The 52,003-nt window shown below is 69.5% G+C and carries 55 protein-coding genes and 2 tRNA genes; 29 read left to right on the top strand and 28 right to left on the bottom strand.

Features of this window, described 5'->3' with window-relative positions:
• Both AC01Y6_RS00935 and asnS read left to right on the top strand, forming a co-directional pair.
• Window positions 1-673, top strand: a 673-nt coding sequence (locus tag AC01Y6_RS00935) for an HAD hydrolase family protein (RefSeq protein WP_476669832.1), incomplete at its 5' end; no start/stop codon positions are given.
• 12 nt (window positions 674-685) lie between these two features.
• Window positions 686-2,002 (top strand): asparagine--tRNA ligase, encoded by a 1,317-nt coding sequence (asnS, locus tag AC01Y6_RS00930; RefSeq protein WP_476669831.1) that lies wholly within the window; start codon window positions 686-688, stop codon window positions 2,000-2,002.
• A gap of 172 nt (window positions 2,003-2,174) precedes the next feature.
• On the opposite strand, the gene pdxT is transcribed toward asnS, so the two are convergent.
• From pdxT to AC01Y6_RS00900, 6 genes are all read right to left on the bottom strand, one after another.
• Window positions 2,175-2,750, bottom strand: a complete 576-nt coding sequence (pdxT, locus tag AC01Y6_RS00925) for a pyridoxal 5'-phosphate synthase glutaminase subunit PdxT (RefSeq protein WP_347242023.1) — start codon at window positions 2,748-2,750, stop codon at window positions 2,175-2,177.
• Window positions 2,751-2,773: 23 nt separating this feature from the next.
• Complete coding sequence (uvsE, locus tag AC01Y6_RS00920) at window positions 2,774-3,610, bottom strand: UV DNA damage repair endonuclease UvsE (protein WP_476669830.1); 837 nt, start codon at window positions 3,608-3,610, stop codon at window positions 2,774-2,776.
• On the bottom strand, window positions 3,607-4,122 hold the full coding sequence (locus tag AC01Y6_RS00915) for a YceI family protein (RefSeq protein WP_347242021.1): 516 nt from the start codon (window positions 4,120-4,122) through the stop codon (window positions 3,607-3,609). The genes uvsE and AC01Y6_RS00915 overlap by 4 nt, the downstream gene beginning before the upstream one ends.
• Window positions 4,119-4,646: a flavin reductase family protein gene (locus tag AC01Y6_RS00910; RefSeq protein ID WP_428720002.1), complete on the bottom strand. Its 528-nt coding sequence runs from the start codon at window positions 4,644-4,646 to the stop codon at window positions 4,119-4,121. Before AC01Y6_RS00910 ends, AC01Y6_RS00915 begins: the two co-directional genes overlap by 4 nt.
• Window positions 4,647-5,270: an SDR family NAD(P)-dependent oxidoreductase gene (locus AC01Y6_RS00905; protein ID WP_347242059.1), complete on the bottom strand. Its 624-nt coding sequence runs from the start codon at window positions 5,268-5,270 to the stop codon at window positions 4,647-4,649.
• A gap of 78 nt (window positions 5,271-5,348) precedes the next feature.
• On the bottom strand, window positions 5,349-6,131 hold the full coding sequence (locus tag AC01Y6_RS00900) for a bacteriorhodopsin (RefSeq protein ID WP_428715613.1): 783 nt from the start codon (window positions 6,129-6,131) through the stop codon (window positions 5,349-5,351).
• A gap of 155 nt (window positions 6,132-6,286) precedes the next feature.
• Here AC01Y6_RS00900 and AC01Y6_RS00895 point away from each other — a divergent pair, with 155 nt between their 5' ends.
• Complete coding sequence (locus AC01Y6_RS00895; RefSeq protein ID WP_428715612.1) at window positions 6,287-7,027, top strand: beta-carotene 15,15'-dioxygenase, Brp/Blh family; 741 nt, start codon at window positions 6,287-6,289, stop codon at window positions 7,025-7,027.
• On the opposite strand, the gene AC01Y6_RS00890 is transcribed toward AC01Y6_RS00895, so the two are convergent.
• The gene (locus AC01Y6_RS00890; protein WP_476669827.1) at window positions 6,972-8,417 is read right to left on the bottom strand and encodes an SDR family oxidoreductase; all 1,446 of its coding nucleotides are present in this window, start codon (window positions 8,415-8,417) and stop codon (window positions 6,972-6,974) included. The genes AC01Y6_RS00895 and AC01Y6_RS00890 overlap by 56 nt on opposite strands.
• Before the next feature lie 96 nt (window positions 8,418-8,513).
• Here AC01Y6_RS00890 and AC01Y6_RS00885 point away from each other — a divergent pair, with 96 nt between their 5' ends.
• On the top strand, window positions 8,514-9,917 hold the full coding sequence (locus tag AC01Y6_RS00885) for a phytoene desaturase family protein (protein WP_476669825.1): 1,404 nt from the start codon (window positions 8,514-8,516) through the stop codon (window positions 9,915-9,917).
• Here the strand turns inward: AC01Y6_RS00885 and AC01Y6_RS00880 are convergent.
• From AC01Y6_RS00880 to fsa, 7 genes are all read right to left on the bottom strand, one after another.
• Window positions 9,832-11,103 carry an alpha/beta fold hydrolase gene (locus tag AC01Y6_RS00880; protein WP_476669824.1) on the bottom strand — a complete coding sequence of 424 codons (1,272 nt, stop codon included), beginning with the start codon at window positions 11,101-11,103 and terminating at the stop codon, window positions 9,832-9,834. The two genes, AC01Y6_RS00885 and AC01Y6_RS00880, sit on opposite strands and share 86 nt — an antisense overlap.
• Window positions 11,104-11,108: 5 nt before the next feature.
• Window positions 11,109-11,861 carry a methyltransferase domain-containing protein gene (locus tag AC01Y6_RS00875; protein ID WP_476669823.1) on the bottom strand — a complete coding sequence of 251 codons (753 nt, stop codon included), beginning with the start codon at window positions 11,859-11,861 and terminating at the stop codon, window positions 11,109-11,111.
• On the bottom strand, window positions 11,848-12,507 hold the full coding sequence (locus tag AC01Y6_RS00870) for a DUF4397 domain-containing protein (RefSeq protein ID WP_428715607.1): 660 nt from the start codon (window positions 12,505-12,507) through the stop codon (window positions 11,848-11,850). Before AC01Y6_RS00870 ends, AC01Y6_RS00875 begins: the two co-directional genes overlap by 14 nt.
• A 76-nt stretch (window positions 12,508-12,583) precedes the next feature.
• Window positions 12,584-13,465: a pyridoxal 5'-phosphate synthase lyase subunit PdxS gene (gene pdxS / locus AC01Y6_RS00865; protein ID WP_476669821.1), complete on the bottom strand. Its 882-nt coding sequence runs from the start codon at window positions 13,463-13,465 to the stop codon at window positions 12,584-12,586.
• Window positions 13,466-13,548: 83 nt separating this feature from the next.
• Window positions 13,549-14,736 carry a peptidoglycan DD-metalloendopeptidase family protein gene (locus tag AC01Y6_RS00860; protein ID WP_476669820.1) on the bottom strand — a complete coding sequence of 396 codons (1,188 nt, stop codon included), beginning with the start codon at window positions 14,734-14,736 and terminating at the stop codon, window positions 13,549-13,551.
• An 89-nt stretch (window positions 14,737-14,825) separates the two neighbouring features.
• Window positions 14,826-16,106 (bottom strand): transcription termination factor Rho, encoded by a 1,281-nt coding sequence (gene rho, locus AC01Y6_RS00855; RefSeq protein WP_347242014.1) that lies wholly within the window; start codon window positions 16,104-16,106, stop codon window positions 14,826-14,828.
• A complete protein-coding gene (gene fsa / locus AC01Y6_RS00850; protein WP_428719994.1) occupies window positions 16,103-16,774 on the bottom strand; it encodes a fructose-6-phosphate aldolase in 672 nt (223 codons plus the stop codon). Before fsa ends, rho begins: the two co-directional genes overlap by 4 nt.
• Before the next feature lie 404 nt (window positions 16,775-17,178).
• On the opposite strand from fsa, the gene ileS reads away from it, so the two are divergent.
• Genes ileS through nfo form a run of 4 tightly spaced genes read left to right on the top strand, consistent with a single transcriptional unit; the run spans window position 17,179 to window position 22,684 of the window.
• Window positions 17,179-20,310 (top strand): isoleucine--tRNA ligase, encoded by a 3,132-nt coding sequence (gene ileS / locus AC01Y6_RS00845; RefSeq protein ID WP_476669818.1) that lies wholly within the window; start codon window positions 17,179-17,181, stop codon window positions 20,308-20,310.
• Window positions 20,311-20,354: 44 nt separating this feature from the next.
• On the top strand, window positions 20,355-21,383 hold the full coding sequence (locus AC01Y6_RS00840; protein ID WP_476669816.1) for a M24 family metallopeptidase: 1,029 nt from the start codon (window positions 20,355-20,357) through the stop codon (window positions 21,381-21,383).
• The gene (locus AC01Y6_RS00835; protein ID WP_347242010.1) at window positions 21,384-21,869 is read left to right on the top strand and encodes a septal ring lytic transglycosylase RlpA family protein; all 486 of its coding nucleotides are present in this window, start codon (window positions 21,384-21,386) and stop codon (window positions 21,867-21,869) included.
• 2 nt (window positions 21,870-21,871) lie between these two features.
• Entirely contained in the window at window positions 21,872-22,684 is an 813-nt protein-coding gene (nfo, locus tag AC01Y6_RS00830) for an endonuclease IV (protein WP_476669815.1), read from the top strand.
• An 83-nt stretch (window positions 22,685-22,767) separates the two neighbouring features.
• On the opposite strand, the gene AC01Y6_RS00825 is transcribed toward nfo, so the two are convergent.
• From AC01Y6_RS00825 to AC01Y6_RS00815, 3 genes are read right to left on the bottom strand one after another with little or no spacing between them, the layout of a single operon-like run.
• Entirely contained in the window at window positions 22,768-23,427 is a 660-nt protein-coding gene (locus AC01Y6_RS00825) for a site-2 protease family protein (RefSeq protein ID WP_476669813.1), read from the bottom strand.
• Window positions 23,424-24,029, bottom strand: a complete 606-nt coding sequence (locus tag AC01Y6_RS00820) for a zinc metalloprotease (protein ID WP_476669812.1) — start codon at window positions 24,027-24,029, stop codon at window positions 23,424-23,426. The genes AC01Y6_RS00825 and AC01Y6_RS00820 overlap by 4 nt, the downstream gene beginning before the upstream one ends.
• Entirely contained in the window at window positions 24,004-26,478 is a 2,475-nt protein-coding gene (locus tag AC01Y6_RS00815; RefSeq protein WP_476669810.1) for a CBS domain-containing protein, read from the bottom strand. The genes AC01Y6_RS00820 and AC01Y6_RS00815 overlap by 26 nt, the downstream gene beginning before the upstream one ends.
• A 57-nt stretch (window positions 26,479-26,535) precedes the next feature.
• Between AC01Y6_RS00815 and AC01Y6_RS00810 the strand changes: the two genes are divergently transcribed.
• Window positions 26,536-26,629, top strand: a tRNA-Ser gene (locus tag AC01Y6_RS00810).
• 243 nt (window positions 26,630-26,872) lie between these two features.
• On the opposite strand, the gene AC01Y6_RS00805 is transcribed toward AC01Y6_RS00810, so the two are convergent.
• Window positions 26,873-26,947 (bottom strand) — tRNA-Ala (locus AC01Y6_RS00805).
• 163 nt (window positions 26,948-27,110) lie between these two features.
• Here AC01Y6_RS00805 and rpsB point away from each other — a divergent pair.
• The 8 genes from rpsB to AC01Y6_RS00765 all read left to right on the top strand — a co-directional run bounded on the left by rpsB (window position 27,111) and on the right by AC01Y6_RS00765 (window position 33,463).
• Window positions 27,111-27,902 carry a 30S ribosomal protein S2 gene (gene rpsB, locus AC01Y6_RS00800; RefSeq protein WP_347242003.1) on the top strand — a complete coding sequence of 264 codons (792 nt, stop codon included), beginning with the start codon at window positions 27,111-27,113 and terminating at the stop codon, window positions 27,900-27,902.
• On the top strand, window positions 27,899-28,489 hold the full coding sequence (gene tsf, locus AC01Y6_RS00795; RefSeq protein WP_347242002.1) for a translation elongation factor Ts: 591 nt from the start codon (window positions 27,899-27,901) through the stop codon (window positions 28,487-28,489). Before rpsB ends, tsf begins: the two co-directional genes overlap by 4 nt.
• A gap of 53 nt (window positions 28,490-28,542) precedes the next feature.
• Window positions 28,543-29,247, top strand: a complete 705-nt coding sequence (gene pyrH / locus AC01Y6_RS00790) for a UMP kinase (RefSeq protein WP_428719967.1) — start codon at window positions 28,543-28,545, stop codon at window positions 29,245-29,247.
• A gap of 13 nt (window positions 29,248-29,260) precedes the next feature.
• On the top strand, window positions 29,261-29,818 hold the full coding sequence (frr, locus tag AC01Y6_RS00785) for a ribosome recycling factor (RefSeq protein ID WP_347242000.1): 558 nt from the start codon (window positions 29,261-29,263) through the stop codon (window positions 29,816-29,818).
• A gap of 82 nt (window positions 29,819-29,900) precedes the next feature.
• Complete coding sequence (locus AC01Y6_RS00780; RefSeq protein ID WP_428721323.1) at window positions 29,901-30,725, top strand: phosphatidate cytidylyltransferase; 825 nt, start codon at window positions 29,901-29,903, stop codon at window positions 30,723-30,725.
• On the top strand, window positions 30,722-31,825 hold the full coding sequence (gene dxr, locus AC01Y6_RS00775; RefSeq protein WP_476669809.1) for a 1-deoxy-D-xylulose-5-phosphate reductoisomerase: 1,104 nt from the start codon (window positions 30,722-30,724) through the stop codon (window positions 31,823-31,825). Before AC01Y6_RS00780 ends, dxr begins: the two co-directional genes overlap by 4 nt.
• Window positions 31,822-32,832 carry a M50 family metallopeptidase gene (locus AC01Y6_RS00770; protein ID WP_428719965.1) on the top strand — a complete coding sequence of 337 codons (1,011 nt, stop codon included), beginning with the start codon at window positions 31,822-31,824 and terminating at the stop codon, window positions 32,830-32,832. Before dxr ends, AC01Y6_RS00770 begins: the two co-directional genes overlap by 4 nt.
• Window position 32,833: 1 nt before the next feature.
• Window positions 32,834-33,463: a glycosyltransferase family 2 protein gene (locus tag AC01Y6_RS00765; RefSeq protein WP_347241996.1), complete on the top strand. Its 630-nt coding sequence runs from the start codon at window positions 32,834-32,836 to the stop codon at window positions 33,461-33,463.
• On the opposite strand, the gene AC01Y6_RS00760 is transcribed toward AC01Y6_RS00765, so the two are convergent.
• From AC01Y6_RS00760 to AC01Y6_RS00735, 6 genes are all read right to left on the bottom strand, one after another.
• Window positions 33,442-33,972, bottom strand: a complete 531-nt coding sequence (locus tag AC01Y6_RS00760) for a hypothetical protein (protein WP_347241995.1) — start codon at window positions 33,970-33,972, stop codon at window positions 33,442-33,444. The genes AC01Y6_RS00765 and AC01Y6_RS00760 overlap by 22 nt on opposite strands.
• Complete coding sequence (proC, locus tag AC01Y6_RS00755) at window positions 33,972-34,757, bottom strand: pyrroline-5-carboxylate reductase (RefSeq protein WP_476669806.1); 786 nt, start codon at window positions 34,755-34,757, stop codon at window positions 33,972-33,974. The genes AC01Y6_RS00760 and proC overlap by 1 nt, the downstream gene beginning before the upstream one ends.
• Window positions 34,754-35,950 carry a transcription antitermination factor NusB gene (locus AC01Y6_RS00750; protein WP_476669805.1) on the bottom strand — a complete coding sequence of 399 codons (1,197 nt, stop codon included), beginning with the start codon at window positions 35,948-35,950 and terminating at the stop codon, window positions 34,754-34,756. Before AC01Y6_RS00750 ends, proC begins: the two co-directional genes overlap by 4 nt.
• Window positions 35,947-36,219: a stage V sporulation protein S gene (locus AC01Y6_RS00745; protein WP_014515944.1), complete on the bottom strand. Its 273-nt coding sequence runs from the start codon at window positions 36,217-36,219 to the stop codon at window positions 35,947-35,949. The genes AC01Y6_RS00750 and AC01Y6_RS00745 overlap by 4 nt, the downstream gene beginning before the upstream one ends.
• Window positions 36,220-36,309: 90 nt before the next feature.
• Window positions 36,310-36,747: a type II toxin-antitoxin system RatA family toxin gene (locus AC01Y6_RS00740; RefSeq protein WP_347241992.1), complete on the bottom strand. Its 438-nt coding sequence runs from the start codon at window positions 36,745-36,747 to the stop codon at window positions 36,310-36,312.
• Window positions 36,748-36,756: 9 nt separating this feature from the next.
• Window positions 36,757-37,185: a regulatory protein RecX gene (locus AC01Y6_RS00735; RefSeq protein ID WP_428719963.1), complete on the bottom strand. Its 429-nt coding sequence runs from the start codon at window positions 37,183-37,185 to the stop codon at window positions 36,757-36,759.
• Window positions 37,186-37,208: 23 nt separating this feature from the next.
• On the opposite strand from AC01Y6_RS00735, the gene AC01Y6_RS00730 reads away from it, so the two are divergent.
• From AC01Y6_RS00730 to AC01Y6_RS00715, 4 genes are read left to right on the top strand one after another with little or no spacing between them, the layout of a single operon-like run.
• Window positions 37,209-37,895, top strand: coding sequence for a metallophosphoesterase (locus AC01Y6_RS00730; RefSeq protein ID WP_347241990.1), 687 nt, complete (start codon window positions 37,209-37,211; stop codon window positions 37,893-37,895).
• 15 nt (window positions 37,896-37,910) lie between these two features.
• Window positions 37,911-38,663, top strand: coding sequence for an MBL fold metallo-hydrolase (locus tag AC01Y6_RS00725; RefSeq protein WP_476669802.1), 753 nt, complete (start codon window positions 37,911-37,913; stop codon window positions 38,661-38,663).
• Window positions 38,660-38,938, top strand: coding sequence for an Lrp/AsnC family transcriptional regulator (locus AC01Y6_RS00720; RefSeq protein WP_054638400.1), 279 nt, complete (start codon window positions 38,660-38,662; stop codon window positions 38,936-38,938). Before AC01Y6_RS00725 ends, AC01Y6_RS00720 begins: the two co-directional genes overlap by 4 nt.
• Window positions 38,938-39,483, top strand: a complete 546-nt coding sequence (locus AC01Y6_RS00715) for a CPBP family glutamic-type intramembrane protease (RefSeq protein ID WP_347241987.1) — start codon at window positions 38,938-38,940, stop codon at window positions 39,481-39,483. Before AC01Y6_RS00720 ends, AC01Y6_RS00715 begins: the two co-directional genes overlap by 1 nt.
• Window positions 39,484-39,658: 175 nt before the next feature.
• On the opposite strand, the gene AC01Y6_RS00710 is transcribed toward AC01Y6_RS00715, so the two are convergent.
• Genes AC01Y6_RS00710 through pdo form a run of 3 tightly spaced genes read right to left on the bottom strand, consistent with a single transcriptional unit; the run spans window position 39,659 to window position 41,516 of the window.
• A complete protein-coding gene (locus tag AC01Y6_RS00710; protein WP_347240901.1) occupies window positions 39,659-40,447 on the bottom strand; it encodes a TlpA disulfide reductase family protein in 789 nt (262 codons plus the stop codon).
• Entirely contained in the window at window positions 40,448-40,825 is a 378-nt protein-coding gene (locus tag AC01Y6_RS00705; protein WP_428719960.1) for a rhodanese-like domain-containing protein, read from the bottom strand.
• 1 nt (window position 40,826) lies between these two features.
• The gene (gene pdo, locus AC01Y6_RS00700) at window positions 40,827-41,516 is read right to left on the bottom strand and encodes a protein disulfide oxidoreductase (protein WP_347240899.1); all 690 of its coding nucleotides are present in this window, start codon (window positions 41,514-41,516) and stop codon (window positions 40,827-40,829) included.
• Window positions 41,517-41,681: 165 nt separating this feature from the next.
• Here pdo and AC01Y6_RS00695 point away from each other — a divergent pair, with 165 nt between their 5' ends.
• From AC01Y6_RS00695 to AC01Y6_RS00680, 4 genes are read left to right on the top strand one after another with little or no spacing between them, the layout of a single operon-like run.
• Window positions 41,682-43,118, top strand: coding sequence for an MBL fold metallo-hydrolase (locus tag AC01Y6_RS00695; protein ID WP_428719959.1), 1,437 nt, complete (start codon window positions 41,682-41,684; stop codon window positions 43,116-43,118).
• A gap of 27 nt (window positions 43,119-43,145) precedes the next feature.
• Window positions 43,146-43,805: a rhodanese-like domain-containing protein gene (locus AC01Y6_RS00690; protein WP_476669800.1), complete on the top strand. Its 660-nt coding sequence runs from the start codon at window positions 43,146-43,148 to the stop codon at window positions 43,803-43,805.
• Window positions 43,802-44,551: a sulfite exporter TauE/SafE family protein gene (locus AC01Y6_RS00685; protein ID WP_428721329.1), complete on the top strand. Its 750-nt coding sequence runs from the start codon at window positions 43,802-43,804 to the stop codon at window positions 44,549-44,551. The genes AC01Y6_RS00690 and AC01Y6_RS00685 overlap by 4 nt, the downstream gene beginning before the upstream one ends.
• Window positions 44,552-44,560: 9 nt before the next feature.
• Window positions 44,561-45,409, top strand: a complete 849-nt coding sequence (locus AC01Y6_RS00680) for a nitrilase-related carbon-nitrogen hydrolase (RefSeq protein WP_476669799.1) — start codon at window positions 44,561-44,563, stop codon at window positions 45,407-45,409.
• Here AC01Y6_RS00680 and AC01Y6_RS00675 read toward each other — a convergent pair.
• On the bottom strand, window positions 45,404-46,318 hold the full coding sequence (locus AC01Y6_RS00675; protein ID WP_476669798.1) for a peptidylprolyl isomerase: 915 nt from the start codon (window positions 46,316-46,318) through the stop codon (window positions 45,404-45,406). The genes AC01Y6_RS00680 and AC01Y6_RS00675 overlap by 6 nt on opposite strands.
• A gap of 13 nt (window positions 46,319-46,331) precedes the next feature.
• Here AC01Y6_RS00675 and hemE point away from each other — a divergent pair, with 13 nt between their 5' ends.
• The 4 genes from hemE to AC01Y6_RS00655 are packed head-to-tail and all read left to right on the top strand — an operon-like array spanning window position 46,332 to window position 51,931.
• Complete coding sequence (gene hemE / locus AC01Y6_RS00670; protein WP_476669868.1) at window positions 46,332-47,357, top strand: uroporphyrinogen decarboxylase; 1,026 nt, start codon at window positions 46,332-46,334, stop codon at window positions 47,355-47,357.
• Complete coding sequence (hemH, locus tag AC01Y6_RS00665) at window positions 47,354-48,307, top strand: ferrochelatase (protein WP_476669797.1); 954 nt, start codon at window positions 47,354-47,356, stop codon at window positions 48,305-48,307. The genes hemE and hemH overlap by 4 nt, the downstream gene beginning before the upstream one ends.
• Entirely contained in the window at window positions 48,295-49,650 is a 1,356-nt protein-coding gene (hemG, locus tag AC01Y6_RS00660; protein WP_476669795.1) for a protoporphyrinogen oxidase, read from the top strand. Before hemH ends, hemG begins: the two co-directional genes overlap by 13 nt.
• A 34-nt stretch (window positions 49,651-49,684) precedes the next feature.
• Entirely contained in the window at window positions 49,685-51,931 is a 2,247-nt protein-coding gene (locus tag AC01Y6_RS00655) for a diguanylate cyclase (RefSeq protein ID WP_476669793.1), read from the top strand.
• The last annotated feature ends 72 nt before the right edge of the window (window positions 51,932-52,003 follow it).

The raw sequence follows: 52,003 nt of genomic DNA, 5'->3' as shown, positions 1-52,003 counted from the left end.
GGAGACCCTGGGGTACGCCCGGAGGCTGGACCCTTCGGGCCTCCACGTCTTTGAATCCGGGGCCGTGGTCCTGGCCCTTTCCCAGGACGTCCACGCCCCTCCCGCCACCCCCCTCAAGGTGGAGGCCCTCCCGGAAAGGGAGGCCAAGGAGGCCGTCCACCTGGCCCGGAAGCTGGGCCTCCCCCTGGAGGGGTACACCGCCGAGGGCGGCTTCTACGTGGAGGGGGATAGCCCCCTCCTCCAGGCGCACCAGGCCCTCCTCGGTCTCCGGGCGGAAGAGGCGGACCTCCTCCGCCTTCCTTCCCCCCTGGTGCGCCTCCAGGTCCTGGCGGGGCCCGAAGCCCCCCTCGGGGCCCTTCTGGAGGGGCTCCCTTCGGGGCTTCAGGCCCACCTGGCGGAAAGCCCCAAGATGCCCGGGGTGCGCTTCGTCTCCCTCACCAAGGAGGGCGTGGGCAAGCTCAGCGCCGCCCGGTTCGTGGCCGAGGCCTACGGCCTTTCCCTGGAAGAGGCGGCCATGGTGGGGGACGGGGAGAACGACCTGGAGCTGATCCGGGCCGTGGGGCTTGGCGTCGCCATGGGGAACGCCCCCGAGGAGGTGAAGCGGGCGGCGAAGAGGGTGGTGGCCCCGGTGGAAGCCTGCGGCCTGGCGGAGGCCTTGGACCTCTTGGGGTAGACTACGCGGGGTATGCGGGTCTTCATTGAGGAGATCGCCCGGCACCTGGGCCAGGAGGTGGAGCTAAGGGGCTGGGTCTACCAGAAGCGCTCTAAGGGCAAGATCCACTTCCTCATCCTCCGGGACGGCACCGGCTTCCTCCAGGCCACGGTGGTCCAGGGGGAGGTGGCGGAGGCGGTCTTCCGGGAAGCGGACCACCTTCCCCAGGAGACCGCCCTAAAGGTGCGGGGTCTGGTGCGGGAGGACAGGAGGGCCCCAGGCGGGGTGGAGCTCGCCGTGCGGGACCTCGAGGTGGTGAGCCGCCCCCAGGGGGAGTACCCCATCGGCCCCAAGGAGCACGGCATTGACTTCCTCATGGACCACCGCCACCTCTGGCTCCGCCACCGCCGCCCCTTCGCCGTGATGCGCATCCGGGACGAGCTGGAAAGGGCCATCCACGAGTTCTTCGGGCAGAGGGGCTTCCTCCGCTTTGACGCCCCCATCCTCACCCCGAGCGCCGTGGAGGGCACCACCGACCTCTTTGAGGTGGACCTCTTTGACGGGGAGAAGGCCTACCTCTCCCAGTCGGGCCAGCTTTACGCCGAGGCCGGGGCCCTGGCCTTCGCCAAGGTCTACACCTTCGGCCCCACCTTCCGGGCGGAGCGCTCCAAGACCCGGCGCCACCTCCTGGAGTTTTGGATGGTGGAGCCCGAGGTGGCCTTCATGACCCACGAGGAGAACATGGCCCTCCAGGAGGAGCTCGTGAGCTTCCTCGTGGCCCGGGTGCTGGAGAGGCGCTCCCAGGAGCTTGAGATGCTCGGGCGGGACCCCAAGGCCCTGGAGCCCGCCGCGGAAGGGAACTACCCCCGCCTCACCTACAAGGAGGCCGTGGCCCGGGTAAACCGCCTCGCCCAAGAGGACCCCGAGGTCCCCCCTCTCCCCTACGGGGAAGACTTCGGGGCCCCCCACGAGGCCGCCCTAAGCCGCCAGTTTGACCGGCCCGTCTTCGTGGAGCGCTACCCCGCCCGCATCAAGGCCTTCTACATGGAGCCGGACCCCGAAGACCCCGAGCTCGTCCTGAACGACGACCTTCTCGCCCCCGAGGGCTACGGGGAGATCATCGGGGGGAGCCAGAGGATCCACGACCTGGAGCTTCTCAAGCGCAAGATCCGGGAGTTCGGCCTCCCCGAGGAGGTCTACGGGTGGTACCTGGACCTCCGCCGTTTCGGGAGCGTGCCCCACTCGGGGTTCGGCCTCGGCCTGGAGCGCACCGTGGCCTGGATCTGCGGCCTTGCCCACGTGCGGGAGGCCATCCCCTTCCCGAGGATGTACACGAGGATGCGGCCCTAAACGCCCGCCCCGCGGTTTTGCCCCAAGGGACGATGCCCGAACCCAGAAGGCCCTTTTGGGGGGCACTTATACCCCTTTGGCGTGAACCCTTCGTCCAAGGCCAGGCGTGGAGGCTTTGCGGGATCGTTTTTACCGGGGCCCCCATGCTGGCGCAAGCCAGCATGGGGTGGTATTAAACGCCGGCGAGCTCCAGGAAATAGCGGTGGAGGCGGGGGTCCTGGGTGAGCTCGGGGTGGAAGCTGCTGGCGAGGACCTTCCCCTGGCGCACCAGGACGGGGAGGTCCCCAAGCCTCGCCAGGACCTCCACCCCTTCCCCCAGCCTGCGGAAGACGGGGGCCCGGATGAAGACCCCGTGGAAGGGGCCGAGGCCCTCCACCTCCAGGTCCTCCTCAAAGCTTTCCACCTGCCGCCCGAAGGCGTTCCGCTCCACGGCGGCGTCCAGGACCCCGAGGCGGGGCTGGTCCGGGTAGCCCAGGATCTCCCGGGCGAGCCAGATGGCCCCGGCGCAGGTGCCGAAGAGGGCCAAGCTGCCCTCCTCCACCCGCCTGCGCACCGCCTCCTCCAGGCCGTACTCCCGGGCGAGCTTGCCGATGGTGGTGGACTCGCCTCCCGGGACGATGAGGGCCTTAAGGCCCTCGAGGTCCCCCACCTTCCGCACCTCCTTGGCCTCCACCCCAAGCCGCCTAAGGGCCTCCTTGTGCTCGCGGAAATCCCCCTGTAGCGCCAGCACGCCGACCACGCCCCCCATCCTCGTCCCTGGGGCCCTTGCTGTCAAGGCCGGGCCTTCTCCTTGCCCTTGGCCTCCAGCATGACGTCGGCGGGGCTTGGGAGGGCAGAAAGGAGCCTCTCCCAGTCCCCCTTGGCCACGAGGAAGGCGTGGGCCCCGGGGCGCTTCGCGGGGTCCTGGCTGGAAAGGTGCACCTTGGGCCGGCCCCGCCAGGTGGGAAAGGCCAGGCGAAGGGCCTCCGCCAGGGAAAGCCTCCCGGGGTTTAGGGCGTGGTGGAGGGTGTCCACCACCACCGGCACCCCCAGGGCCTCCGCCGCTTCCAGGACCTCTTCCACATTCCAGAGCCTCTCGTCGTTCTCCAGGGCCAAGAACCTCAAGACCTCCTTTTCCCCCCTGAGGTTCTCCACGAAGCGGTGGAGGGCCCTTTCCCTCTCCCCGTAGGCCCCGCCCAGGTGGAGCACCAAGACCCCCTCCTCGGCCCCGAGGAGGGCGAGCACCCGGGCCGAGTAGCGGAGCTCGGCGAGGGAGCGCTCCACCACCTTGGGGTCTTGGCTTCCCGGGTTCACGTAGGGCCCAGGGTGCATGGAAAGCCGCTGGCCGAGGGCGCGGGCCAGGGCCCCGAGGCGGGCGAGCTCCTCCTTGTGGGCCCCCTCCCAGTCGTAGGGGAAGAGGGGGTGGGAGGCGAAGGGGATGAGGTGCTGGCCGAGGCGGAAGAGGGCGAAGCCGTGGCCGGCGTTGAAGCCGAGGATCCTCTCCAGGTCCCGGAGGTTTTCCGCCACCTTCTCCCGCACCCTCTCCTCGGTGAGGTGGGCGAGGCGCAGGGTGCGGTTGGTGGTGGCCCCCAGGGTGAGGTTCTCGCAGGGGTAGCCCAGGCGGATCATCTTCTCAGGGCGGCCTCGAGGAAGACCTCCACCTCGTCCCGGACCTCGAGGAAGAGAAACCTCGGCCGCTCCAGGCCCCACTGGGAGAAGCGGGTGGTGAAGCCTCCCACAAAGCGGAGGCCCCCGGAGGCCTCGCGAAGCTCCCCCAGGACCCGCACGGGAAGCCGCTTCCCCGCCATCTCCAGCTCCCCCTCCACCACGAACCTGGGGCCTTCCCGGTAGGCCCGCTTGGGGTAGAGGCAGGCCTCGGGGTGCTCCCCGGCCTTCAGGATCTCCAGGGCCTTCCTGTCCCGCTCGGCGTTGCCCGAGTCCCAGGCGGCCTGCTTCAGGCAGACCTTCCCCGAGGCCCTCTCCAGCCCGTCCCAAAGCACCTCTCCCCGGGCCGTGGGGTTCACCCCCTCCCAGCTCCCAAGGGTGTAGTAGCCCCGGTAGCGGGCCACCCCCTCCACGGCGTAGGGGGCCTGGGCCTGGGCGAGAAGGAGAAGGCTCGCCAAAAGAAGGAGTGTTCTCATGGTTCCTCCCTTTTCCGAAGGGGGGCCTTGGCGCCCCCGGGGCGAAACCTCCAGCGCTCCCCCAAGGTGGCGAAGTCGCGGAAGCCCAGGAAGAGGATGGGGCGCTCCTTGGCCTCCGAGGAGCCCTCCACGTGGACCACCTCCCCCACAAAAAGGGCGTGGTCCCCGTCCCAGGGCCACTCGGACACGCGCATCTCGTAGACGGCGAGGGCCCCCTCGGGCACCTGGGTGTGGGCGAGCTTCCGGGCAGGGCGCAGGGCCACCCCGAGCCTTTCCGCCTTCGGGACCCTTCTTCCCGTGAGGTAGCCCGCCCGCACCACCCAGGCCCGCTCCTCCCAGGGGAGAAAGCAAAGGGCCGCCTCGGAAAGCTCCCGGAGGAGGCTTAGGGTGTGGTTCTTGCGGTCCACGGCGAGGAGGAAGCGGAAGGGCTCCTTGGAGGCGGGCGTCCACCAGGCCATGGGCATGAAGTTCCGCCCCACGGCGAGGAGGGCGAGGCGCATGGGGTAGAAGTAGGCCCGGTACACCTAGACCTCCAGAAGCTCCGGGGGAGGCTCCTCGAGGAGCCCCTCCAGAACCTTTCGGGCCGCCTCCTCCGGGGAGAGGGCCTCCTTAGGGGGGCCCCCGAGGGGCGTCCAAAGGCCCGTGGCCACGGCGGGAAGCCGCACCAGGACGAGGCGCACCCCCTCCCGGGCGAGCTCCTTCCGGGCGGCCTCGAGGTAGGCCTCGAGGGCCCCCTTGGCCGCGGCGTAGGCGGCGAAGCCGGGAACGCGCACGTAGGCGGGGTAGGCTCCGAAGAAGACCCCCCTCGCCCCCCGCTGCCAGCGGGCGTGCTTGAGGAGGAGGGCGGCGGTGAGGAAGTGGGCGGCGAGCATCCCCTCCAACAGGTCCCGGCCCACCTCCCGCACCCTGGCCCTGGCCGCCCAGCCCACCGCGTGGAGGAGGAGGTCCAGAGGCCCCGCTTCCTCCAGGAGGGCCCGCACCTCCAGCTCGTCCGTGAGGTCGGCGGGGAGGGCCTTCCCTCCCACCTCCCGGGCGAGGTCCCCAAGGGCCTGGGCACGCCGCCCCACGAGGAGGAGGTCATGCCCTTTCAGGGCCCGGGCGAAGGCGCCGCCCAGGCCCCCCGTGGCTCCGGCGATGAGGACGCGCATGGCCTTCAGGCTAGGGCCTGGGGCGGCCGCGGTTTGTAGGGCAGGGAGAAAAGCCCCAGGCGGACCGCCTCCAGGCGTTCAGGCGGCCTTGACCTCCTCCCCGAAGCCCTCCTCGAGGCTCTTCGCCCGGGCGATGGCGAAGATGAGGAGACCGTAGACGGGCTTGGCGATGAGGTCGGCCAGGCTGTACCCAAGCTGGATGGCCACTTCCTGGGCGGCCCCGCCGGGAAGCCAGGTGCCCAGGGCGTAGGCGATGGGGTAGAAGCCCCAGGACATGAGGAGCACGTAGCGGGTGGCGGTGAGGAGCTCCAGGACCCGGGCACCGAAGCGGGTTTCCCGGATAGCCTGGCCGAGCTCCACCCAGAGGACGTAAAGGATGTAGAAGAAGGGCACCGAGGACAAGGCTCCCCAAAGCGTCCGCGGACCGGGCTCGGTATTGACCTCCCCCACGTACCCGAGGCCGAGCATGAGCACGGAGGCCACCACCAGCTTGACCCCCAGGTTCCAGGTGCGGGCCGGGGAGAGGCCCAGCACCAGGATCAGCTCCAGGAGGAGAAGGGGTACGGTGAGGAGCCAGTCGGCGTAGCGGTAGAAGTCGTTGAAGGGCTTTCCCGTGGGCACGTAGACCCCTCCTTGCAGCTGGTAGGCCCCCACCCAGCTCTCAAAGATACGCAGGTAGTGATAGCCGGCGATGAAGACGATCAGGGCGGAGAGGTAAAGGGCGATGTGGTACCTGGGGGCCACGTAGCTCCGCGCCAGGAGGAAGAAGACGAAGGCGGCGAACATCCCGGCGATGGTCAGGGAGAGCATGTTGAAGACCAGCCAGTACCCGCCAAAGCTCAGTTCCGGAAGCATCCGCATAACCCATAACCTCCTTCTTCAGCGGCCCGCCTAGGGTGGGCACAAGGGCCATTAAAGCGCGGAGGGCCGGGGGTAACCTTTACCTAAACAACACTTGGTCAAAAAGTGTACATCCCGCTCCAAAGCCGCCGGGGCCGTCGGCACAGACTGGAGGCATGGCCTCTTTCTACCTCCTCCCCCTGGCCCTCCTCCCCGAGACCTGGGCCTTAGGGCTCCTCCTGCTCTCCGCCCTGGTCCTAGGCCTGCCGCACGGCGCGGCGGACCTGGTGCTGGCGAGGAGGCTTGGCCTTCCCCTCGTCCCCTTCGTTGGGCTTTACCTCTTCCTGGCAGGCCTGGCGCTGGGGGTGTTCCTCCTCTCTCCTCCTCTGGCCCTCCTCCTCTTTCTGGCCCTGGCCCTCTTCCACTGGGGCAGGCTGGAGGAGCGGGGAGCCCTCGGGTACCTCCGGGCGGCGCTCGTCCTCCTCCTGCCCCTCCTGTGCCACCGGGAGGCCATAGAGCCCTTCCTCCGGGCCTTCGCCGGGGGGTTCGCCCCTCCTCCCGGCTTGGCCGCCCTGGTGCTTTCCCTCCTTCTCCTCCTCGCCCTTAGGGAGAAGCACCCCCTCCGAGCGTGGGGAGACACCCTCGGCCTCTTCCTCCTCGCCCTCCTGGCCCACCCTTACGCCGCCTTGGCGGGCTACTTCCTCCTGGAGCACAGCCTGAAAAGCCTCCGGCTCGTCGGGGTGCGGGGGCGGGAGTGGCTTTGGGTGTACGGGGGCACCCTGGGAGGGCTGGGCCTCGCCCTCCTCCTCTACCCCCGGACCATGGACCCCCTCGCCGCCTACATGGGCGCGGTCTTCGCCCTCACCCCGCCCCACCTCCTCGTGGTGGAGCTTTGGCTTGGGCTTCGGCCTCGATGACGATGGCCCGGGCCAGGTCGCTGAAGATGCGCCGGTGGATGGGGTAAAGGGCCCACCAGTAGAGGAAGCCCGTGAGGCCCTTGGGCTCAAAGTAGGCGGTCTGGACGAGGAGGCTTCCCCCTTCCTCCTCCCGGGCCTCCCACTCCAGCCAGGCCCGCCCGGGCAGGCGCATCTCCGCCCGCAGGCGGAGGAGCCGGGGAGGCTCTACCGCCTCCACCCGCCAGAAGTCCACCGCCTCCCCGGGGAGGAGCTCGGTGGGGTGGCGCCTTCCCCGCCTCAGGCCCGGCCCCCCGAGGAGGCGGTCTAATAGCCCCCTCAGGGCCCAGGCCCAGTTCCAGGCGAGCCAGCCCCTTTCGCCCCCCAAGGAGGAGAAGCTCCGGAAGAGGGCCTCGGGGGGGGCCTTGGCGCGGAGGACGCGGACCTCGCGGATGAGCCCCTCCCGGTCCTCGAGGCGGAAGCCCCCGCCATAAAGCGCCCCGGACCAGCGGGTCTCCACCTCCCCCAGGGCGATCCTCTCCAGGGCGAGCTCCACCGCCTTGCGGTAGGGGATGGGAAGGACCTCGGGGAAAAGGGCCCTGGCCCGGGCGGTGTCCGCCACCAGGGGGTGGAGGATCCCCTCCACCAGGGGCAGGGCGAGCCGGTTGGGGATGGGGGTCACCAGGCCCACCCAGAGGGCGGCGAGCCTTGGGGCAAGCACGGGGACGGGGAGGATGACCCGCTTAAGCCCCCGGACCTCGGCGTAGGTCTCCATCATGGCCTTGAAGGAGAGGGGCTCCGTGCCGATCTCCACCACGCCGGAAGGCCCCCTCTCCAGGGCCAGGACCAGGTAGGCCAGCACGTCGCGGATGGCGATGGGGGAAACCGGGTTCAGCACCCAGCGGGGGGCCACCATGAGGGGAAGGCGCTCCGTGAGGTAGCGGATCATCTCAAAGCTGGCGGACCCCGAGCCGATCACGGGCCCCGCCCGGAACTCCGTGGCGGGGAGGTTTGCCCTCAGGATCTCCCCCACCTGGGCCCGGCTCCTCAGATGGGGGGAGGGCCCGCCCTCCTTGGGCAGGAGCCCTCCGAGGTAGACCAGGTGCGAAAGACCCGCCTCGCGGGCCACCCGGGCGAAGGCCTCCGCCTGGCGGCGCTCCGCCTCCTGGAAGGCCCTCTCCGAGAGCATGGCGTGGACCAGGTAGTAGGCGGCCTCCACCCCCTCCAGGGCCCGCCTGAGGGCCCCCTCGTCCTCGAGGCTCCCCCGCACCACCTCCACCCGCCCCGCCCAGGGGCGCCCCAGGAGGCGGGTCTCGTCCCGCACCAGGACCCGCACCTGGTGGCCCCTCTCCAGAAGCCTGGGGACGAGCCTCCCCCCCACGTAGCCCGTGGCCCCCGTGACCAGGACCCGCACGCCCCAAGCATACCGGGGGGCCTTTTGGGAAAAGGTGGCGGGGGACCATGGCCCAGGCCAAGGTCTTTCCCGAACCTCGGGGCTACCCTAAGCCCCGTGCGGGCCTTGGTGGTGGGGGCGGGCATCGGCGGGCTGGTGGCGGCCAGGGCCCTAAGGCGGGCGGGCCTCGAGGTCTTGGTCCTCGAGGCCCACACCTACCCGGGGGGCCTCGCCGGGAGCTTCTACCACCGGGGCTTCCGCCTGGACGCCGGGGCCACCCTGCTTTCCGGCTTCGCCCCAGGAGGCCCCATGGCCCTCGTGGCGGAGGCCCTGGGGGTGCGCTTCCCCGTGGAGCCCCTCCCTGAGGGCTTCCCCCTCATGGCGGTCCACCTACCCCGGGGGGAGGTGGTGCGCCCCGTGGGTCGGGAGGCGGAGCGGGAGGCCCAGCGGGACTTCTTCGGGCCCCGGGTCCTCCCCTTCTGGGCGTGGCAGGAGGCCAGGGCAAAGGCCCTCCTCGCCCTCGCCCCCCGCCTCCCCTGGCCCCCGGAAAGGGAGGAGCTTCCCCGCCTCCTCGCCCTCCTTCCCTCGCTCCTTCCCCTCCTTCCCGACCTCTTCTTGAAGGCGGTCCACCGAGCCTCCCAGAACCCCCACTTCCTCCGCTTCCTGGACGCCCAGCTCCTCATCGCAAGCCAAGCGGAGGCGAAGCGCACCTACGCCCTCTACGCCGCCCTGGCCCTGGACCTCCCCCACATGGGCCCCGCCCTGGTGCCGGGGGGCGTGGGGCGGGTGGCGGAGGCCCTGGCGGAGGGCCTCCCCGTGCGCTACAAGGCCCGGGCCGAGAGGCTCCTTCTAGGGAAGGGGCGGGCCTTGGCCGTGGAGGTGGCCTACGGGGGAAGAAGGCGGGGGGAAAGGGAGGTGGTGGAGGCCGACCTCTTCGTCCTGGACGTCCCCCTCGCCCCCCTCCTCGGCCTTCCCCTTAGGGCCCCCAAGGACGCCTGGGGGGCCTTCGTGGTCCACGGGGTCCTGCCCTTTAGGGCCCCTCCCCCCTACTTCCGGCAAAACGCCAGGGAAAAGCCCTTCGCCTTCCTCTCCTTGCGCCCCGAGGGGGAGAAGACGGCCTTCGCCCTAAGCCTCCACACCCCCCTCGCCCTCTGGGAGGGGCTTTCCCGGGAGGAGTACAGGGCGCTCAAGGCCCGGTGGGGAGAGATGGCCCTGAGCCTGGGGGAGGCCCTCCTCCCCGGGCTAAGGGAGGCGGAGTTCCTCCTCTTCGGCACCCCCAGGACCTACGCCCGCTTCGCCGGGCGGGCCTGGGTGGGGGGGTTCCCCCAGACCCACCCCTTCCGCTTCCCCCGGGTGCGGCCCTTCCCCAACGTCTTCCGGGTGGGGGAAGGGGTCTTCCCGGGGCAGAGCGTCCCCGCCGCGGCCCTCTCCGGCCTCAGGGCGGCCCGCTTGGCCCTAGAAGCCCTAGGCCTTGCACGTAGCGAAGGAGAAGCCTGGCCGTCCTTCCCTCCCTTTCCGTGAGGAGGTCCAGGTGGGTGAGGCCGGGGAGGACCTGGACCTCCGCCCGGGTCCCGGGGAAGAGCTCCCCCAGAGGGAAGCCTTCCGCCTTCGGGTAGAGGCCCCGCCCGGCCCCCAGGGCGAGGAGGGGGTAAGGGAGGGCCCGGGGCTTGAGGCCCGGGAGGACGTGGGGGTACCCCCCCACCTCCAGGAGGAGGCGGTAGGGAAAGTACCACTCGGAAAAGCCCGTCTCGGGGAGGGCGAAGGCCCTCAGGAAGGCCCTTGGGTCCGTGGCCTCCCCCGTGTCCCGCCAGGCGATGGGGCCCGCCCTTGGCCCCCGCACGGTGAGGACGAGCCTCCCCTGGAGGAGGCCGAGGAGGCTCAGGCCCTCCCTGGCCCAGGCCCGCCCCGCGCTCACGCCGAAGACGGGGAAGAGGCTGTAGTCGTCGTCCACCCTGAGGAGGGCCAGGGCCTCCCGGGTGGCCCGGTAGGGGCCGAAGGGGAGGGTCTCCTCGGGCCTTTTCGCCGCGAGGAAGGCCTCGGCCTCGGCCAGGGCGAGCTCCTTGGGGCCAAGCCCAGGCCAGTCCAGGGTAGGGCTTCCCTCCCCCCGGAGGAAGGCCCGGTAGCCCACAAGCCGCCCGAAGGGAAGGTCCGCCCCTTCATAAAAGGCCTCCTCCGATAAGGGCACCACCCCCGGGGCCCCGTCCAGGAGGACGAGCCCGGAAAGCTTTTCCCCGTGGAGGAGGGCGTAGAGCCCCGCAAGGGCCGCCCCCAGGGAGTGGCCCGCGAGGACCACGGGGGCCCGGGCCCTTGCCGCCTCCACCGCCAGGTCCAGGTCCTTGAGGTGCACCTCCAGGCCCCACCCCCTCAAGGGGGCGAGGTCGGGGAGGGCGAGGGCGCGGTAGTAGGCCACGGGGTCCTCCCGGAGGAAGCCCAAGCGGTCCTCCAGGCCGTTCGCCCGCCGCTCCCAGGCCCAGACCTCGAGGCCCGGGGCCCTGGCCCTAAGGTGCTCGGCCAACAGGGAGAAGTTGGTGCTCCCCCCAAGAAGCCCCGGCACCAGGAGGAGAACGGCCTTGGGCCTCTCTGCGGGGTAGACCAGGGCGTAGCTATGGTCCAGGTCCGGCCTCCCCGTATCCGTCCCGGGGAGGGCCCGGTACTCCTGGCCGAGGGCCAGGAGAAAGGCGGCGGAGAAAGCCAAGAACCGCTTCACGCCCCTCACCTTACCTCGGCGAGGACGAGGCCGAGCCGGCCCAGCCTCCGGACCTCCCCCCGGAACCCCGCCCCCTCCAGGAGGCGGAGGAGGGCCTCCGGCGTGGGGCGGAAAAGCCCCCAAGGGCCTCCTGGCCCCAAAAGGAGGAGGCCGAAAAGCCGCCCTTCGGGCCCAAGAACCCGCCTCGCCTCCCGGGCCGCCGCCACGGGGTCCAAAAACTCGTTCCAGGTGGGCCCGATGGCCACGCCCGAGAAGGCCCCCTCCCGGAAGGGAAGCCTTTCCCCGTGGGCGAGGAGGTAGGCCCCCGGGCGGCGCCTTTGGGCCACCTCGAGGAAGGCCGGGGAAGGGTCCACCCCCACCATCCCCTCCCCCAGGGCCTCCCGGTAGACGCCGGTCCCGGTGCCCACGTCCAGAAAGGGCCCTCCCGTGGGAAGAAGCCACTCCCGGAGGAGGGCGAGCTCCCCGGCGAGGTCCAGGCGCCCCCCGGAGAGGAGGCCCGTGGACCGGGCGCGCCAGAGGTCGTAGCCTCTGGCCACGGGGGGAAAGCGGTTGAGGAGGCCGAGGAGGGGCCTTTCCCGGAAGGCCCGGAGGTCCAAAAAGCCCCCCTTCCTGGGGAAAACCCGGCCGCACCGGGAGCACCCCTCCCCGAGGAGGGGTCCTCGGCAGAAGGGGCAGGCGAGGAGGGGAAGGAGCCAAGAGGGAACCCCCTCCCCGGGAGGCCCCGGGAAGGGGGGCTTGGGGACCTTAGCGGCTCCCACCGAGGACGGTGGCGTCCACCACCGGGACCACGGTCAGGGTGCCTGCCTTGAGGCTCCCCACCGCGAAAACGGTGTACATCTTGCCGCTTTCCAGGGTGACCCCGGGAAGGGCCAGGGCCACGGTGGAGGTGCCCGCCGCCCGGACCTCGAGGTCGTAGGTTCCCGCGGGCACGGAGAGGTAGGGGCTGGCCTGGGGGAAGGGAAGCCCGGCGAAGAGCACCGGCCCGCCCTTCACCGCCACGTCCACCGCCGGGGCGTCGGGGGAGGCGTGGACCACCCGGATTCGGGCGTAGCCCGCCCGGGGGAAGAAGCCCGCAAGGGGGTCCGTGTAGACCTTGGGCTGGATCTGGGCCAGGAAGCCCGTGGCGGCCACGGTGTAATAGACCCCCTCCTTGAGGTCCAGCTCGGCGTCTATCACCACGGGAGACATCTGCCCTGAGGGCACCACCTGCACCCTCACCTTGGCGGCGGGAAGGGGGATGTAGGGGGTAACCTGCTTGAAGGCCAGGCCGGTGATGGCCTTCTGCCCGTTCACCAGGACGTCCACCGCCGGGGCGTCGGGGGAGAGGTGGGCCACCCGCACCATGGCCCCCTGGGCCAGGGCGAGAGCGCCCGCCAGGACCAGCAAACCGAGAAGCCTTTTCATGCCTTACCTCCAAGGTAGAGGGTAAGGCCGGGAAGGAGGGGGCACCTTGGCCCAGGCCACAAAGACCCCTCTTGGTTTACCAGCCCCGCTTGGCAAGCCTTTCCTCCTCCTTGAGCTGGTCCAGGTTGATGCCCACCATGGGCTCGCCCAGGTCCTCGCTGACCTCGGCCAGCACCTCGGGGTCGTTGTAGTGGGCCACGGCCCGCACGATGGCCCGGGCCCTTTTCCTGGGGTCCCCGGACTTGAAGATGCCGCTTCCCACGAAGACCCCGTCCATGCCCAGGTGCATCATGAGGGCGGCGTCGGCGGGGGTGGCGATGCCGCCAGCGGCGAAGTTCACCACGGGAAGGCGGCCGTGCTCGTGGACCCACTTCACGAGCTCAAAGGGCGCCCCGATCCCCTTGGCGTAGGCCATGAGCTCGTCCTCCCTGAGGGACTGGACGTAGCGGATCTCCTTCCACATGGTGCGGGCGTGGCGCACCGCCTCCACCACGTTGCCCGTGCCCGCCTCTCCCTTAGTGCGGATCATGGCCGCCCCCTCGGCGATCCGCCTCAGGGCCTCCCCCAGGTTCCTCGCCCCACAGACGAAGGGCACCTTGAACTTCCACTTGTCGATGTGGTGCTCCTCGTCGGCGGGGGTGAGGACCTCGGACTCGTCGATGAAGTCCACCCCGAGGGCCTCGAGGATCATGGCCTCCACGAAGTGGCCGATCCTCACCTTGGCCATCACCGGGATGGACACCGCCGCCATGATCTCCTTGATCCGCTTGGGGTCGGACATCCGGGCTACCCCGCCCTGCGCCCGGATGTCGGCGGGCACCCTTTCCAGGGCCATCACCGCCACCGCCCCCGCCTCCTCGGCGATCACCGCCTGCTCCGGGGTGGTCACGTCCATGATCACCCCGCCCTTGAACATCTCGGCAAAGCCCGTCTTGATCTGGAAGGTGCCCTTTTCCATCCCGCCCTCCATCCTCCTAGCTTACCCTCCCCCGGGTCAAGGGACCTGGGGCACAAACCTCCAGGCGCCTTGGGCCCCAGGCGCTAGGGCAGGTAGGAAAGGGGATTCTGGGGCACCCCGTCCACCCGCACCTCAAAGTGGAGGTGGGGGCCCGTAGACCAGCCCGTGGAGCCCACGTAGCCGATCACCTGCCCCGCCTCCACCCACTCCTCGGGGCGCACGGCGATGCGGGACATGTGGGCGTAAAGGGTCTCCACCCCGCCCCCGTGGTCCAGGACCACGTGGAAGCCGTAGCCGAAAGCGCTCCAGCCCGCCACCTCCACCTGGCCAGCCTTGGCGGCCACGATGGGGGTGCCGTAGGGGGCGGCGAGGTCTATCCCGGTGTGGAAGCGCTGGAAAGCTCCCCTCTGGCCGAAGTAGGTGGTGATGCGGAAGTCCGAAAGGGGCCAGCGCATGCCCCCCTCTTGGTAGCTCACCCGGCGGACCTGGGGGCGGGAGGGCTGGGCTTGGACCTGGCGCCTCTGGGCCTGGCGCAGGGCCTCCTGCCGCCGCCTCTCCTCGGCGAGGCGCCTGAGCTCTTCCTGGCGGCGCCTCTCGGCCTCGAGGCGGGCCCTTCGCTCCTCCTCCTGCTTGGCGAGGAGGCGCTGGTAGGTGGTCTTGGCCTGGATCCCGGGGAGGAGGACTAGGTCCCCGGCCTTAAGCTCCGTGGGGTCCTTGACCCCGTTGGCCCGGGCCACCGCCAGCGGGGAGAGGCCGAAGCGGGCGGCCAGGTCCACCAGGGTCTCCCCCTCCGGCAGGGCCACGAGAAGCCCCTTGGCCCCTTTGGGGATGTAGATCACGCTCCCCGCCACCAGCCGGTCCAGGCTCTCCAGGGAAGGGTTCGCCGAAACCAGGTCCAGGGGAGATAGCCCGTAGCGCTGGGCCAGGGAAGCCAGGGTGTCCCCCGGACGCACCCGGTAGGCCTCCACCCCCGGGGGAAGGCGGGGCTCCCGCGCCTCCTCGACCACCAGGGGGATGCGGAGCTTCTGGCCCACCTGAAGGCGGTCGTCCTTAAGGCCGCTGGACCACTGGATGTGCCTGGGGTCCACGCCGAAGCGGGCGGCGATTCCCGCCAGGGTGTCCCCCGGCTTCACGTGGTAGAGCACCCAGCCCTTGCGCACCGGGGGGCCCACCTCGAGGGTGGCCTCGGGAAGGGGCAGGGGGCTAAGGATAGGCAGTTTGGCCAGGGCCAGGCCAGAACATAATAGGCAAAGGATTCCCAATCCCCGCAACAGACACCTCCAAAGGGCAACGCCTAAACTCCCCGGGGATTATACCAGCCCCTCCCCGCACCCTGGCAAGGGAGGGGCCGGAAGAGGCTTTAGCGGGCCGCCAGGGAGGCGAGGAACTCCTTGTTGCTCTTGGTGCGGGCCAGGCGGGAGAGGAGCATCTCCATGGCCTCCGCCGGGTCCATGTCCGCCAGGACCTTGCGGAGGAGCCACATCTTGTGCACCACCTCCTCCCCGAGAAGAAGCTCCTCCCGCCTGGTGCCGGACTTCAGGATGTCTATGGCCGGGAAGATGCGCCGCTCCTCCAGGCGGCGGGAGAGGTGGAGCTCCATGTTGCCCGTCCCCTTGAACTCCTCAAAGATCACGTCGTCCATGCGGCTACCCGTCTCCACCAGGGCGGTGGCGAGGATGGTGAGGCTCCCGCCGCCCCGGATGTTGCGGGCCGCCCCCAGGAAGCGCTTGGGGAAGTAGAGGGCCGCCGAGTCCAGCCCCCCGGAGAGGGTGCGCCCCGTGGGCGGGGTTACCAGGTTGTTGGCCCGGGCCAGGCGGGTGATGGAGTCCAGGAGGATCATGGCGTGCCCGCCCTCCTCCACGATGCGCTTCGCCCGCTCGTGGACGAACTCCGCCACCCGGATGTGGTTCTGGGGAGGCTCGTCAAAGGTGCTGGCGATGACCTCGGCCCCCTGGACGCTTTCCCGAAAGTCCGTGACCTCCTCGGGGCGCTCGTCGATGAGGAGGACGATGACCTTGATGTCGGGCTCGTTCTTGAGGACGGCGTTGGCGATCTTCTTGAGGAGGGTGGTCTTCCCCGCCTTGGGCGGGGCCACGATGAGGCCGCGCTGGCCCCGGCCGATGGGGGCGAGGAGGTCGATGACCCGGGTGGAGAGCTCGTCCGGGGTGGTCTCCAACCGGATCTGCCGGTCGGGGAACTGGGGAATGAGCTCGTCAAAACGGGGGCGGTTCTTGGCGGTCTCGGGGTCCAGGTCGTTCACCGCCTCCACCTTGAAGAGGGTGGCGTAGCGCTCGTTCTCCCGGGGGGGGCGGGCCCGGCCCACGATGTAGTCGCCGCTCCTTAGGGCGTACTGGCGGATGAGCCCGGCGGAAACGATGGCCACCCGGGACTCCAGGTTAAAAAGGCTTTCGGTCAAGAAGCCGTACCCGTCCGGGCTGATCTCCAGATAGCCCTTGACCAGCTGTAGGCCCTCCCCCTGGGTCTGGCGCTCCAGGAGGGCCATGATGAGCTGGTCCTTCTTCATGCGCTTGTAGCCTTCAATGCCCGCCTCCTGGGCCAGGAGGTGCAGCTCGGGCAGGATCTTGGCCGAAAGCTCCTGGTAGGAAAGAGGGGCTTCTTGGATTTCCGCTTTCCGCTTCATGGCTTGACCCTTTCCCAATCCTCCATAAACCGCTTGAGGCCGATGTCCGTGAGGGGGTGCTTGAGAAGTTGTTTAAACACGGCGTGGGGCATGGTGGCGATGTCCGCCCCCAGGAGGGCGGCCTCGGTGACGTGCCGGGGGTGGCGGATGGAGGCGGCGATGACCCGCACCGGGAGGTCCTGCACCTGGAGCATTTCCACGATCTCCCGGAGAAGCTCCCCCCCGTCCCAGGAGATGTCGTCCACCCGGCCGAGGAAGGGGCTCACGTAAGCCGCCCCGGCCCGGGCGGCGAGGAGGGCCTGGTTGGCGGAGAAGATGAGGGTCATGTTGACCCGAATCCCCTCGGCGGAAAGCCGCTTGCAGGCCTTGAGGCCCTCCTCGGTGGTGGGAAGCTTGACCACGATGTGGGGGTGGATCGCCGCAAGGCGCCTCCCCTCGGCCACCATGGCCTCGGCCTCGAGGGCCGTCACCTCCGCGGAGACCGGCCCCCCCACAAGCTCGCAAATCGCCCGAAGATGGTGGACAAACCCCTCGCTGGTAAGCCTCTCTCCTCTCGCGGCGAACTCCTTGGCCACCAGGGTGGGGTTGGTGGTGACCCCGGAGAGCACCCCCCAACCGGCGATCTCCCGTATCTCTTCCAAGTTAGCTGTGTCCAGGTAAAGCTCCATGCTGGGCTCCTTTTGCCGGGAAGGGATCGGCTTAGCCTGAGTCTAGCAGACCTAAAGGGGCGGTTGTCAAGGGAGGGGAAAGCCTGCTAGCATGGCCTTAGCCGCCAACGGGGGATTCTACCCCAGGGGGCACAGGTTGTAAAGGCGAGGATGGGGAGAGTACCCCTGCCCAAAAGCCCCAAGCGAGCCGGGGAGGGTGGGAGCCCGGCGGTGAGGGCAGGCGGGAAGATCACCCCGGAGCCGCGGGAGGAAAGGGCCAAGCCCCGAGTAATGCCCGCCGGGCGGCGCCCGTCATAGCGCCCCAAAGAGGGCCTGGGGGCCACCCCAGGAAGCGCGGTGGTACCGCGGAAGCGCACGCTTTCGTCCGCGCCTTCGGGCGCGGGCGTTTTGCTAGGAGGTGGGAGATGTTCAAGGAGGTCGGCGAGCCCAACTTTCCCAGGCTGGAAGAAGAAATCCTGGCCTTCTGGAAGCGGGAAAGGATCTTCCAAAAGAGCGTGGAAAACCGCAAGGGCGGGCCCCGCTACACCGTCTACGAGGGCCCTCCCACCGCCAACGGCCTCCCCCACGTGGGCCACGCCCAGGCCCGGAGCTACAAGGACCTCTTCCCCCGCTACAAGACCATGCGGGGCTACTACGTGCCAAGGCGCGCGGGCTGGGACACCCACGGGCTTCCCGTGGAGCTGGAGGTGGAGAAGAAGCTCGGGCTTAAAAGCAAAAAGGAGATTGAGGCCTACGGCATCGAGCGCTTCAACCAGGCCTGCCGCGAGTCGGTCTTCGCCTACGAGAAGGAGTGGGAGGCCTTCACCGAGCGCATCGCCTACTGGGTGGACCTGGAGCGGGCCTACGCCACCCTCCAGCCCTCCTACATCGAGAGCATCTGGTGGAGCCTGAAGCACCTCTTTGACCGGGGCCTCCTCTACCGGGACCACAAGGTGGTGCCCTACTGCCCCCGGTGCGGCACCCCCCTCTCCTCCCACGAGCTCGCCCTGGGGTACAAGGAGATCACCGACCCCTCGGTCTACGTGCGCCTCCCCCTCCAGGAGCCCGGGAAGCTCGGGCTGGCGAAGGCGAGCCTTCTCGTTTGGACCACCACCCCCTGGACCCTGCCCGGGAACGTGGCCGCGGCGGTGCACCCGGAGTACACCTACGCCGCCTTCCAGGTGGGGGAGGAGGCCCTGATTCTGGAGGAGGGCCTCGGGAGAAAGCTCCTGGGCGAGGAGGCCCCGGTCCTCAAGACCTTCCCCGGAAAGGCCCTGGAGGGCCACTCCTACACCCCCCCCTACCCCCAGCCCTTGGAGAAGGGGTACTTCGTGGTCCTGGCCGAGTACGTGAGCCGGGAGGACGGCACGGGCGTCGTCCACCAGGCCCCCGCCTTCGGCGCCGAGGACCTGGAGACCGCCAGGGCCTACGGCCTTCCCATGCTGAAGACGGTGGACGAGGAGGGGAAGCTCCTGGTGGAGCCTTTTAAGGGCCTCTTCTTCCGCGAGGCCAACCGGGCCATCCTCAAGGACCTGAGGGCGCGGGGCCTCCTCTTCAAGGAGGAAAGCTACCTTCACAGCTACCCCCACTGCTGGCGGTGCTCCACCCCCCTCATGTACTACGCCACGGAGACCTGGTTCATCAAAAACACCCGCTTCAAGGAGGAGCTCATCCGCAAGAACCAGGAGATCGGGTGGGTGCCGCCCCACATCAAGGAGGGCCGCTACGGGGAGTGGCTAAAAAACCTCGTGGACTGGGCCCTAAGCCGCAACCGCTACTGGGGGACGCCCCTCCCCATCTGGGTCTGCGAGGTCTGCGGAAAGGAGGAGGCCATCGGGAGCTTCCAGGAGCTCAAGGCGAGGGCCAAAACCCCTCTCCCCGAGCCCTTTGACCCCCACCGCCCCCACGTGGACCGGGTGGAGCTTGCCTGCGCCTGCGGCGGGACCATGCGCCGGGTGCCCTACGTGATTGACGTCTGGTACGACTCGGGGGCCATGCCCTTCGCCTCCTTGCACTACCCCTTTGAAAACGAGGAGGAGTTCCGGGAAAGCTTCCCCGCGGACTTCATCGCCGAGGGCATTGACCAGACCCGGGGCTGGTTCAACTCCCTCCACCAGCTCGGGGTGATGCTCTTCGGCTCCATCGCCTTCAAGAACGTGATCTGCCACGGCCTCATCCTGGACGAGAAGGGGCAGAAGATGTCCAAGTCCAAGGGGAACGTGGTGGACCCCTGGGACATCCTCCGGGAGTTCGGGGCGGACGCCTTGAGGTGGTACATCTACGTCTCCGCCCCTCCCGAGGCCGACCGGCGCTTCGGGCCCAACCTGGTGCGGGAGACGGTGCGGGACTACTTCCTGACCCTCTGGAACGTCTACGGCTTCTTCGTGACCTACGCCAACCTGGACCGGCCCGACCTCAATAACCCCCCCGCCCCCGAGGCCCGGCCCGAGATGGACCGCTGGCTCCTCGCCAGGATGCAGGACCTGATCCAGCGGGTGACGGAGGCCCTCGAGGCCTACGACCCCACCACGAGCGCCCGCGCCCTCAGGGACTTCGTGGTGGAGGACCTCTCCCAGTGGTACGTGCGCAGGAACCGGCGCCGCTTCTGGAAGAACGAGGACGCCCTGGACCGGGAGTCGGCCTACGCCACCCTGTACGAGGCCCTGGTCCTCCTTTCCAAGCTCTCGGCCCCCTTCACCCCCTTCCTCGCCGAGGTGCTGTGGCAGAACCTGGTGCGGAGCGTCCGGCCCGAGGCCGAGGAGAGCGTCCACCTCGCGGACTGGCCCGAGGTGGACCCCGCCCTCCGGGACGAGGCCCTGGTGGCCGAGATGCGGGCGGTGCTCAAGGTGGTGGACCTGGCCCGCGCGGCCCGGGCGAAAAGCGGGGTGAAGACCCGAACCCCCCTTCCCCTCCTCCTCGCCACCGCCCCCACCCCCTTGGAGCGGGAGGGGTTAAAGCGATTCGCCCACGAGATCGCCGAGGAGCTCAACGTCAAGGAGGTGCGGGTGCTGGAACCGGGGGAGGAGATCCTCTCCTACAGGGTCCTCCCCAACCTCAAGCTCCTGGGGAGGAAGTACGGCAAGCTCGTCCCCAAGATCCGGGAGGCCCTGGAAAGGGAGAGGGCGCAGGCGGCGGCCCTAGCCCTCAAGGGCGAGGCCATCCCCTTAGAGGTGCAGGGGGAGGCCCTCACCCTCCTCCCCGAGGAGGTCCTCCTCGAGGCCGAGGCCCCCGAGGGCTACCAGGCCCTGGAGAAGGACGGGTACGTGGCCGCCCTCAAGGTGGAGGTCACGGAAGATCTCCGCCTGGAGGGCCTCGCCCGGGACCTCATCCGCCTCCTCCAGCAGGCCCGTAAAGATATGGGCCTCAAGGTCTCGGACCGGATCCGGGTGGGCTACGAGGCGGAGGGCCCCTACCTTCAGGCCCTCAAGCGCCACGGGGACTGGATCGCCTCCGAGGTGCTGGCCCGGGCGTTCGGGGAGGGCCTCTTCGGGGGATTTGAGGCCCGGCTCGAGGACGAGGAGGGCAAGGCGGTCTTCCACCTGGCCAGGGCCGAGTAGGGCTTCGGCTTTACGGGGGAGCGGCCTCGGGGTATAGTGCCCCCGTGCGCGCCCAAGAGCTTCTAGAGCCCCTGGCGCTGGACGCCTTCCTCGTCACCCGGCCGGAGAACGTCCGCTACCTCTCCGGCTTCCCCCACCCCGAGGACGCCCAGGTCCTGGTCACGGAAGAGGGGGCCTTCCTCCTCACCGACCCCCGCTACCCGGAGGCGGAACGGGAAAGCCGCATCCCCGCCAAGGTCCTTAGGCGCGAGGAGCGGGAAGAGCTTTACCGGAACCTCCGGGGCCGGGTGGGCTTTGAGGCGGAGCACCTCCCCTACGCCGCCTTAGAGCGCCTCCGGGAGCTTTCCCCCGCCGATTGGGTGCCCACCAAGGGGGTGGTGGAGAGGCTTAGGCTCAGGAAGACCCCGGAGGAGGTGGAAAGGATCCGCAAGGCCCAGGCCCTGGCGGAGGAGGCCCTGGCCCATGTCCTTCCCCTCCTCAGGCCCGGAGTGGAAGAGCGGGAGATCGCCCTGGAGATAGAGTTTTTCCTCAAGAGGCGGGGAGCCGAGCCGGCCTTCCCCCCCATCGTGGCCTCCGGGGCAAGAGGCGCCCTCCCCCACGCCCGGGCCTCGGAAAAGCGCCTCCTGGAGGGGGAGCTTGTCACCCTGGACCTCGGGGCCAGGGTGGAGGGGTACCACTCGGACATGACCCGCACCTTCGCCCTGGGGCGGGTAGAGGGGGAGCTCAGGAGGGCGTTCCGGGCGGTTTGGGAGGCCCTCGAGGCCGCCCTCGCCGCCCTCGCCCCCGGGAAGCCGGCCAAGGAGGTGGACGCCCTGGCCCGCAAGGTCCTGGAGGGGTACGGCCTGGACCGCCACTTCGTCCACTCCCTGGGCCACGGGGTGGGGCTTGCGGTGCACGAGGGGCCGGGCCTTTCCCCCTATAGCGAAGAGGTCCTGGAGCCCGGCATGGTGGTCACCGTGGAGCCCGGGGTCTACCTCCCGGGGCTGGGCGGGGTGCGGCTGGAGGAGCTCGTGCTCCTCACCGAGAAGGGCCCAGAGCTCCTCTCCCGCTTCCCCCGGGACCGGGAGGTGTGAATGCGCCTCGCCTTTCTCCTGCCCTTTGTCCTCCTGGCCCTGGCCCAGACCTACACCGTGAAGAAGGGGGACACCCTCTTCCGCATCGCCAAGGCCCACGGCCTGAGCGTAGGGGAGCTCATGCGCCTGAACGGGCTCGCCTCGGAGCGCATCTACCCGGGGCAGGTCCTGCGGGTAGGGCCTTCCCCGAAACCTGGCCGCTTCCTGGAGGAGGGCCTCGCCGTCTGGTACGGCCCCGGTTTCCACGGAAAGCGGACGGCCAGCGGAGAGGTCTACGACATGCACGCCCTCACCGCCGCCCACCCCTCTTTGCCCTTCGGCACCCGGGTTCGGGTGACCAACCTGAGAAACGGCAAGAGCGTGGTGGTGCGCATCAACGACCGGGGCCCCTTTGGAGGCAGGTACATCATTGACCTCTCCTACGCCGCCGCCAAGGCCATCGGCGCCCTCTCGGCCACCCGCGTGCGCCTGGAGGTGGAGGACTAGAGATGGTCCGCTACGGCTTTCACCTCTCCATCGCCGGGAAGAAGGGGGTGGCGGGCGCGGTGGAGGAGGCCCTGCGCCTGGGCCTTTCCGCCTTCCAGATCTTCGCCAAAAGCCCGAGGGGCTGGAAGACCCGCCCCCTCTCCCCCGGGGAAGTGGAGGCCTTCCGCGCCCTAAGGGAGGCGGCCGGGGGGCTTCCCGCCGTGATCCACGCCTCCTACCTGGTGAACCTGGGAGCGGAGGGGGAGCTTTGGGAAAAGAGCGTCATGAGCCTCGCCGACGACCTGGAAAAGGCCGCCCTCCTCGGGGTGGAGTACGTGGTGGTCCACCCGGGCTCGGGAAGCCCGGAGCGGGTGAGGGAAGGCGCCCTTAAGGCCCTCCGCCTGGCCCAGGTGAGGGAACGCCCCAAACTCCTTTTGGAAAACACCGCCGGGGGCGGGGAAAAGGTGGGGGCCCGCTTTGAGGAGCTGGCCTGGCTCATCGCCGAAACCCCCATGGGGGTCTGCCTGGACACCTGCCACGCCTTCGCCGCCGGGTACCCCGTGAAGGACGCCCCCAGGGAGGTGCTTTCCGAGCTGGACCGGACCGTGGGCCTGGAGCGGGTGCCCGTGGTCCACCTGAACGACTCCGTGGGGGGCCTGGGAAGCCGCATAGACCACCACGCCCACCTCCTCCAGGGCGAGATCGGAGAAGGGCTCAAGGGGGTCCTCCTGGACCCCCGCCTGAGGGGGCGGGTCTTCATCCTGGAAACCCCGAGGAGCCCCGAGGAGGACGCCTGGAACCTCGAGGTCCTCCGGGGCTGGCTTGGGGAGGGTTAAGCGCCCCACCGCGGTAAAAGCCGCGGTGGGGGCCCCAAAAGCGCTTTCCCAAAGCCCCACCTCGGGCACTTCAGGCCAGGCGCTTAGCCCAAAAAAAAGCCGAAGAAGGCCCTCCGGGCGAGGGCCAGGACCTCCTGAATGGGCCCCCTAAGCACGGTGAGGATGAGGAGAAAGGAGAGCCAGGCGTACCTTTCCAGGCTCCAGAGGAAAGGTTGCCAGGAAAGGGGAAGAAGGCTTTGGAGGATCTTGGAGCCGTCCAGAGGGGGGATGGGCAGGAGGTTGAAGACCGCCAGGACCAGGTTGAGGCTGCTGGCGAAGAAGAGGCCCAGGGCCAAGACCCCAGTAGGGGTACGGAGCTCCCCCCGGAAGGTCTGGACCACGCCAAAGGGGTCCAAGGCCAAAAGCCCCCGCACGGCGAGGGCGAGGAGGACCGCCAGGGCCAGGTTGATGGCGATGCCCGCCACGGACACCACGAAAAGCCCGAGGCGGTAGCGGCGGAAGGCCAGGGGGTTCACGGGCACCGGCCTGGCCCAGCCGAACCCCGCGAGGATGAGGAGGAGGGTACCTAGGGGGTCCAGGTGGCGCAAGGGGTTCAGGCTGAGGCGCCCCAGGCGGCGGGCGGTGTCGTCCCCGAAGAGAAAGGCGGCGTAGGCGTGGCCCCACTCGTGCAGGGCGAGGCTGAAGAGGAGGGCGGAAAGGGCCAGGGCGAAGGCCAGGGGGTCCTGCCCAAGGAGGGCGATCATAGGCCAAAGACCCGGTAGAGGGCCTGCAGGAGGCCCGCAAGCCCCTCCACCACCGAGCCCGTGACCCCGGTGTAGGAGAGGACGAGGAAGACCAGGAGGAAGCCGAGAGGCCCGAGACCTGCGAGCTGGTCCAGGAAGCGGCGGGCCTCGAGGCCCCCCACGGCGTAAAGGGCCCGGGCCCCGTCCAAGGGGGGCACGGGGAAGAGGTAGATGGCGGCGTGGAGGAGCATGAGGCGCTGGCCCACGAAGAGCCCTTCGCCGAAGGGGTAGGGCAGGAAGCGGGCCAGGAGGCCGTAGAGGAAGGCGGCGAGGAAAAAGCCCAAGGGGCCCATGAGGGCCACCCAGAACCCCTTGGACCCGGGCAGGCGGGTGGGCACGGGGCGGGGCCAGCCGAAGCCCAGGAGGACCAGGAGGAGGAGGCCCAGGGGCTCGAGGTGGACCCTGGGGTCCAGGGAGAGGAAGCCCTGCCACCTCGGGGCCCGCTCCCCGTAGCGGTCGGCGAGCCAAGCCTGGAGCAGGTTGTGGAGCACGAGCCCGAAGGCCCCGAGGAGGAAGGAGAGGAGGAAGACCGGAGGGTCACGGAGCAGGGGGAACAGTCCCATCGTCCACCAGTCTACGGGCTAGGGCCAGCTCCTCCTCAAAGGTGCGCACCTCCCCCCGCGCCCGGGCCTCGGCCACCCTTCTCAGGACCTCCCCCACCTTGGGACCCGGGGCAAGGCCCATCTCCAAGAGGTCCCGCCCCCGGAGGACCCGCCGCTTTTCCCTAAGCCAAGCCTCCCGCTCGGGAAAAAGGGCCAGAAAAACGCTTCGCAAAGGCTCCTTGTCCAGGGCTTCCCTGGAAACCTCCTCTCCCCTCTTCGCCTGGAGGAGGAGGGCCAGGTCCTCCTGGAGGCGCTTGGGCACCGCGAGGGCCTGGGCCCTGGCCAGAGGAGCTTCCTGGAAGAAGAGGAGGAGCAGAAGCCTGGCCTCCACCCAGGTCCTTTCCAGGGCGTCCTCGGGAAGGCGCAGGCGGGCGAAGGGGGCCTTTTCGGGAAGGGAGAGGCCGTAGAGGGGCCTCAGGGCCCCCATTTCCTCCAGAAGGGCCAGGGCCTCGTAGAAGGTGTCCTCCTCGAGGGTCAGCAGGAGCTCGTCCCGGAGGCGGCTCTTGCTGGCCGTGCGCAGCACCTCGGGCAGGAGGGCGGGAGGAAGGATGCGCAAGGCTTCCTCGGCGAAGCGGAAGGCGAGCCGGGCCGCCAGGCGGGCCCCCCGGACGATGCGGCTCGGGTCCTCTACAAAGGAAAGGGGATGGAGGGGCCTTAGGAGGCGGGCCTCCAGGTCCTTAAGACCCCCGTAGGGGTCCAGAAGCTCCAGGGTGGAAAGGGAAAGGGCCATGGCGTTCACCGTGTAGTCCCGCCTTTCCAGGTCCTTGGCGATGGGAGCCGGGCGTACCTCCGGCAGGGCCCCGGGGTAGGGGTAGACCTCCTCCCGGCTTTCCGCCAGGTCCACGGAAAGACCGAAGGGAAGGCGCACCCGCCCGGTGCCGAAGGCGTAGTGGAGGGCGTAGCTTCCCCCGAAGCGCTCCGCCAAAAAGCGGGCCACCTCCCCCACCCGCACCCCCGGCTCCAGCACCAGGTCCAGGTCCGGCCCCGAGCGGGAAAGCAGGGCGTCCCGCACCGCCCCGCCCACCAGGTACACCCCCTGGGGGAAAGCCTCCTTCAGGGCCAGGACCACCCGCCTCGCCCCTTCGGGAAGGGCCTCGAGGATCCTCTCCCCCAGGCTTGGCTCGGGGCTTGGCCGCTTGCGGTAGAGGTCCGTACGGGTGAAGATGCCGAGGAGCCGCCACCCCTCCCCCACCGCCTCCCCCACCAGGACCCGGCCTCCCCCCTCCTTCAGCCGGGGCTCCACCTGGGAAAGCGGGGTATCCGGGGGGAGGACCACCGCTCGGGCCAAAAACCCTTCCACCGGGTGGTGGACCAGGCCCAGGCGCTCCGCCTTCCTCAGGTCCCGCCGCCGGGCGAGCCCCAAAACCCGCACCCCGCCCCCCTCCAGGGGCACCACCACGGGCATAGCCCCGTAGCCCCGTTCTTCCAGCCTGCGCAGGGCCTCCCCCACCGTGGTGGGGAAAAGGGTTTCCACCGGGGAGGTCATGGCTTCTCCCAAGGTGGGCTCGGGGGTAAGGAAGAGGGAGAGGTTAGAAAGAAGCCTCCGCAAGGCGCTCCGCGCCCCCCTTACCCGGGCGAAGGCCGCCCGGGGATGCCCCCCGCCCCCCACCTGGGCGAGCCAGCGGGCCACGTCCAGGCGCGCCTTGCTCCGGGCGATGAGGAGGACCTCCCTGCCCAGCCGGAGCGCCAAGAGCACCCCGTCCGCCTCGTACAGGTCCAGAAGGGTATGGGCCAGGGGGGCCAGGGCGGGCACGTACCCCTCCTCCCTAGCCCGGGCCAGGAGAAGGCGGAAGCCCTCCACCTCCACCACCCGGGCGGTCTTGAGGAGCTCCTTGAGGACACCCCGGGCCTCCTCCCCCAGGTGGGGACGCACCCAGTCCCTGACCCGGGGGACCTCCGCGCCCATGAGGACCAGGTGGTGGGCGGCCTCGAGGTCCAAGGGGGTGGTGGAGGGGAAGCTGAACCCCCCGGTGTCCTCCCAAACCCCGGCGTAGGCCAGGGTGGCCTCCAAGGGGGTGAGGGCGAGGCCCCGCTCCCTGAGGAGGGGAAGGAGCAGGCTCACCGTGGCCCCCACCGCCGCCACCTTTCCCCCCACGGCGGGCACGTCCCCGGGGGTCCTCGGGTGGTGGTCAAAGACGAGGAAGGGCACCCGGCCCACCAGGGCCTTGAAGGGCCCGATGCGCTCGGGGCGGGCGTTGTCCACCAGGATCACCTCGGAAACCCTGTCCAGGGGGATCTCCGAGGCGGGGACGAGGTCCAAGCGGTCCTCCAAAAGGGGCGCGATCTCCTTAAGCGGACCCTCGAGGCCCCCCACCAGGGCAAGGAGGCTCCCCGGGAAAAGCTTCCCCGCCAGCACCATGGAGCCCAGGGCGTCAAAGTCCAGGTTCTCGTGGGCCACCACCACCCGCACGGTTTTTAGCTTACTTGACGGAAGGAAGCCCCCTTGCTAAACTCGGGCTTGGCACGCGGAGAGGTGCCCGAGTGGCTGAAGGGACACGACTGGAAATCGTGTAGGCGGGCTTAAACCTGCCTCGCGGGTTCGAATCCCGCCCTCTCCGCCAAACCCCTAGCCTCAGGGCTGGGGTTTTTTCTTCAGCCCCCCCCTTCCACCTCCACCACCCGTCCCTCCTTGCGGGCCTCCACGGCTTGCTCCGAGCCCCTACCCCCACCTAGGAGGACGGGATGAGGAGGCCAGGCCGCGCGAGAAGAGGGCGCCCCTCGCGAATGGGCACCCAGTACTACTGGAGGCGTCAAAAGCAGTCCCCCGCCTCTCTTCCGAGGCGGGGCTTTCGGCGTCCTGGAGCTGGTGGAGCGGCGGGGATTTGAACCCCGGACCTCCCGCTTGCAAGGCGGGTGCTCTCCCTCTGAGCTACCGCCCCAAGCCTTCGGCAGTATAGCCCAAGAGGGGGGCTTACGCAAAGGACCCTTCCCCTCTATAATCGGAAAGGTGTGCCGCACCAGCCCTCGGGCAGGGGAAGGTCCCGCGGGAACGAGGACGGCGCACGGGAAACGCCAAGCCCAACCTTCCCCGATGGGAGGAATATGCCGGTCAACATCAGCGTGAAGGAGCTACTGGAAGCCGGGGTCCACTTTGGCCACGAGCGCAAGCGCTGGAACCCCAAGTTCGCCCGCTACATCTACGCCGAGCGCAACGGCATCCACATCATTGACCTCCAGAAGACCATGGTGGAGCTGGAGCGCACCTTCCGCTTCCTCGAGGACCTGGCCATGCGCGGGGGAACGGTGCTCTTCGTGGGCACCAAGAAGCAGGCGCAAGACATCGTGCGCATGGAGGCGGAACGCGCGGGCATGCCCTACGTGAACCAGCGCTGGCTGGGCGGGATGCTCACCAACTTCAAGACCATCTCCCAGCGGGTGCACCGCCTGGAGGAGCTGGAAAACCTCTTCGCCTCCGAGGACATCCACCACCGCCCCAAGAAGGAGCAGGTGCGCCTCAAGCACGAGCTTGACCGCCTGCAGAAGTACCTCTCCGGCTTCCGGCGCCTGAAGCGGCTTCCCGACGCGGTCTTCGTGGTGGACCCCACCAAGGAGGCCATCGCCGTGCGGGAGGCCAGGAAGCTCTTCATCCCCGTGGTGGCCCTGGCGGACACGGACTCCGACCCCGACCTGGTGGACTACATCATCCCCGGGAACGACGACGCCATCCGCTCCATCCAGCTCATCCTCTCCCGGGCGGCGGACCTCATCATCGAGGCCCGGGGCGGGGTGGCGGGGCCCTCCCCCTCCTATGCCCTGGTGGAGGAGGCCGAGCGGGCCGAGGCCCAGGGGACCCTGGACGAGGGCTTGGCAGGCGAAGACGAGGTGGAAGCATGAGCCAGACCGAACTCATCAAGAAGCTCCGCGAGGCCACGGGGGCCGGGATGATGGACGTGAAGAAGGCCCTCGAGGACGCCGGCTGGGACGAGGACAAGGCCGTCCAGCTCCTAAGGGAGCGGGGAGCCATGAAGGCCGCCAAGAAGGCGGAGCGGGAAGCCCGGGAAGGCATCATCGGCCACTACATCCACCACAACCAGCGGGTGGGGGTGATCCTGGAGCTCAACTGCGAGACCGACTTCGTGGCCCGGAACGAGATCTTCCAGGGCCTGGCCAAGGACCTCGCCATGCACATCGCCATGATGAACCCCCGCTACGTCTCCCTCGAGGAGATCCCCGCCGAGGAGCTGGAGAAAGAGCGGCAGATCTACATCCAGGCCGCCCTCAACGAGGGGAAGCCCAAGGAGATCGCCGAGAAGATCGCCGAGGGCCGCCTGAAGAAGTACCTGGAGGAGGTGGTCCTCCTGGAGCAGCCCTTCGTCAAGGACGACAAGGTGAAGGTGAAGGAGCTCATTCAGCAGGCCATCGCCAAGACCGGGGAAAACATCGTGGTGCGGCGCTTCTGCCGCCTGGAAGTGGGAGCGTAGGCCATGGAAGCCGCCGGGGCCCCTACCCAAGGGCCCCGGTTTTTCTTAGAGCCATGAAGTACAAGCGCGTCCTCCTGAAGCTTTCCGGCGAGTTTCTGACGCAAAACGGCTTCGGCATTGAGCCCGAGGCCACCCGGGCCCTGGCCCAGGAGATCAAGGCCGCCTACGAGACCGGGGTCCAGCTGGCCATCGTCATCGGGGCCGGAAACCTCTGGCGGGGGGCCCGGCAGGGGGTGGGGATGGACCGGGCCACCGCCGACTACATCGGCATGCTGGCCACCATCATGAACGCCCTGGCCCTGCAGGACGCCCTCGAGGCCCTCTCCATCCCCACCCGGGTCCAGACCGCCCTCACCATCCCCCAGGTGGCCGAGCCCTACATCAGGAGGCGGGCCCTCCGCCACCTGGAGAAGGGGCGCATCGTCATCTTCGGCGGGGGAACGGGGAACCCCTTCTTCTCCACGGACACCGCCGCCGCCCTCCGCGCCCTGGAGGTGGGGGCGGAGGTGGTCCTCATGGCCAAGAACAAGGTGGACGGGGTCTACTCCGACGACCCCCGCAAGAACCCCGAGGCGGTGCGCTTTGACGAGCTCACCTACCTCGAGGTCCTGAACCGCGGCCTTCAGGTCATGGACACCACCGCCATCACCCTCTGCATGGAGGCCGGGCTTCCCATCGTGGTCTTTGACATCTTCAAGCCGGGCGCCCTGGTGGGTATTATCCAAGGGGAAAAGGTGGGCACCCTGATCCACCCGTAGATAAGGAGGGACCATGACCCTGAAGGAGCTTTACGCGGAAACCCGGAGCCACATGCAAAAGAGCCTCGAGGCCCTGGAGCACAACCTGGCGGGCCTGCGCACCGGGCGGGCCAATCCCGCCCTCCTCCTCCACCTCAAGGTGGAGTACTACGGGACCCACGTTCCCCTCTCCCAGATCGCCACCGTCACCGCCCCCGACGCCCGCACCCTGGTGGTCCAGTCCTGGGACCAGAACGCCCTCAAGGCCATAGAGAAGGCCATCCGCGAGTCCGACCTCGGCCTGAACCCCAGCAACAAGGGGGATGCCCTCTACATCAACATCCCCCCCCTCACCGAGGAAAGGCGCAAGGAGCTGGTGAGGACCGCCCGGCACCTGGCCGAGGAGGGGCGGATCGCCATCCGCAACGTCCGCCGCGAGGCCCTGGAAAAGCTGAAGAAGCTCTCCAAGGAACTCCACCTCTCCGAGGACGACACCAAGCGGGCCGAAGGGGAGATCCAGAAGATCACCGACGAGTTCATCGCCAAGGTGGACGAGATGGTGGAGAAGAAGGAACAGGAGATCCTCCACTAGCTCATCCCCAGGCCCGCAGGGGAGGGGCCAAGGCCATGCCGAAGACCGTGCCCAGCGCGCAAAGCGCCCCAGGAGACCGGGGGTGAGGGACGACCTTCCCACCCGCGTCCTTTCCTCCCTCATCGGGGCAAGCCTCCTTCTCCTGGTGCTCTGGGCCGGCCTTCCCCTAATCCTTCCCGCCTTGGCCTTCGTCCTCTGGCTGGGAAGCCTGGAGCTTCAGGGCATGCTGGCCCGCCGAGGGGTGGCCCTCAACCTGCCCCTCCTCCTCCTCGGGGGTCTCTTGCTTTTCCTCTTCTCCCTGCCTTCCCTCCACTGGCACTTTCCCCAGGTGCCCTGGCGGGAGGTGGCCCTGGGCCTCTTCCTCATGGCGGCCTTCAGCTACGAGCTCCTGAAGGGAGCCGACCTCACCCGCTTCGCCTTCACCCTCTTGGCCTTCCTCTACCTGCCCTGGAGCCTGGGCTACGTCCTCCTCCTCCGGGAAACCCCCGATGGGGCTCTAGGGCTTTGGACCCTAAGCCTTCCCATCGTGGCCAGCTTCGCCACCGACATCGGGGCCTACTTCGCGGGCCGCCTCTTCGGGCGCAGGAAGCTCGCCCCCGAGATCAGCCCGGGCAAAACCGTGGAGGGGTCTTTGGGCGGCATCGCGGTAAGCTTCCTGGCCCTCTTGGTCTACACGGGGCTGGTGCGGGAGGTCTTTCCCTTTGGGCTTTTGGAGCTCTGGCTCTTCAGCCTTCTCCTCTCCCTGGCGGCCCAGCTCGGGGACCTGGCCGAGTCCATGCTCAAGCGCTACTGCGGGGTGAAGGACTCCGGGCACTTCCTCCCGGGGCACGGAGGGGTTTTGGACCGCATAGACAGCCTCCTCTTCACCTTCCCCCTCACCTACTACCTGGTGGTGCTCTTCACATGAAACGGGTCGTGGTCCTTGGTTCCACGGGTTCCATCGGAAGGCAGGCCCTCGAGGTCTGCCGCCTGAGGGGCTACGAGGTGGTGGGCCTCGCCGCCGGGAAAAACCTCGAGGCCCTCTCCCAGCAGATCGCCTTTTGGAAGCCCCGCCTGGTGGCGGCGGAGGAAAGCCTCCACGCCGAGCTCAAAGCCCGCTTTCCCGGGCTCAAGCTCGCCACGGCCGAGGAGGTGGCCGCCCTGGAGGCCGAGGTGGCCGTGGCCGCCATCCCGGGCCTCGCCGGGCTTGCCCCCACCCGGGCGGCGGTGCGAACCGGGAAGCGGGTGGCCCTGGCCAACAAGGAGGCCATGGTGGCCGCGGGCCCCCTCCTCTGGCAGGAGGCGGAGGCCCACGGGGCCGAGATCCTCCCCGTGGACTCGGAGCACTCCGCCCTCTTCCAGGCCCTCCTCGGGGAGAGGCGGGAGGACGTGGCCGAGCTCGTCCTCACGGCGAGCGGCGGGCCTTTCCTCAAGGAGCCCGAGGACCTCGCCCAGGTGACCCCGGAGATGGCCCTCCGCCACCCCCGCTGGCGGATGGGCCCCAAGGTCACCGTGGACTCCGCCACCCTCTTCAACAAGGGCCTCGAGGTCCTCGAGGCCAAGGAGCTCTTCCGCTTCCCCCTGGAGAAGATCAAGGTCCTCATCCACCCCCAGGCCTACGTCCACGGCCTGGTGCGCTTCCTGGACGGGAGCCTCAAGGCCCAGCTCGGCCCCACGGACATGCGGCTTTTCATCCAGTACGCCCTCACCTACCCCGAGCGGGCGGAAACCCCCCTGAAGGACCTCCCCATCCCCGGGGTGCTGGAGTTTCTGGAACCCGACCTCAAGCGCTTTCCCGCCCTGGCCGTGGCCTACGAGGCGGGAAGGCGGGGAGGCTTGGCCCAGGTAGCCGTCTCCGCCGCCGACGAGGTGGCGGTGGAGGCCTTCCTCCAGGGGAAAATCCCCTTCCCCCGCATCCCCGAGATCCTGTCCCGGGTGCTGGAAGCCACCCCCACGGAACCCCTAACATGGGAGAGCCTCTTCGCCGCGGACGCCTGGGCCCGGGAGGAGGCCAAGAGGTGGGCATGAGCCTGTTCTGGTTTCTGGTCATCATCGGCGTAAGCGTCTTCGTCCACGAGCTTGGGCACTACCTGGCGGCGAGGCTTCAAGGGGTGCGGGTCAAGGCCTTCAGCGTCGGCTTCGGCCCGGTCCTTTGGCGCAAGGAGGCCTGGGGCACCGAGTGGCGGCTTTCCGCCATCCCCCTCGGGGGGTACGCCGATATAGAGGGCCTCCTCCCCGAGGAAAAGGGAAGGGGGTACGACGCCCTTCCCTTCCTGGGGAAGCTCCTCGTCCTGGTGGCGGGGGTGGCCATGAACCTCCTCCTCGCCTGGGGCCTCTTCGCCTACCTCTTCAGCGCCCAGGGGGTGCCCGAGGCCACGGGCAGGGCGGTGATCCTCGAGGTCCTGCCGGGGAGCGTGGCCGAGGAGGCGGGGCTCAAGCCGGGGGACATCCTCCTCGCCGTGGACGGAAAGCCCCTGGAAAGGCCCCAGGAGATTGAAGGGCTCAAGACCCCAGGCGCCCACACCCTGGCCGTGCTCCGCGAGGGCAAGGAGGTGGCCCTCTCCCTCACCTGGAAAGAGGGGATGGAACGCTTGGGCGTGGTCTACCAGCCGGAGGTGGCCTACCGCAAGGTGGGCTTCCTGGAGGGGCTCGGCCTCGCCGCAGGGCGGACCCTGGCCTTCGGGCCCGCCCTCGTCCGGGCCCTGGTGGGGGGGCTTCTCGGCGTCCTCGCGGGGAACCCCGATAGCGGCGTCCTGGGCCCCGTGGGCATCCTGGTGGAGACGGGGCGGGCGGCCCAGGAGGGGCTTTTCCGCCTGGTGGAACTCGCCGCCGCCATCAACCTCTCCCTCGCCCTCTTCAACCTTCTCCCCATCCCCGCCTTAGACGGCGGCCGCATCCTCCTCCTCTTCCTCGGCCGCTTCCTCCGCCTCCGGCCCGAGCAGGAGGCCACCGTCCACTACCTGGGCTTCCTCTTCCTTCTCCTTCTCCTCCTCCTGGTCACCTTCCAGGACCTGAGGCGGCTTCTCGGAGGGTGAGGTGGCGGAGGCCACGGTCCTGATCCCCGCCTTCAACGAGGAGGCCACCATCGCCCAGGTGGTGCGGGTGGCCCGGGAAGCGGGGTTTCCCGTGGTGGTGGCGGACGACGGCTCCAAGGACGAAACCGCCCGAAGGGCCGAGGAGGCCGGGGCCGAGGTGGTGCGGCTAGGGGAGAACCGGGGGAAGGGCGGGGCCATCGCCGAAGGGCTTAAGGCGGTGCGGACCCCCTTCGTCCTCCTCCTGGACGCCGACCTTTTGGGCCTGAAGCTCGAGCACCTCCACGCCCTCTTGGAGCCGGTAGCCCGGGGCGAGGCGGAGATGACCGTGGGGCTTTTCCGGGGAGGGCGGCTTTCCACGGACCTGGCCATGCGCCTCACCCCCTTCCTCTCGGGGCAAAGGGCCGTGGCCACGGAGGCCCTCAAGGGGGTGCCCGGCCTGGAAAAGGCCCGCTACGACCTGGAACTTCTCCTCACCCGCCACGCCAAGGCCAGGGGCTGGCGGGTGCGCTACCTCCCCCTCCCCGGGGTGAGCCAGGTGATGAAGGAGGAAAAGCGGGGCCTCCTCCCCGGCTTCCTCCACCGGCTCCGCATGTACGGGGAGCTTCTCCGCTACCGGCTTAGAGGCTGGTAGCGGAAAAGCTCCACCCAGCCCTCCCCCGCCCGGTAGGCCACCACCCCCAGGCCCGGCACCAGGTAGAGCTCCTTGAGGTCGGTGCCTCCCTTTTCCGTGGTGTAGGCCACCCGCACCCGGTAGGCGTTGAAGGCCCCGGCCCTCACCCTCACCCCCTCCCACCCCTCCACCCGGGCGGAAAGGGCCACCCGCTGGCCCAGGAAGCGGGCGCTTCCCCCCCAGGCCGCTCCCAGCTCCAGGCGGGCCGGGTAGAGGAGGAGGGGGGGCTCAAAGGAAAAGTAGCCCTCCGGGAGCCCCACCCCCAAAAGGTAAAGCCCTTCGGGCGAGGCCCGCAGGCGGTCCTCCCGAAGGACCTTGCCCTCCTTGCTGTAGCGCAGGCGGAAGCCCTCGGAGGTGGGCCTCAGCTCCTGGAGGGTGCCGTCGGAGTAGGCGTAGCGCCCCCCCTCCTTGGGGAAGACCTGGGCCAGGGCCAGGGCCAGGAAAAGAACCAGGGCCCAGGACCTCGGCATCACTCCACCTCCCCCAGCTCGTGCCCCCGGCGGGTGGCGGCCTCCACCGCCTCGTAGAAGGCGGCCCGGAGGGCCCGGGCCTCGAGGGCGTGGAGGCCGTGAATGGTGGTGCCCCCGGGGCTCGCCACCTCGTCCTTGAGCTGGGCGGGGTGGCGGGTCTTGAGGAGTTCCCCCGTAGCCGCCAGGGCGTCCGCCGCCAGGCGCAGGGCCAGGGCTCGAGGCATGCCCATCTTCACCCCGGCGTCGGCCAGGGCCTCGGCCACCACCGCCAGGTAAGCGGGGGCCGAGGCCGACATGGCGGTGAAGGGGTCAAAGAGGTGCTCGGGGATCTCGTACACGTCCCCCACCGTGGCGAAAAGGGCCCGGGCGAAGTCCAGGTCCCCCGCCTCCTGGGCCTCCCTTAGAGAGGTGAGGGCGGTGGAGCTCTCCCCGATCATGGCCGCCAGGTTGGGCATGGCCCGCACCACCCGGCGGGTATCCAGCCTGCGGGCCAAGACGGCCGTGGAAACCCCGGCCATGATGGAGAGGAAACCCACCCCGGCCCGGGGAACCTCCGGGGCCAGCTGGGGGAAGTCCCGCGGCTGAACGGCGAGTAGCACCCGCTCGGCCTCGGCCAGGTCCTTCAGGGTAAGGGGGCGGACGCCAAAGGGCTCGGCCAGGGCCCGGGCCCGCTCCGGGGTGCGCCCCACCACCCCCACCTCCTCCCGGCGCAAAAAACCCCGCTCCAAAGCCCCTTTGAGGATGCTCCGGCCCATCTTGCCAAGGCCCAGGAAGGCGAGCTTCATGCCCTTGAGTCTACCTTGCGGAGGCGGAGGTAATAAAACCCGTCCAGGCCCCCCTCGGGGGACACGTAAACCCCAAGCCCCTGCCGAAGCACGGGCAAGGGAGAGGAGAAGGGCTCCGGGCGGAACTCGGGGTGCCTCTCCAAGAAGGCCCGGGCCACCCCTTCCCCCTCCTCCTCGGTGAGGGAGCAGACGGCGTAGACCAAAATCCCCCCCTCCTCCGTGGCCTGGGCGGCGGTTTCCAGAAGCTGAAGCTGAAGGGCCGCCATCCGGGCCGGGTCCCCTTCCTCCAGGCGGTAGCGGAGCTCGGGGTGGGCGCGGAAGGTGCCCGTGCCGGTGCAAGGAGCGTCCAGGAGAACCTTTTTAGCCCTTTCGGAAAGGGGTTCCCGCAGGTCCTGGGTGCGGTAGGCCACCTTTAGGCCGAGGCGCCGGGCCGTTTTCGCCCCCGCCTTCTGGCGCTTGGCGTTTAGGTCGTAGGAGACCACCTCCGCCCCCTTGGCCGCCAGGTAGAAGGCCTTGAGCCCGGCCCCGCCGCAAAGGTCCAGCACCTTCTCCCCAGGTTTGGGGTCCAGAAGCTTGGCGGCGAAGAGGGAAGCCGGGTTTTGCGGCTGGAGGCCCAAGGCGGGGAAGTCCGTCTTAGGCCCCTCCCAGACGTAGCTCTCCGGCAGGGGGCCAGGCTTTAGGTCCACCTCCCGGTAGGCGGTGACGAAGAGGGGGGCGGCCTCGTTGAAGGCCTCGGCGAAGCCCACCTCCCCGAAGAAGCCCCGCCAAGCCCCGCAGAGCCAGTCGGGGAGGGAAAGGCCCACGCACTCCGGGGCCTCCCTCGGGCGCAGGCGGCGAAGCACGGCGTTCACCAGCCCCGCGAGCCCCGGGTACCGGCGTTTCGTCTCCTCCACCCAGGGGCTCACCCGGGCGTGGTCGGGCTTCCCCACAAGCCATTCAAAGGCCCCAAGGCGCAGGGCCCAGCGCACTTCCCTGGGAAGCCTCTCCGGGGCCTTAAGGCTAGGCTCCAGGATGAAGTCCAGAAGCCTCAGGCGGCGGAGGGCTCCGTAGACCAGGTGGGTGGCGTAGGCCTTGTCCCGCTCGGGCCAGTCCACCCGGTCCAGGACCTGGTCCAAAAAGTGCTGGGCCCGGCCCCCTTCCTCCACCTGGAGGAGGACGGCCAGGGCCAGGCCCCTCGGGGTGTCGGGCCTCAAGACTCCAGGGGATGGGCCTTGATGCTGAACTTCAGGGCGGTCCGCTCCTCGTTCTCCAGGTCCAGCTTGACGAAGGCGGGCTTGACCACCAGGTCCAGGTTGTCGGGGGCGATGTAGCCGCGGGCGATGGCGATGGCCTTCACCGCCTGGTTCACGGCCTGGGGCCCGATGGCCTGCACCTCCACCTCCCCCTTGGTGCGCAGAAGCGCCGCGATGGCGCCGGCCACGGAGTTGGGGCGGGACTTGGAAGAGACGCGCAACGTTTCCACTCTGACCTCCTGAAAACCCTTGGGCCACCCGCTCGGGGAAGACATGGGCGGCTCAAAGCCCATCCTAGAGCAAGCGGGGCCCTTTGGCAACTAGCCGGCCAAGACCCTTTCCTCCAAGCCCTTCAGGAGGCTTTCCACGTTCTCCTGCATGAGCTTCTGCACCAGCTTTTGCAAAAGCCCCCCAAAGATGGGGATGGTGAGCTCGTAGACCAGGGTGAGGACCACCCGGGTGCCTTCGCCCTCGGGCTGAAACACCCAGGTGCCCTCGTAACGGTCAAAATCCCCCTCCGGGGAGAAGAAGCGGTTCCTGAGGTTTTGGTCGTCCCACTCCTCCTCCTCCAACCAGCGGACCTTCTTGCCCATGGCCACCGCCACCCACTCGCTCCGGGTACGGTTGCCCTCGCGGGAAAGCACCCTGAGGCTTTCCACCTCCTTGAGGTAGGGCTTCAGGCCCTCCAGGTCCTTGGCCAGCGCGTAGACCTTCTCCGGGGGGGCAGGGATATAGCGCTCGGCACGTACCTCAGGCATGGGCTCTTTTTACCCTTTTTCCTCCCCGCTGACAAGCTCGTAAGCCCGCAAGGCCACCGAGAGGGGAAAGCCACGCCCCACCAAAAACCGCACCGCCTTGGCCTTGTCCTGGCGCCTGGGGTAGCGGCGCAGGGCCCTAAGGGCGGCCTCGAGGGCCTCCTCCTCCCCAAGCTCCCCGAGAACCGCCTCCACCACCTCCTCCCCCACCCCTTGGGCCCTTAGGAGGTGGCGGAGCTTCAGGGGGCCGTACTTGCGCCGGACGGCCACGAAGGTCTCGGCGAAGGCCCGGTCGTCCAGGTAACCCAAGGCCCGGAGGCGCTCCAGGGCCTGGGCCACCTCGGCCTCGGGAAAGCGGGCCAGGAGCTTCTCCCTAAGGCGGGCCTGGCTCATGGCCCGAGCGGCGAGGAGGCGCAGGGCGTAGGCGAAGGCCTTGTCCATAGGTTTAGGGTACGCTATGGCCCATGCGGGTCTTCGCCATCGCCGACCCCCACCTCTCCCGCGTCCACCCCAAGCCCATGACCATCTTCGGCCCCGGCTGGCAAGGCCATCCCGAGGCCTTTTTCCGCGGCTGGCGGGAGGTGGTGGGGCCCTCGGACCTGGTGATCGTGGCCGGGGACATCTCCTGGGCCATGCGCCTCCCCGAGGCCATCCCCGACCTCCTGGACCTGGCGGCGCTCCCGGGGAAGAAGGTGCTCCTTAAGGGCAACCACGACTACTGGTGGCCCTCCATCTCCCGGCTCCGCGCCGCCCTTCCCGAAGGCATGTACGCCCTGCAAAACGATGCCCTGGTCCTGGACGGGGTGGCGGTGGCGGGCACCCGGGGTTGGCAGTACCCTCCTGAAACCCCCGAGGACGAGAAGATCCTGGCCCGGGAGGTGGAAAGGCTCGGGCTTTCCCTGAGGGCCCTGGAAGGGAGGCCCTACCGCCACCTCCTGGTGGCCTTCCACTTTCCCCCCTTCGGACCCGGCGGGGAGGCCACCCCCTTGCTGGAGCTGGCCGCCCAGGCCGGCCCCGCGGCCATCGTCTACGGCCACCTGCACGGGGCCGACCCCGCCAGGCTTCCCCAGAGCTACCGGGGCATCCCCCTCCACCTGGTGGCGGCGGACGCCCTCCGCTTCCGGCCCAAGCTGGTGTTGGAAGCCGACTAAGGATATACTCGGTACATGGTTTGGAGGCCCATAGGGGATGGCGTGGAGGCCCTTTACCTCACCACCCCCGTGGGGCGGTGGGTGGGGTATGGGGTTTATGTCTACCGGTACCGGGGCCTCCTGGTGGACACAGGCCCCCCTAAGGCCCGGCCCTTCGCCCCCGAGGCCGAGGCCGCCCTCCTCACCCACGCCCACGAGGACCACGCCGGGGGAGCCTTTCGGCTTGGCCTTCCCGTCTACGGGAGCGCCCTGACGGCCGCTCTGGTCGCCGCCCCCAAGCCCCTCCGCCTCTACCGCCGCCTGGTCTGGGGAAGTCCCCGCCCCCTGCGGGTGGAGGTGGCCGAGCGGGTCGGCCCCCTTTACTTTCTTCCCACCCCAGACCACGCCCCCGACCACGCGGCCCTCTACGACCCCGAGGCCGGCCTCCTCTTCGGGGGGGACCTCTTCCTGGGGGTGAAGGCCAGCCTGGCCACCCCAGGGTTTGACCTCCCCGCCCTCCTGGAAAGCCTCCAGAGGGTGCTTGCCCTCAGGCCTCGAGCCTTCTACTGCGCCCACGCCGGGCCCGTGGAGGCTCCCTTAAAGGCCCTCCAAGCCAAGCGGGACTTCCTGGAAGCCAAGCGGGAGGAGGCCCAGAGGCTCCGGGCCCAGGGCCTCACCCCCGAGGAAGCCCTCAAGCGCCTTTTCGGCGGGGAGAGCCCCCTGGCCTACCTCTCGGGAGGGGAGATGAGCCGCCTCGCCTTCGTGAAGGCCCTTATGATGGAGGGGTGATCACCGCCTTCGTCCTCATCCGCGCCCGGGGCGACCGCATCGCCCCCTTGGGGGAAGCCATCGCTGAGCTGCCTCAGGTGGCGGAAGTTTACTCCGTTACCGGGCCTTATGACCTGGTGGCCCTCCTCCGGCTCAAGGACCTCGAGGAGCTGGACGAGGCCGTAACCCAAGGGATCCTGGGCCTGGAAGGGGTGGAGCGCACGGAAACCCTCCTGGCCTTCCGGGCCTATCCCAGGAAGCTCCTGGACCAGGGCTTCTCCCTAGGGCAGGAGTAGTGCCCAAGCCCTTCCGCTTTCTCCTTCTCCTGCAGGGGGGGCTTCTCCTCCTGGGGGGAGGGGGGATGCTCCTTGGGGGCTTTCCCATGCTGGGGAGGCACCCCTTTGCGGAAAGCCTTCTTGGGCTTGGGCTCCTCCTGGGCTTGGCGGGCCTCGAGGCCCTCTTCCGCCGCCTCTTCCCCCATTCCTTTCACGAGGCGGAGCGCCTTCACCGGGAGCTGGGCCTGGCCCTGCGCCAGGCGGGGGCGACCCCTCCTTTTCTCCTCCTCTTGGCCTTTCTCTCGGGCCTGGCCGAGGAGGTCTTCTTCCGGGGCTTTCTGCAAAGCCTTCTCGCCTTAAAGCTGGGCCCCTGGGCGGTGCTCCTCCAGGCCTTCCTCTTCGCCCTCCTGCACCCCGCCCCCAGGGGAGCCCTGGCCTACACCCTTTACACCGGGGCGGCGGGCCTTCTCCTGGGCCTCGCCTACCTCCTCACGGGAAGCCTTCTCCCTGGGGTTTTGGCCCACTTCCTCCACAACGCCCGGGGCTTTTATGAGCTTGGGCGCTAAGTGCTCGCACCTTGGCTTTGCCACATGGGATGCCCGTGCTTGGGCTGTGGGAAAGCTCTTTTGGGGCCCCCACCGCGGCTTTTGCCGCGGTGGGGTACTTAAGCGCCCGCGCCTTGATTTGTGTCCGCCTGAAGACCGTGGTGGGCGGGAAGGAGGCCCTGCTTTCCGCCGGCCTCTAGCGCAAGGCCCGGAGGTAGCCGAGGAGCAGGGCTTCGGAAAGCTCCCCCAGGTGCCGGGCCACGAGCCTCCCCTCCCGGTCAAAGAAGAAGGTGGTGGGAAGCCCCTGAACGCCCAGGGCCTGGGAGAGGCGGGTTTCGGGGTCCAGGAGGACCCATTGGGCCTCGAGGCCCCTCTCCTCTAGAAACTGCCGCACCGCCAGGGGGCCTTCCCCTTGGCTCACGAAAAGGAAGTGCACCCCAGGGTTCTCCTGGGCGAGGCGCGCCATCATGGGAAGCTCCCTGCGGCAGGGGGGGCACCAGGTGGCCCAGGCGTTGAGGACCACGGGCTTACCTCGGAAGCTTTCCAGGTTCACCTCCGTCCCGCCCAGGGTGGCGAGGGTCAAGGCGGGAAGGCGCCCCTCCTCCCTGCCCTGCCGGGTGAACAGGAGGCCCGCCAAGAGCCCCGCCGCCAGGGCCGCCCCCAGGGCGTAGCGCCAAAGGTGCTTGGGCAAGGTCATGAGCGTGTACCCTCCTCCTGCCAAGATACCCCACCAGGGGTCAAACCCCCCCTGCCAAACATAGAGGGCCGAAAGGGGGTCTTTGGCGTAGACGGAAGCGTTCGCCAGCACAAAGCCAAGCCTCGCCCCCAAGAGCCCGGCGAGAACGGCGTTCTGGCCCCAAGCGGCAAGCCTCCGGTCCACCCGCCGGGCGAGGAAGCCCGCCGCCCCCCATAGGGCCAGGAGGACGAGGGCCACCTTGAGCCGGACCCAGGGGATGGCGAAGGGCCCAAACTGCCAGGCATCCATCTACCGCACCAGGGGGTATCCGGCCCGCTCTATGGCCAATACCCCCCCCACCACGTTGTAGAGGTTCGCGTAGCCCTTCCGCGCCAGGTACTCCGCCGCCCTTCGGCTCCGGTTGCCGCTGTGGCAGTAGAGGTAGACGGGCTTGTCCTTGGGGATCTGGTCGGCCCAGCGGGCCACCTCCTCCACGGGGAGGTTGATGGCCCCGGGGACGTGGCCCTGGGCGAACTCCCCCGGGGTCCTCACGTCCACCACCACCGCCCCCGAGGCCAGGGCCCGGTAGAGCTCCTCCGGGGGCACGTCCTTGTAGCTCCCCTTGGGGCCGCAGGCGGCGAGGAGGAGGGGAAGGGCGAGGAAGCCGAGGAGGGCGCGGCGGGTCATGCTAGGCCTTGACCCCCACGGCCTTGCGGATGGCCTGGAGGAACTGGGAGAGGGGCTGGGCCCCGAGAACCCGCTCCTTGCCGTGGTTGATGACGGTGTCCGGCACCCCGTGGATGTGGTAGCGGTCGGAGAGCTCGGGGAACTCGTTGGCCTCAATCATCTCGCCCCAGACCTTGGGAGAGGCGTAGGCCATGCGGTGGGCGGTGCGCACCGCCTGGGGGCAGTAGGGGCAGGTGGGGGTGACGAAGACCTGGAGGACCACCTCCTCGGGGAGGCTGTTGAGCTCCTGCACCACGTTCTCGGGCAGGCCGTGGCCGTCCCGGCCCAGCATCTCAATGTCCTCCAGGAGGCTCGCGAACTCGTAGCCCGCGGGGATCCCGCGGTAGCGGAGGTTGAGGGCCTCCGAGCCCTTCTCCCTGAGGATCAGGGTGGGGGCGGCCTCCACCTTGTAGGCCTGGGCCTTCTCCGTCCCCTCCGGGGTGGCCAGGTCGTAGACCACCAGGTGGAGCTTGTCGGAGAGGGCGGAAAGCTCCTCCATAAGCTGCTTGGTCTCCTTGCAGTAGAGGCAGGGCTCCTTCCCCGGGGCGATGAGGGTAGAGGAGTCGGTGAAGAGCACCAGTTCCACGTCCCGGGCGAGGTTGGAAAGCCTCTCGCGGACGATCTCCTGTTCCTTGGGTCCAAGTAACGCCATCTTTTCCTCCCGGATACCCCGGTAAGGGGTAGGTCCTTCAACCACTATAGCAAGGGAGGCGGCGCAAGTATAGGGGGTAGACGGGACTCCCGGGGATTGACACCATGTACCCCTATGGGGTATATTGCTGGCGCAGGGACAAAGGTCCCTTCCCGGAGGTGAAAGATGGTCTTCCGCCAGATCTACGAAGAAGGGCTCGCCCAGATGAGCTACCTCCTGGGCTGCGCCGCCACCGGGGAGGCCCTGGTGGTGGACCCCAGGCGGGACGTGGACGTGTACCTGGACCTCGCCCAGTCCCTGGGCCTCCGCATCACCGCCATCGCCGAAACCCACATCCACGCCGACTACCTCTCGGGGGCGAGGGAGCTCGCCCGGGCCACGGGGGCCACCCTGTACCTCTCCGACGAGGGGGACGAGAACTGGAAGTACGGGGGCCTAAAGGGCTTCCCCCACGTCCTCCTCAAGGACGGGGACGAGTTCAAGGTGGGGAACATCCGGGTAAAGGCGGTGCACACCCCGGGCCACACCCCGGAGCACCTCTCCTTCCTGGTGGCGGACGGGGCGGTGACGGACGAGCCCCTCCTCTTCCTCACCGGGGACTTCGTCTTCGTGGGGGACGTGGGCCGGCCCGACCTCCTGGAGGAGGCGGCGGGGATCAAGGGCACGGCGGAGCCCGGGGCCAGGAGGATGTTCCGTAGCCTCAAGGAAAAGTTCCTCACCCTCCCCGACCACGTCCAGGTCTGGCCGGGCCACGGGGCGGGCTCGGCCTGCGGCAAGGCGCTCGGGGCCCTCCCCGCCACCACCGTGGGGTACGAGCGCCGCCACGCCTGGTGGGCCGAGTACCTGGAGCAAGACGACGAGGAGGGGTTCGTGCGGGCCCTCCTCCAGGGCCAGCCCGAGGCCCCCACCTACTTCAAGGAGATGAAGCGCCTCAACCGGGACGGGATGCCCATCCTGGGGGGTGTCCCCCACCCGGGCCGCCTCACCCCGGCCCAGTTTGCGCGCTGGCTAGGAGAGGGGGCCATCCTGGTGGACACCCGGGACAAGTTCGCCTTCGCCGGGGGGCACCTCCCGGGGAGCCTCAACATCCCCGCGGGGAAGAACTTCGCCACCTGGGCGGGCTGGCTTCTGCCCTACGACCGCCCCCTCGTCCTCCTGGCCCACCCGAGCGAGGTGGAGGAGCTCACCCGGGCCCTCATCCGCATCGGCCTGGACGAGGTGGTGGGGTACATCCCGGGGCTTGAGGGCTACGCCCAGGGCGAGCTGGAGACCATCCCCCAGATCACGGCCAAGGAGGCCAAGGCGCTTTGGGAAAGCGGGAAGGCCGTCATCCTGGACGTGCGGGGGCGGGACGAGTACCTGGCGGGGCACATCCCCGGGGCCCTAAACCTCCACGCGGGGCGCGTCCTGGCCCACTTGGACCGCCTGCCCAAGGACAGGCCCCTCATCGTCCACTGCCTGGGCGGGGACCGGTCCAGCACCGCCATCAGCGCCCTTCTCGCCCATGGCTTCCGGAACGCCCTCAACCTTACCGGGGGAATCCGGGCCTGGCAGGAGGCGGGCTTCCCGGTGGCGAGGGGCGAGGAGCTGGTGGAGGCCTAAGCACCCCCACAAAGAAGGAGGCCAGCCATGTACGAGACCGAGGTCAAGGACCTGAGCCCGGAGGAGGCCAAGAGGCTTTACGACCAGGGGGTGCCCTTCATCGACGTGCGGGAGGTGGAGGAGTACGCCCAGGCCAGGATTCCGGGGGCGAGGCTCCTCCCCCTTTCCGAGTTCATGGCCCGCTACGGGGAGATCCCCAAGGACACCCCCGTGGTCCTCTACTGCCGCACCGGGAACCGCTCCTGGCAGGCGGCGGCCTGGCTCGGCGCCCAGGGGTACGGCAACGTGCTGAACCTCCAGGGCGGCATCGTCCGCTGGTACCGGGCCGGGCTCCCCGTGGACACCACCCCGGTGGAGGTGGGCTACGCTACCGCGCCCTTTAAGGAGGTGGGGCCCCACGAGGCGGCGAGGCTTTTGGAGAAGGCCTTCGTGGTGGACGTGCGGGAGGCGTGGGAGTACGGGGAGGGCCACGTGCCGGGCGCCGTGAACATCCCCCTCTCCACCCTGCCCCAGAGGCTTTCCGAGCTTCCCCAGGACCGGCCCATCCTCCTCGTGTGCAACTCGGGGAACCGCTCGGGGGTAGCGGCAGACTTTCTCGTACAGCAGGGCTTCCCTGGGGAGCGCGTGTACAATCTGGAGGGGGGTACCTACGCCTGGATGGGGGCGGGCCTCCCGGTGGAACGATGACCCTGGCCCTTCTCGGTGCCCTCCTGATCGGCCTCTCCCTGGGCCTTCTCGGCTCCGGGGGCTCCATCCTCACCGTGCCCGTTCTGGTCTACCTCCTGGGGGAGCCCCCCAAGCAGGCCATCGCGGAAAGCCTCCTCATCGTGGGCGGGATCGCCCTCCTCGGGGCGGTCCCCTACGCCCTGAGGGGCCTCGTGGACTTCCGCAACGTCCTCTTCTTCGGCCTGCCGGGCATGGCGGGGACCTACCTCGGGGCCTGGCTTTCCCGCTTCGTCTCCGGCCAGGTCCAGCTCCTCACCTTCGCCCTGGTCATGCTCCTCGCCGCCTATTCCATGGCGAGGCCCCCTAGGCTTAGCCACAGGGAAGGAGAGAGGCGCAAGCCCTGGAAGATCGTCCTGGACGGCCTTGCGGTGGGGGCCCTCACGGGCTTCGTGGGGGTGGGCGGGGGGTTCCTCATCGTGCCCGCCTTGGTCCTCCTGGGGGGCCTTCCCATGCACCTGGCGGTGGGGACGAGCCTGGTCATCATCGCCATGAAGTCCTTCGCCGGGTTCTACAAGTACCTCCACCTCCTCCCCGCCCTGGGCCTCTCCGTCAACTGGGCCAACGCGGGCCTCTTCATCCTGGTGGGCACCCTGGGGAGCTTCCTCGGGGGGAGGGTGGCGGTGCGCCTCCCCCACGAGACCCTGAAGCGGGGCTTCGCCCTCTTCCTGGTGGGGATGGGCCTCTACATCGTGGTCCAGAGCCTGTAGACTGAAGGGGTGCCCTTCCGCACCCTGCTCGCCCTCCAGGCGGAGGTCCGCCTCGAGGCCTACCGCACGGAGGAGGCCTTCCGGGAAAGGGTTTTCGCGCTCCTGGAGCCCTTAGAGGGCACCCCTTCCCCGAGGCTTGCCGCCTTCCCCGAGCTCTTCGGCCTCCCCCTCCTCCTCCACCTGGAGGGGGAACTTTCCTGGAGGGCGCTCCTCCAAGACCCCCTCCTCCCCTGGCGGCGGGCCCGGCGGGCCTACGGGGTCTTCCACCGGGTCATGGCCGAGGCCGCCCGGGCCTTCGGGGCCTACCTCCTCTCCGGGACCCTCCTCGCCCCGCCCTACGAGGAGGAGCTCGCCCGGGGGCGCTTCAGCCGCACGCCCTTCTTCCAGAACCTGGCCCTCCTCTTCAACCCCGAGGGCCGCCTCCTGGCCCAGGTGCCCAAGATGGAGCTCACCCCCCCTGAGCGCTGGCTCAAGAGGGGAGGCTTTGGACCCCACCTGGTGGAGACCCGGGCCGGGCGGGTGGGGGTCCTCATCTGCCTGGACGGGTTTTTTGAAAAGCACCTCGCCCGCCTGGACGCCCTGGGGGCCGAACTCCTCCTCCAGCCCTCCGCCAACCCCGCCCCCTGGGACCGCCCCTGGCCCAAGGACCCCTCCCGCAAGGAGGGGGAGGTCTGGCTCGCCTCGGCGAAGGAGAGGCTTTTGGGCCGGGAGAACCTGAGGCTCCTCCTGAACCCCATGCTGAACGGGGAGGTGCTGGGCCTCCGCTTTGAGGGGCGAAGCGGGATCTACGCCCCGGGGGAGGCCCTGCTCCTCGCCAAGAGGCCCACGGGGGACGAGGCCCTTCTCCTCCGGCTATAGCCTTTCGGGGAAGAGCCTTATGGGCACCTTGCGGATCAGGGCCTTGGCGAGCTTTTCCCAGGCCAGGTCCTGCACCGGGGCCGCAAGCGCTTCCGCCACCTCCTCCAGGGGGTAGCGGCCCGGGGGCACCACCCGCTCCAGCAGGATGAGGTGGTAGCCGTACTCCGTACGCACGGGCGGGGAGACCTCCCCGGGCTTGAGGGCGAGGAGGGCCCGCTCAAAGGCCGGGGGGTAGGTGCCCACCGGCTCGCATCCCAGGTCTCCCCCGGAGTCCTTGGAGCCCGGGTCCTGGGAGAGGGCCTGGGCCACCTCGGGGAAGGCCTCGCCCCTCTCCAGGCGCCCCATGGCCTCCTTGGCCGCCTCCAGGGTGGGGAGGAGGATGTGCCGGGCGCAGTAGAGGGCCCCGTGGCGGTAGGCCGGGGAGAGGAGCCAGAGAAGCTTTAGGGCCGCCGGGGAGACCACAAGCCCCTCCCGGTAGTGGGCCTCCAGGGCCTCGAGGGCCATGGCCTCGGCGAGGAGGGTGCGGTAGGCCTCGAGGTCCGGGACCCCGGCCTCCCTCAGGGCCCCTTCCAAGGCCCCCTCCTCGGGGAAGGCCGCTCTTAGCTCCTCCACCCGGGCCTCCACGCTGTCCGGAAGGGGAAAGAAGCCCTTAGCCCGGGCCACCTGTAAAAGCGCCCTTTCCTCCGCCAGGGCCTCGAGGTAGGGGGCGCGGTACTGGGCGAGGAGGGCCTGGGTCTCCGGGGTGTCGGGGAGGCCGAGCGCCCTCAGGGCGCTCTTGGCGAAAAGCCCAAAGCGAAGCTCAAACTGGCTCTTGGTGAGGGCCTCCCCCCCCACCTGGGCCACCACGGGGTCTTCCTGGGCCAGGGCAAGACCGGAGGCTAAGGCCAGGGCCAAAAAAAAGGCGCGCATGCCCCATGCTACCATGGGGGGCGTGAACGACCTCATCCTCCGTGCGGCCCGGGGCGAGCCCACCCCCAGGCCCCCCGTTTGGTTCATGCGCCAGGCGGGCCGCTACCAGCGCTCCTACCGGGCCCTCCGGGAGCGGTACACCCTGCCCGAGATCGTGAGGCACCCCGAGCTCGCCGCCCGGGTGACCCTGAGCCCGGTGGAGGAGCTCGGGGTGGACGCCGCCATCCTCTTCGCCGACATCACCACCCCCCTCCACGGCATGGGGGTGGACCTCTCCTTGGTGGAGGGCCGGGGGCCGGTGATCCACCGCCCCGTCCGGGACGAGGAGGGCGTGGAAGCCCTGAGGGCCCTAAAGCCCGAGGAGGCGGTGCCCTTCGTGCTGGAGGCCATAAGGATCCTCAAAAAGGAGCTCAAGGTCCCCCTCATCGGCTTCGCCGGGGCCCCCTTCACCCTGGCGAGCTACCTGGTGGAGGGGGGGCCAAGCCGCCACTTCCTCGAGGTGAAGGCCCTCATGTACCGGGAGGAGGCCCTCTGGCACCGCCTCATGGAAAAGCTCACCGAGGCCATGGCCCGCTACCTAAGGGCCCAGGCCGAGGCGGGGGCCGACCTCCTCCAGGTCTTCGATTCCTGGGTGGGGGCCCTTTCCCCCGCCGACTACCGCCGCTACGTGAGGCCCCACATGGAGAGGCTCTTCCGGGCCCTAGGGCCCCTTGGGGTTCCCGTGATCCACTTCGGGGTGGGGACCATGGGCCTCCTCCGGGACATGGGAGAGGCCGGGGGGGAGGTCCTGGGCCTGGACCACCACACCCCCCTTCCCTGGGCCCGGGAGGTCTTGGGGAACACCCCCGTGCAGGGAAACCTGGACCCGGCGGTCCTCCTCGCCCCCAGGGAGGTCATCCGGCGGGAGGTGGGGAGGATCCTGGAGGAGAACGGGGGCAGGCCGGGGCACATCTTCAACCTGGGGCACGGGATCCTGCCCAAGACCCCAGAGGAAAACGTGCGCTACGTGGTAGAACTCGTGAAGGAGGTTTCCCCATGAACGTCCTTCTCATGGCCTACGGCACCCCCTACGCCCCGGAGGAGATTGAGCCCTACTACACGGACATCCGCCGGGGGAAGCGCCCCCCGGAGGAACTCCTGGAGGAGCTCGCCGGGCGCTACGCCGCCATCGGCAAGAGCCCCTTAAACGAGATCACCCTGGTCCAGGCCATGCGCCTCCAGGCCCTCATGAACCTCGAGGCCCCCCTCTACCCCAAGCGCCTCCCCGGGCCCTTCCCCCCCCGGGTCCCCCAGGGCCCGGCGCGGGTTTACGTGGGCACCAAGCACTGGCACCCCACCATCGGGGAGGCCGTGGCCGCCATGCACGAGGACGGGGTGCGGCGGGCGGTGGCCCTGGTGGCCGCCCCCCACTACTCCCTAAGGAGCGTGGCCGAGTACCGGGAGAAGGTGGAGGCCGCCCTCAAGGCCCTCCCCGAGCCCATAGACTTCCTCTGGGTGGAGAGCTACGAGGCCCACCCCGGCCTCATCGCCGCCTACGCCAGGCGGCTTGAGGAGGCCATCTGGCGGCTCAAGGACCCCAAGCGGGCGGCCTACGTCTTCACCGCCCACTCCATCCCCCTCGCCGCCGTGGAGCGGGGGGACCCCTACCCGAGGCAGGTGGAGAAGACGGCGGAGCTCATCGCGAGGAGGCTCTCCCTCCCCCGCTTCCACGTGGCCTACCAGTCGGCGGGGCGCACCCCCGAGCCCTGGCTCGGCCCCGACATCAACGAGCTCTTGAGGAAGCTCCGGGAGGAGGGCTTTGAGGAGGCGGTGGTCCAGGCGGTGGGCTTCCCCGCCGACCACCTGGAGGTCTTCTACGACCTGGACCTCGAGGCCCAGGCCACCGCGAAAGAGGTGGGCCTCAGGCTTCTTCGGGCCCGGAGCCTGAACGCCGACCTGGACTACATCCAGGTCCTCAGGGAGCTCGTGGAGGCCGCGTGGCTCAGGTAGCCGTGGTGGGCGGGGGGTGGGCGGGGCTTGCCGCCGCCTTGGCCCTAAAGGAGGCGGGGGCGGACTTCCTCCTCCTGGAGGCCAGCCCCCGCCTCGGGGGGAAGGTGCGCACCTTAAGGCAGGGGGGCTTCCTGGTGGAGGGCGGCCCCGACGCCAGCGTGCGCTACAAGCGGGAGGTGCTGGAGCTCGCCCAGGCCTTCGGCCTGGAGCCCATCGGCACCCTGCCCCAAAGGCCCTCGGCCTACATCCTGCGGAAGGGGAGGGCCCACCCCATCCCTGAGGGGCTTTTCCAGGTGGTGCCGGGGGACCTCCGCGCCGTGGCCAAGACCCCCCTTCTCTCCCTCCCGGGGAAGCTCCGGGCCCTCCTGGACCTCCTCCTCCCCCGGGGGAGCAAGGAGGACGAGGCCCTGAAGGAGTTCGTGGAAAGGCGGCTCGGCCCTGAGGTCTACCGGGCCCTGGTGGCCCCCCTGGCGGGGGGAATCTATGGGGGAGAGCCCGACGAGCTCTCCATGAAGGCCGCCTTCCCCCAGCTTCTGGAGCTGGAGAGAAGGCACCGGAGCCTCCTCCTCGGGGCCTTGCGCGCCCGAAGGGGGCGGGGAAGCCGCGAGGGAGGCGGCCTCTTCTTCTCCTTCCCGGAGGGCCTGGGAAGCCTCACCCAGAGGATGGCCGAGGCCCTTGGGGAAAAGGTCCTCCCCGCCACCCCGGTCCTCGGGCTTGAGCCTTTAAGAGGCCGCTTCCGCCTCCACACCCCCAAGGGGGCCCTCGAGGCCGAGGCCGTGGTCCTGGCCACCCCCGCCCCCCAAGCGGCGGGCCTCCTAAGGCCCTTCCTCCCCGAGGCCACCGCCCTCCTCAACGGCCTCCCCCACGCCCCAGCGGCCACGGTGAGCCTGGCCTTCCCCGAGGAGCTTCCCCTAAAGGGCCACGGCCTCCTCATCGCCGCGGGCGAGGGGTACCGGGTGCGGGGCTTCACCTGGACCCACCGGAAGTGGCCCCACCGGGCCCCGGAGGGCTTCAGCCTGGTCCGGGCCTACCTCTCGGGCGAGGCGGCGAGGCTTGGCGAGGCCGAGCTCGCCCGGGTGGCCCTGGAGGACCTGAGGCGCTTCCTGGGCCGGGAGGTGCGCCCGAGCCACGCCTTCGCCTTCCGCTTCCCCGAGGGGATGCCGAGCTACCGGGTGGGCCACCTGGAGCGGGTGGAGCGCCTGGAGATGGCCCTCCTCAAGGCCCCGGGGGTCTTCCTGGCGGGGAACTACCTGGAGGGGGTGGGCCTCCCCGAGGTGGTGCGCTCGGGAAGGAGGGCGGCGGAAAGGGCCCTGGCCTACCTGGCCCTGGCCCAGCCCTCCTAGCGCTCCGGCCAAAGGTGGAGTAAAGTGGCCCAAAATGGGGGCCTTTTACCTCACCCTGGGCCTGGCGGCCTTCCTCCTGGGGGTATGGGTGGGGCTTCTCGGCTTCCTCGACCCCTACGCCCTCCCCTGGTTCATGATCGCCGTGGCCGTCGTGGCCAGCGCCTACGGCCTCGCCTACGGGCTTCTCCTCTCCACCCTCGCCGCCTTTTTCCTCTACCGCATTCCCGGCTTTGACGCCGTGGCCCTGGCCCTCCTCCTCCTCTCCGCCCTCCTCGCCCACCAGCTCGGGAAAAGCCTGCGGAAGGCCTACCGCCGGGCCAGGAACCTAGCCCGGGCCCAGCGCCTCCTCGCCGAGGCCCTCGAGGCCCTCCCCCAGGCGGAGGACCGGGAGGCCCTCCTCCGAAGCCTCCCCGAGCGCCTCGCCGCCCTCGGCGTGGGGGGGCACGTGGGGGTGTGGGTGCCCCACGACGGGGGTTTTCGTCCGCTTGCCAGCCAGCCGCCCATGGACCTGGACTGGATTCCGGGAACCGGGGTGGTGGGCCGGGCCTTCCGGGAGGGGCGGCCCGTCCACATCCCCGACGTGCGCAAGGAGCCGAGCTACATCGCCCCACCGGGTCAAGAGGCGCTTTCCGAGCTCGCCCTGCCCCTCCTGGAGCGGGGGGAGGCGGTGGCGGTGCTGAACCTGGAGCGCCCGAGGCCCTTCCTCCCCGAGGAGGTGGAGGGCCTTACCCGCTTCGCCCAGGCGGTGAGCCTGCAGCTTTCCCGCCTGGCCGACCTCTGGGAGCGGCAAATCCTGACCGAGCTTTCCGAGCGCATGGCCCGCGCCCAAACCCTAGAGGAGGCGGCGAGGGAGGCCCTGGCCCTCCTCGTGGCCTCCCTGGGCCTGGAGTCGGGAACCCTCTGGGAGGCCCGGGGGGCGCGGATGGAGGCCCTCGCCCACCACGGGGTGGAGGAGCCAAGCCTCCTTAGGGTGCTGGAGGAGGGCCTGGCCTTTGGGGTGGGCCTCGCCTGGCGGGTGTACGAGACGGGAAGCCCCCTCTTCACCGCCCGCTACGCCGAGGAAGGCCAGGGGGTTCCCGCCCTGAAGGCCCTGGGGTGGCGCACCCTCGCCGCCCTGCCCGTCCCATCCCCCGGGGCGCCGCGAAGCCGCAGGGTGCTGGTCCTGGGCCAGCGGGAAGCGCGCCCTTGGCGCAAGGCGGAGGTGGACCTCCTCCTCTCCGCCTGCCGCACCTTGGGGCTCGGGCTTGAGCGCCTCACGGAAAAGGATCGGCACGAGGCGGTGAACCGCCTCTTTCTGGACCTCCTGGAAATGCCCCTGGAGGCGCTCTACCCGGAGATCCTGGAGGTGGCGGTCCGGAAGGTGCCCGGGGCGGAGGCGGGGAGCCTCCTCGTTTTGGAGGAGGGGGCCTACCGCTTCCGGGCGGCGGTGGGGTACGACCTGGAGGGGCTCAAGGCCATCGCCTTCTCCCCCGAGGGCATGCTCCTCTGGTACGGCCGAAGCCGGGAGGAGGCCCTCAAGGGCGAGCCCCGGATCCTGAGCGCCACGGAGCGCCCCATCGCCGAGATCAGCCACCGGACTGCCCCGCCCGAGGTCATAGACCGAGCGGGGAGGGCCACGGAGATCCGGGCCAACCTCTGCCTGCCCGTCCCCTACAAGGGCGAGGTGCTGGCCTACCTCAACCTGGACAACCTCCACGACCCCAAGGCCTTCGGCGAGGATTCCCTGGCCGCCGCCCACTTCTTCGCCGCCCCCCTCGCCACCCTCCTCCACGAGAGCCGGACCCGCAAGCTCCTGGAGGAGGCCGCCCTCACCGACCCCCTCACGGGCCTCCCTAACCGCCGGGCCTTTGAGCGGGCCTTCCTGGAGGAGCTGAAGCGGGCGGAGCGCTACGGCTACCCCCTTTCCCTGGCGGTCATGGACCTCCGGGGCTTCAAGCCGGTGAACGACCGCCTGGGCCACGCCGCGGGGGACCTCGCCCTCATCAAGGTAGCCGAGGCCCTTTCCCAACAGCGCCGAAGCGGGGACCGCATCTTCCGCTGGGGCGGGGACGAGTTCGCCGCCCTCTTCCCCCAAACGCCGAAGGAGGGGGCCATAAGAGCCGCCTTCCGCTACGCCGAGGCCATCGGCAAGCTCTGCTTTGACGGCCTCTGCCTCGGGGTGAACATCGGCCTTGCCACCTTCCCCGAGGACGGCAAGACCCTGGACGCGCTCCTCTCCGCCGCCGACACCCGCATGTACCAGGCCAAGGCCCGGGGGGTTTCCGTACTGGTAGGAAGCTAAGAGGCTGTCGTAAAAGGGTGGTATCCTTAAGGGGTGACTCTTAGACGATCTTACCCCAGCGACCTCAGCGAT

This window comes from Thermus sp., from assembly GCF_056332225.1.
This window is presented reverse-complemented; position numbering and strand designations above follow the sequence as displayed.

Coding starts and splice junctions, on each gene's coding strand:
- asnS (WP_476669831.1), top strand. CDS start 686: ATGCGGGTCTTCATTGAGGAGATCGCCCGGCACCTGGGCCAGGAGGTG.
- pdxT (WP_347242023.1), bottom strand. CDS start 2,750: ATGGGGGGCGTGGTCGGCGTGCTGGCGCTACAGGGGGATTTCCGCGAG.
- uvsE (WP_476669830.1), bottom strand. CDS start 3,610: ATGATCCGCCTGGGCTACCCCTGCGAGAACCTCACCCTGGGGGCCACC.
- AC01Y6_RS00915 (WP_347242021.1), bottom strand. CDS start 4,122: ATGAGAACACTCCTTCTTTTGGCGAGCCTTCTCCTTCTCGCCCAGGCC.
- AC01Y6_RS00905 (WP_347242059.1), bottom strand. CDS start 5,270: ATGCGCGTCCTCATCGCCGGAGCCACGGGGGGCCTGGGCGGCGCCTTC.
- AC01Y6_RS00900 (WP_428715613.1), bottom strand. CDS start 6,131: ATGCGGATGCTTCCGGAACTGAGCTTTGGCGGGTACTGGCTGGTCTTC.
- AC01Y6_RS00895 (WP_428715612.1), top strand. CDS start 6,287: ATGGCCTCTTTCTACCTCCTCCCCCTGGCCCTCCTCCCCGAGACCTGG.
- AC01Y6_RS00870 (WP_428715607.1), bottom strand. CDS start 12,507: ATGAAAAGGCTTCTCGGTTTGCTGGTCCTGGCGGGCGCTCTCGCCCTG.
- pdxS (WP_476669821.1), bottom strand. CDS start 13,465: ATGGAAAAGGGCACCTTCCAGATCAAGACGGGCTTTGCCGAGATGTTC.
- rho (WP_347242014.1), bottom strand. CDS start 16,106: ATGAAGCGGAAAGCGGAAATCCAAGAAGCCCCTCTTTCCTACCAGGAG.
- fsa (WP_428719994.1), bottom strand. CDS start 16,774: ATGGAGCTTTACCTGGACACAGCTAACTTGGAAGAGATACGGGAGATC.
- ileS (WP_476669818.1), top strand. CDS start 17,179: ATGTTCAAGGAGGTCGGCGAGCCCAACTTTCCCAGGCTGGAAGAAGAA.
- AC01Y6_RS00835 (WP_347242010.1), top strand. CDS start 21,384: ATGCGCCTCGCCTTTCTCCTGCCCTTTGTCCTCCTGGCCCTGGCCCAG.
- nfo (WP_476669815.1), top strand. CDS start 21,872: ATGGTCCGCTACGGCTTTCACCTCTCCATCGCCGGGAAGAAGGGGGTG.
- AC01Y6_RS00825 (WP_476669813.1), bottom strand. CDS start 23,427: ATGATCGCCCTCCTTGGGCAGGACCCCCTGGCCTTCGCCCTGGCCCTT.
- AC01Y6_RS00820 (WP_476669812.1), bottom strand. CDS start 24,029: ATGGGACTGTTCCCCCTGCTCCGTGACCCTCCGGTCTTCCTCCTCTCC.
- rpsB (WP_347242003.1), top strand. CDS start 27,111: ATGCCGGTCAACATCAGCGTGAAGGAGCTACTGGAAGCCGGGGTCCAC.
- tsf (WP_347242002.1), top strand. CDS start 27,899: ATGAGCCAGACCGAACTCATCAAGAAGCTCCGCGAGGCCACGGGGGCC.
- pyrH (WP_428719967.1), top strand. CDS start 28,543: ATGAAGTACAAGCGCGTCCTCCTGAAGCTTTCCGGCGAGTTTCTGACG.
- frr (WP_347242000.1), top strand. CDS start 29,261: ATGACCCTGAAGGAGCTTTACGCGGAAACCCGGAGCCACATGCAAAAG.
- dxr (WP_476669809.1), top strand. CDS start 30,722: ATGAAACGGGTCGTGGTCCTTGGTTCCACGGGTTCCATCGGAAGGCAG.
- AC01Y6_RS00770 (WP_428719965.1), top strand. CDS start 31,822: ATGAGCCTGTTCTGGTTTCTGGTCATCATCGGCGTAAGCGTCTTCGTC.
- AC01Y6_RS00760 (WP_347241995.1), bottom strand. CDS start 33,972: ATGCCGAGGTCCTGGGCCCTGGTTCTTTTCCTGGCCCTGGCCCTGGCC.
- proC (WP_476669806.1), bottom strand. CDS start 34,757: ATGAAGCTCGCCTTCCTGGGCCTTGGCAAGATGGGCCGGAGCATCCTC.
- AC01Y6_RS00740 (WP_347241992.1), bottom strand. CDS start 36,747: ATGCCTGAGGTACGTGCCGAGCGCTATATCCCTGCCCCCCCGGAGAAG.
- AC01Y6_RS00735 (WP_428719963.1), bottom strand. CDS start 37,185: ATGGACAAGGCCTTCGCCTACGCCCTGCGCCTCCTCGCCGCTCGGGCC.
- AC01Y6_RS00730 (WP_347241990.1), top strand. CDS start 37,209: ATGCGGGTCTTCGCCATCGCCGACCCCCACCTCTCCCGCGTCCACCCC.
- AC01Y6_RS00725 (WP_476669802.1), top strand. CDS start 37,911: ATGGTTTGGAGGCCCATAGGGGATGGCGTGGAGGCCCTTTACCTCACC.
- AC01Y6_RS00710 (WP_347240901.1), bottom strand. CDS start 40,447: ATGGATGCCTGGCAGTTTGGGCCCTTCGCCATCCCCTGGGTCCGGCTC.
- AC01Y6_RS00705 (WP_428719960.1), bottom strand. CDS start 40,825: ATGACCCGCCGCGCCCTCCTCGGCTTCCTCGCCCTTCCCCTCCTCCTC.
- pdo (WP_347240899.1), bottom strand. CDS start 41,516: ATGGCGTTACTTGGACCCAAGGAACAGGAGATCGTCCGCGAGAGGCTT.
- AC01Y6_RS00695 (WP_428719959.1), top strand. CDS start 41,682: ATGGTCTTCCGCCAGATCTACGAAGAAGGGCTCGCCCAGATGAGCTAC.
- AC01Y6_RS00690 (WP_476669800.1), top strand. CDS start 43,146: ATGTACGAGACCGAGGTCAAGGACCTGAGCCCGGAGGAGGCCAAGAGG.
- AC01Y6_RS00685 (WP_428721329.1), top strand. CDS start 43,802: ATGACCCTGGCCCTTCTCGGTGCCCTCCTGATCGGCCTCTCCCTGGGC.
- AC01Y6_RS00675 (WP_476669798.1), bottom strand. CDS start 46,318: ATGCGCGCCTTTTTTTTGGCCCTGGCCTTAGCCTCCGGTCTTGCCCTG.
- hemE (WP_476669868.1), top strand. CDS start 46,332: ATGGGGGGCGTGAACGACCTCATCCTCCGTGCGGCCCGGGGCGAGCCC.
- hemH (WP_476669797.1), top strand. CDS start 47,354: ATGAACGTCCTTCTCATGGCCTACGGCACCCCCTACGCCCCGGAGGAG.
- AC01Y6_RS00655 (WP_476669793.1), top strand. CDS start 49,685: ATGGGGGCCTTTTACCTCACCCTGGGCCTGGCGGCCTTCCTCCTGGGG.